Source organism: Microbacterium oxydans, from assembly GCF_900095745.1.
Taxonomy (GTDB): Bacteria; Actinomycetota; Actinomycetes; order Actinomycetales; family Microbacteriaceae; genus Microbacterium; species Microbacterium oxydans_B.
The window spans coordinates 1-54,402 of the sequence record NZ_FMIR01000007.1 but is presented as its reverse complement, the minus strand read 5'-3'; the positions used below and the strand labels follow the sequence as shown (position 1 = coordinate 54,402).

Genomic DNA, 54,402 nt, shown 5'->3' with positions numbered 1-54,402 from the left:
GATGGCGGCGTAAGCGAGGGCGCCGACGACCACAGCGGCGACCAGGAGGCCGACCAGCGGACGGCGCAGCACGGTGAGGACGATGAGGACCAGGGCGCCGACGATGACCATCATCGCGAAGGTGTAACCCGCCGCGGCGATCACGCCTCCGGGCATCGTGACGGCGAGGAGCCCCCCGGCCACGAGGCCGACCGTGTGCAGGAGCCACCGCGGCACGGCGCGGTTCGCGAGGTCACGAGTCGCCAGTGCGGACACGGATACGAGGAGCGCAGCGAGCGCCCCCGTGAGGGCGAGCGCGAGTTCGACCCCGTGGCCGAGGTTGCCGATCAGGCTCGAGGGCAGTGCGTCGGTGCCGGGGGTGAGCATCCTCACGAGGCTGGTGACGGTCACGGCCAGGGCGCCGACAGCGGCGGCGAGGAGGACGATGATGCGTGTGGGAATGGACATGCTTCCACGCTAGGAACGCGTTCCGCCGCCGACTTCAACCGCAGGGGTCATCCTCCTCACCCGCAGGAGTGAACCTGCCGGCGCAGAGCGGTCAGCGTCCCGGGCGGAGCAGACCGTTCTCGTACGCCCAGATGACGACGTGCACCCGATCGGGAACGCCGAGCTTCGCGAGCACGGCCTTCACATGCGTCTTCACCGTGTTCGCCGAGAGGAACAGCTTGCGCGCGATGTCGTCGTTCGAGGCGCCGGTGGCGAGAGCGCGGGCGACCTCCTGCTCGCGAGGGCTGAGGGCGGCGAGAGCCGATGCCGGATCCGTTCCGGGGGCGCCGTCACGGACGAAGCCGATCAGTGCTTCGGTGGCGCGCGGCGACATCACCGACTCGCCGGCAGCCACCGCGACCGCGGCATCCGCGAGTTCCGCCGGGCTGGCGTCCTTGGTGAGGAAGCCACTCGCCCCCTCGCGGATCGCGGCATACACGTACTCGTCCAGGTCGAAGGTGGTGAGGATCAGGACCCGGGTGGCGGGCCGGAGCCGCAGCACCTCCCGGGTGGCGGCGATGCCGTCCATCCCCGGCATCCGGATGTCCATCAGGACCACGTCGACGGCATGAGCGCGCACATGCTCGATCGCTGCTTCGCCGGACGAGGCGGTGGCGACGTCCGACAGGCGCGGATCGCGCGAGAGCATCAGCGCGATGGCGGTGCGGAACAACTCCTGGTCATCGACGATGAGTACGCGGAGGGTCATCCGTTGCTCCTCTCGGTCGGAAGATCCACCGTGACGATCCATCCCCGCGAATCCCGTCCGTGCGCGGTGAGCGTGCCGCCGGCGAGCCGCACCCGCTCGGTGATCCCGACCAGGCCCACACCGCTGCCGAGATCGGTCACGACCGGCCCCGACCCGCCGTCATCGCGCACCGTGGCATGCACGGAGTCGGGTCGCCAGTCGAGGCTCACCTCGATCTTCACCGGGGAGGCGTTGTGTCGGACGGAGTTCGTGAGCGCCTCGCGCACCGCATGATGCAGTGCCAGCGCAGCGTCGGCGCGAAGCGGAGCCCTGGTGCCCGACTCGCTCAGCCGCACGTCGGTCGAGGGAGTGCGCACGCCCTCGACGAGCTCCTCCAGGGAGTCGACGGTGGGCAACGGCTGGCGCGGGGCATCGTCGGCGACGACCGAACGCATTCCGCGCAGAGCCTCACGGCCGGTGTCCACGACGATCCCGAGAGCAGCGTCACTCCGGTCGGGGTCCTCGGCGCGCACCGTGCGGGCGACCTCGGCCTGCGCGATCATCACCGTCATCGAGTGCGCGACGATGTCGTGCAGGTCGCGGTTGATCCGTCCGCGCTCATCCGCGATCGCCTGCGAGACGCGCGCCGCCATCCGCTCCTCGGCCTGGTCGCGCCGCACCCGCAGGACCAGCCCCAGCGCCCAGGCCGCCGCGATCGCGCCGCTGAGTCCGAGGAACGCCCCGAGGCGGAGCTCCGGATCGTCGAGTCGAAGCTCGGTGAAGGCGATGAGGCCGGCGCCGAAGATGCCGCCCGCCAGTGCCAGCACTCGCACGGTCGTGCCGGTCTGCGCGGCGACCTGGCCGATGACCAGCAGGTAGGCCGCGGCCGAGGGGAGGAAGGCTCCGGATGCCGCGCGGATGCCCGGGACGAGCACGAGAGCGCACATGACCGCGTTCGCGATCACGAGGGCGACGACCGGATGCCGCACGGCGAGCAGCGTCGTGAGGTGCAGCACCACGTACAGGGCGATCATGAGCGCGAGGACCCAGGGCTCGGGTCGGGTGGCGGGTTCGGTGAGGATCGCGATGCTCGACGGCAGCAGGATCACGAGGGCGATGAGCGCCACGATGACGTCGACACGCAGCCAGGCGTGCCGACGGGGACTCGCGACAGAGGCCTCGGACCGCATCGCCCTCATGCTCTCACGCGGTTTCCCGCGGCCGGATCACCCGTCCGGGTGAGGTGAGAGGGGACTGTTACGAGGATCGGGAGGGCGCTACGATCGGCAACCACCGGCGGAGGGCCGGTCCCGGTTCGGCGCGAGGGGGCCACATGAACCGCATTACTGCTGCACCTCGGCGCGGTCCGCTGCTCGTGGCGGTGGTGCTCGCTGCGGTCCTCGGAGCCGGTGCGATCGCCTCGTCACCGGCCGTGGCGGCACCGAGCATCCGGGGCCCCGTTCCCGCGCTGCTGGCGCCGACCGACCTGGAGACAGGCGACCCGGAGCCGCCGGACGACACTCCGGTTCCGGACGGGCTGGACGAGCCGTCGCCTGTTCCGGATGAGACCGTCGTCGAGTTCCCACCCCCTCCTGCTCCGAATCTGATTCCGAACGCCAACACCGTGCGGATGGCGTGGGTCGGGACGCCCGCCCAGCGACCGGCCGACAGCGCGCTGCTCACACTTCAGGCGGCGATCACCGCGGCACCGGCGGACGGGGTCGTCTCCTTCGTTCCCAGCGACTACGCCTTCACCGGAGCGCTCACAGTCACGCGCGCGGTGACGCTCGACACCAGCGCCGCTTCCACGCTGTACACCCGGTTCACCGTCAGCGCCGGGGGACTGCAACTCGCCGACGATGTCACGGTGGGGGTTGCATCGACAGGGGCCACCATCTCGGTCACGGGCGCCGATGTCGCGATCCGAGAGGTGGCCGTGCGGAATCCGAATGCGGTCGCGAGGCCCACCGGCATCCAGGTGGGGGCGGGGCTGACGGGCATCGTCATCGACGGTTTCACGATGGATGGCGGCGGGGTCGTCTCGTCGTACGGCATCAATCTGACGACGGGATCGGCCACGATCACGGATGCCGAGGTCAGCGGTGTGGCGACCGGCGTCGCGGTGACCGCGGCATCGACCGCCGGCGGGATCGTCGTCACCGGGGGCAGCTTCACCTCCGCGACCGCGGGTATCTCACTGGGGGCTGCGACGGCTCCGCAGGTCTCGGGAGTCGAGGTCACCGGCACCGCCGGCACCGGTACCGGGATCGATCTGGCGAACTCGAACGGAGCACGCGTCGAACTCGTGAGCGTGGACGGCTTCGCCCGCGGCATCGGCACCGCCACGACCAACGCATCGGCCGGTGCGACCATCACCGACGCGACCATCACCGGAGCCAGCCGCGAGGGCATCGCGCTCGGCGCCACGACCGGAGCGAGCATCGTCCGCGCGGACATCACGGGCACGGGTGCCGTCCAGTCGACGGGCATCCTGACCCTCCGCTCGACGAGCGTCAGGATCGACGCACCGACGATCACCGGGATGATGTACGGCATCACGACGCACGTGGACAACGACGGTGAGGGCCCGGAGATCATCGCCCCGCGGATCACCGCGTTCGGCGGGATCACTCTCGGTTCGACGCAGCGGGCCTCGGTCACGGATCCTGTGCTCGACGCCGGAACGTGGGGCGAGAGCGGCACCGGGATCAACCTCGTCAACGCCGGTCGCGTGACGGTGACAGGCGTGCAGGCGACCGGGTTCCTCTACGCGATCGGTTCGCAGTCGTCGTTCACCCCGGAGTCCGATCGCGCGGACATCAGGATCTCCGATGTCCGCGCCGACGGCGCGCCCGATGCCTCGAGCGGCATCTACCTGCTCGGTGTGACGAACGCGACGATCTCGGATGTCGATGCCGAACTGACCGGCGCGGCGCTCGTCATCCACCAGTCCATCGGTGTGCGCGCGCAGGACATCGTCGTCCACGGCCGCTCCGGTCTGACCCCGGTGACCGGTGCGGCGATCCTCCGGGCATACGGCTCGCAGGATGTCCACGTCGATCGCGCATCCATCGACGCCGGCTCGTACGGGTTCTTCTACTCGGCGACCTCCGGAGCGACGGTGCAGAACGCCACGGTTGCCGGTGTGGTGGAGCGCGCGCTCTACGGTCGCAGCGTTTCGAACCTCGATGTGGGTTCCTCCACCTTCACGGGCAACGCCGCGGTCGGGGCATTCGTGGTGACGACACCCGAGAACGGCATCAGCCACGACATCGTCATCCACGACAACGTCATGACCGACAACGACGGCGGGATCCACGTGCTCCAGGGGACGACGGCCACCCAGGTCGTGCGCAACACGGTGAGCGGCCAGTCCGACGTGGTGACGGCCGGAGGAGCGCACGATCTGCTCGTCGCCGAGAACGACATCGACCACGCGACCGACGGCGTCGGGGTGCGGGTCGCGCCGCTCTGGGAGGACGGCGCGGAGGCGGGGTCGTACTCGTCCTCCGATGTCCGCGTGCGCGACAACGTCTTCACCGGAGTCGGCACATCCGTGGTCGTCGGCACCGCGGATCCGGCCAGTCCCGAAGGGGAGCGGCGGACCCTGCGGGATCCGGTCCTCGTCGTCGGCAACACCTTCGATCCGGACTCCACGGCGGTGCGGACGTTCCCCAATGCCGTCGTCGGTGCGGATGCGGCAGCGGGTGTCGAGCGCTCGCTGCCCGGAGATGGCCCCGTGGCGGTGGATGCCCGCAACCACGACGACCCCAACGACTGGGGCTCCGAGTGCCTGGCGACCGGATACCTGGACGACGCACTGTTCTACGGCGGGGGCGGGGCCGCCGTCTACGAGCTGACGGAGGCGCCGGTCCTCTACCCGATGAACTGCATCGACCTCTCACTCCAGCAGACCCTCGAACTCGACGACGATCAGGTCCTCGCAGCGGGCGACACCCTCACCTGGACTCTCATGCCACAGAACATCGGACCGCGGGCGGCGCCGGCCGGGTGGTCGATCACCCAGCTGCTGCCCGACGGAGTGGAACTCGTGTCGATGTCGGGCGACGGGTACACGGTCGACGGACTCACGGCGACGGCCGCCGAAGAGCTGCCTGCGGGCGCCGACGGGCCGGTGCTGTCGGTCGTCGTCCGGATCGTCTCCGTGCCCGCCGGCACCGAGACGATGCGCAACGTCGCCTACGTCGCACCGGCGGGGATCACCGACCTCGACGGCGATGGGTTCGACGACGTCGTCTTCGAGCAGCTGAACCCGCTCGAGGTGCCGACGATCGACACCGACACCGAGGCATCCGCCACGGACAACGATGCGCAAGGGGTCTGGGCTGTGCGTGCGGGCTCGGATCCGTCGGGAGGTGGAGGCGGCGGTGGTTCCGGTGGCGGAACCGGCGGTGGGCTGGCGTTCACCGGGGCGGATGCGGCACCGGGTCTGGCTGCGGGAGTGCTGCTGCTCCTCGCGGGACTGACGCTGGCGATGCGCCGGAGGCCTCGCGTCTGAGGTCGGGAGCTGTCGGCGCTCGCGTGCCGACTACTCCGCCGACTTCCCCGGGATCTGGAGGGTCTCGGCGACCGTCTCGGCGACGATCCCGCTCGCGCGGACATCGAGGTGGATGCCGTCCGGATGCCGTGTGACGGATCGGCGGGTGACGTCGAACACGTCGATCAGGTCGACCCCCAGCCTGCTCGCGACGGTGCGCACGATCGGGGCCACCTCGTCGGCGATGATCCGCTCGTGGACCCCGCGGCGATTCGGGAACGCGACAGGCGGAGTCAGCAGGAACACGGTCGCTCCGCGCGTGCGGTAGCGCTCCACGAACGCAGCGAGCTGGGTCTCGTAGCGCTCCGCGTTCCAGTTGTCTCCGCGGGCATCGTTCGAGCCGAGCATGACGAGCACGATGTCCGCTCCGGCCTGCAGAGATGCCGCGGCCTGGGGAGTCGCGTCGTACGGCCAGTCGCCTTCCTGTTGCAGCGTGCACCGATTCACGCCGTAGTTGAGCACCTGGTATCCGTCGCCGAGGAGCTGTTCGAGGCGGCCCGGGTAGGACCGGCGACCCCGACCTCGGAACAGCGTCCCTGCACCATAGGTGTTGCTGTCACCGACGGCGGCGATCCGGATCCGGTCTTGCCGGGGGCGGGGCAGCGGCGGGTACATGACGCGTCTGTAGACGACGCCGACGACGGCCGCGAAGGCAGCGACCGACGCCGCGATGGCGGCGAGGGGTTTCCCGGTCATGCGCGCGCCGGTCATCGAGGCGATCTGCCGATCTCGTCACGGATCATCCGTCCATCCTCTCTCAATCGCCGTCTGACGGGGCTGCACGCGGGAGACTATCTCCGACGCCCACACGCACGACAGGAGAACGATGACGACCGTCTTCCCCCGCTCCGTCTCCGTGGTCATCCCGGTGCGGAACGACGCCGTCCTTCTGGAGCACTGCCTCCGCGCTCTTGAGCGGCAGACCCGCCGACCCGACGAGGTCGTGGTCGTCGACAACGGCAGCACGGATGACACGGTGGCCGTCGCCGAGCGGTTCGGTGCACGCGTGGTGACCGAGCCCGTGCAGGGCATTCCTCGGGCCTCGGCGGCGGGCTACGACGCGGCGACCGGCGACATCATCGCGCGATTGGATGCCGATTCGCGCCCGAGGCCCGACTGGATCGAGCGGATCGAGCGGACGTTCCGGAGCCGCGACGGCCTCGACTTCCTCACCGGCGATCCGAGCTTCTACGGCTCCACGCCGCTGGTGCACTGGATGGGGGAGCACCTCTACATCGGCGGCATGTACACGGTGCTCACCCCGCTGCTCGGGCATGCACCGCTGTTCGGCTCGAACATGGCGATGCGCGCCGAGACCTGGCGGATGCTGAGCGGCGAGGTGCACCGCGAGGAGCAGAACATCCACGACGACTTCGACCTGTCGTTCCATGTGCGCCCCGAGATGACCGTGCTGCGGGACCGGAGTCTGGTTGTCGAGGTGTCGGCGCGCCCGTTCCGGGACTGGGCGTCACTCCGGCGTCGGCTGAGCTATGTGCTCCCCACGGTCCGGCTGCATCTGTCGCACGAGCCGCTGCGCGTGCGGCGACGGGCGCGGCGTGAGGCTGATGCGGACGCCCTCCGCGGTTGAGTCAGCCGTCGGCGCGCGCGTAGAGATCGAGCAGATCAGCCGTGAGCTGATGCGGAGTGGTCTCGCTCGGGCTGTGCCCGGTCGCGTAAGCGCGGAAGTCGGCGCCGATGTCGTGGGCGTAGCGTTCATGGGCGGCGAGCGGCCACAGGTCATGCGAGCCGGCGACGACCAGCTTCGGCATGTCCAGTGCCCGCACGCGGCCGCGCACATCGGGTGCGGTCATCATGAGCCCGACGATCTCGTCGACGCTGCGCCTGCTCGTGAGCGCGAACCGGGAGCGGACGAACTCGAGCCTCCGGGGTGGGACGCGGTTCTTGTTCGTCACGATCCCCCAGATCATGAGTCCGGCGCCCCGGCGAGGGCTTGCTATCGGGGCGATCGGGCCCAGCCACTTCATGGTCGCGAAGACGTTGCCGACGCCGGGGGGAGTGGTCAGGAGCGCCAGGGAGAGCACGAGATCGGGGCGACGGACGGCGACCAGCTGCGCGACCGTGCCGGCGAAGGAGTAGCCCAGCAGATGAGCGGGGGTGCCGGCTTCGAGGAAGGCGATGAGGTCGCCGATGAACAGCTCGTATGTGTAGCTCGTGTGCGCCCCGGCGGCATGTGATTCGTACTGTCCGGCGAGGTCGAACGACTGCACGAAGAAGCCCGCCTCCGCCAGGAGCGGCAGCATCAGTGCGAAGTCCTCCTTGGAACCGGTCGCCCCCGGTACCAGGACCACGCGCGGATGCGCGGGATCGCCCAGCGACACCACGGCCAGCTCGCCGCTCGGCGCCGAGAATCGCGAGGCCGTCGACTCGGGCGGCGGCACCGTCCAGTCGACGTCGCCGAGCGCCGCGTCGAGGTCTGCCGGGGCGATGTGCGCCCGTTCACTCCGCGAATCCGTCGACACGCTGAAAAGCTACTCCCCGATGGACCTGCGCAGAAGGATCACGCGCGGGATGAGGCGGATCAGCGGGACGGTGAGAGAAACCCCCGGTCCTGCATCAGCATCGTCCCGGCCAGTGCGCGTGCCGTTTCCCACGGCGTGCCGAACGTCTCCATGCCGACGGTGACGATGGCACCCTCGTAGAGCAGCATCAGGGCCTTCGACATCAGGTCGGGGTCCGCGGCGCCTGCCTCTCGGCACAGCTCGGCGAAGAGGTCGAGCAGCCAGGCCTTCTGACGGGCCACTTCGGGGAAGACCGGGTGGCCGTCGTGGCCGTCGCCGATCTCGGCGCGCGCGTTGATCGCGCTGCACCCCTTGGGGCTGTTCTCGTCTGACCAGGTGATCGCCGCGTCGAACACGGCGAGCACGCGCTCGATGCCGGGCTCGGGCACGCGCGAGAGGTGCTCGGCGACGTGTGTCCGCCATCGTGCATCGCGGTGCTGGAGGTAGGAGACGACCAGCGCCTCCTTGGAGCCGAAGCGGTCGTAGAGGGTCTTCTTGGTGACGCCAGCGGCCTCGGCGATCGTGTCGACGCCCACCGCGTGGATGCCGCGCTCGTAGAAGAGCAGCGACGCCGCGTCGAGCACGCGGGAGGCGCCAGGGGTGAGCGGGGCGAGGTCGGGAACGGGGACGGCCATGACGCCGAGTATACCAACCTGTATAGTCGGAGGAATGGGTATACAGATCGGTATAGTTCGTGTCGGCGTGACGATCGCGGCATCCGTGGCCTTCGTCGTCACCTGGAGCTCCGGATTCCTCGTGCCGGCGATCGCCGCCGTCGAGGTGCCGCCGCTGACGCTGCTCGTCTGGCGCTTCGTTCCCCTCGCTGCGATCCTGCTCGCGATCGTGCTTTTCGCCGGTGCTGCTCGCGGCGTCACGCGGCGCGACCTGGGCCGACAGGCGGTCATCGGACTCTTCGCCCAGTTCGGCTACTGCACGGCGGTGTACATGGCCATCGCCTCGGGCGTCGCCACCGGCACCACGGCGCTGATCGATGCCGTGCAGCCCCTCGTTGTCGCAGCGCTGGTCGGGCCGCTGCTCGGGCTTCGCGTGCGCGCGGCGCAGTGGGCTGGACTCCTGCTCGGGGCCGTGGGGGTCCTGCTGGTCGTGCGCTCGCAGCTCGAGGGTTCCGCGGCGCACCCGATCGCCTACCTGTGGCCGGCCCTCGCGATGGCGTCCCTGATCGTCGCCACGTTCCTCCAGCGCCGCTCCGAACCGCGGACGAGCACCCTGGTGACGCTGACCATCCACGTCACGGTGACCGCTGCCGCCCTCGTGCCGGTCGCCGCAGTCTTCGGTGCGCTCGCGCCGCCGGCATCCGCATCGTTCTGGATCGCCGCCGGATTCGCCGCTGTCTTCCCGACGCTCGCGGCCTACGGGCTCTACTGGTGGTTGCTGCGCCGGGTCGGCATCACCGCTCTGAATGCGCTGCTCTTCCTGATCGCTCCGACGACCGCGCTGGCCGGAGCGCTGCTGCTGGGTGAGCCGCTCACGGTGCTCACCGTCCTCGGCTTCGCCCTCTGCGCCGGCGGTGTGGCCGCGGTGCTCGTGAGCGAGACGCGCGCCGTGCATAACTCCTCAGAATCGTCGGGAGATTCGCGATCCGGGGCTCTGGGGGCGGTTTCGCGCGCGTTCATCGAGGGGTTGTGAACACCCTCCGATAGTTGCGCTTTCGCAACTATCGGAGTATGGTTGACCTCGATCAACTTTCTACGCAGGAGCGTTACCCCCGTGCCAAACACCACATCCTCAGCACCCGAAGCCACCCGCTCGGCCCGCGAGGTCTTCACCGCGATCTCCGGACTCGTCGTCGGCATGTTCGTCGCCGTGCTCTCGGGCACCGTCGTGTCGACCTCGATGCCGGTCATCATCGCCGACCTCGGCGGCACCCAGTCCCAGTACACCTGGGTCATCACCGCGAGCCTTCTGGCCACCGCCGTCTCGACCCCCATCTGGGGCAAGCTCGCCGACCTCGTCGACCGCAAGGTCCTCGTGCAGATCTCGCTCATCCTCTTCACGGTCGGCACCGTGATCGCCGGCTTCTCGACCGACACGAACATGCTCATCGCGGTTCGCGTCATCCAGGGCATCGGCGTCGGCGGCCTGATGTCGCTCGTCATGATCGCCGTGGCCCTCATCATCTCCCCGCGTGAGCGCGGCAAGTACATGGGCGTCGTCGGCGGCATCATGGCCCTCGGCACCATCGGCGGCCCGCTGCTCGGCGGACTCCTCACCGACGTGTGGGGCTGGCGCTCCAACTTCTTCGTCGGCGTGCCGTTCGCGATCCTCGCCCTCGTCCTGCTGCAGTTCACGCTGCACCTGCCCAAGCCGCAGCGCGACAGCAAGGTCTCGATCGACTACTTCGGCATCGTGCTCCTCGCGGTCGGCGTCTCGACCCTGCTCATCTGGGTCTCGATGGGCGGCAGCCAGTTCGACTGGGACTCCTCGACGAGCATCATGCTCGCCGTCATCGCCGGAGTCGCGATCGCCGCCTTCATCACGGTCGAGTTCTTCGTCAAGGAACCGATCGTGCCGATGTCGCTGTTCCGCAACCGCACCTTCACCCTCTCGGTCATCGCCTCGATCGCCATCGGCGTCTCGATGTTCGCGACCTCGGTGTTCCTCGCGCAGTACTTCCAGCTGGCTCGTGGCGCCACGCCCACCGAGTCGGGCCTGATGACCATCCCGATGATCATCGGCCAGATGGGCGCGTCGATCATCATCGGCCAGCTCGTGAGCCGCTTCGGCAAGTGGAAGGGCTGGATGCTGACGGGCTCGGTTCTCGCCACCATCGGCGTCAGTCTGATGGCCACCCTGCGCTACGACACCCCGTTCCCGCTGGTCGCCGTCTATATGTTCATCCTCGGTGCGGGCCTCGGCATGGTCATGCAGAACCTCACGCTCATCGTGCAGAACGACACCGCGCCGCAGCAGCTGGGCGCCGCGTCGTCGAACGTGAACTTCTTCCGCACGATCGCCGGCACCATCGGCGTCACCGTGATGGGCGCGATGCTGTCGACCAGCGTCGCGTCGTACATCACCGACTCGCTCAAGGGCTTCACGCCGACGACGCCCGCCGAGGTCGATGCGCTCAAGCACCTCGCCTCGGGTGACGTGCCGAAGGTCGGACAGCTGCCCGACACGATCCGCACGATCGTCGAGGGCGCCTACGGCCACGGCATCGCCGACTCGTTCATCATCGCCATCCCGCTCGCGGTGATCGCCATCATCGCGATCGCGTTCATCAAGAACAAGCCGCTGTCGACGAAGAACGCCGCCGAGCAGATGCTCGAGCAGGCGGAGGAATCCGTCATCGAGGTCTCCGAGGCCGAGGTCGGCGCGTCGCTCTCCACCGGGGCCATCCGGCTCGGAGGTGCGGAGTCCGCGTCGCCCGCGACCGGTTCGGTGCGCGTCCTCGAACGCGAAGATCGGGACCAGGAGCGCTGAGATGCTCGCCCCCGAAGCGGTCGAGCCGGCAGATGTCGACAGCGCGCTCGGTGACCTCCAGGCGCACCTGAACCTCATCTTCGCGAGGACCAGGTCGCTGTGGAAGGAGTCTGCAGCTCGGGTGCACCCCGAGCTGCAGGTGGCCGGGTACAAGCTGCTGACGTTCATCGCTCGGGCGGGCACCGCGAACGCGCATGAGCTGGCCGAGCGGTTCGAGATGGACAAGTCGGTCATCAGCCGTCAGGTGCGGATGCTGGAGGAGGCAGAGCTTCTCGAGTCCCGGCCGGACGAGCGGGACGGGCGACTGCGGGTGCTGAGCGCGACCCCGTCGGCCTGCGCAGTGCTCGCCGAGGTCCGCCGCGAGTACGGCACCCGCCTGCAGGCCGTCGTCGACGAGCTGACGCCCGCCGAGATCCAGGCCGCGTCCAAGGTGTTCCGACTCCTCGCAGAGGTCTGAGTGAAGCCCCGCTGTCGCGTTCGACAGTGGGGCTTCGCCGTACACTGGCGAGCATGAGCGCCTCGTCCGACGCCCCCGCCGACACCCCCGCATCTCCCTCTGAAGAGGGTCGTCTGAGCGGGGCGGATCTCGACCAGGCCGTCACCAGGGTCGAGCAGGAACTCGGTCGTCTCTTCGCGCGCATCCGCATCAGCTGGCGCGAGGCCGCCGCGACCGTCCACCCCGAACTGCAGCCTCTCGGATACCAGGTGCTCACCTCGATCGCGACCGGCAAGGCGACCTCGGCCGGCGCGATCATCGAGCACCTGCAGACCGACAAGTCAGCGGTGAGCCGTCAGGTGCGCCAGCTCGAGCAGCTCGGACTCGTCGAGAGCGTGCACGACCCGGACGACCGCCGCGCGCGCGTCCTCGTCGCCACCGACCTGGCGCAGGAGCGGATCGCCGTCGCCCGCTCCCGCTACGAGGGCCGCATCGGCGAGCGGCTGCGCAAGTGGACGGCCGCCGACCTCGACCACTTCGCCGACCTGCTCTCCGCCCTCGGCGGCAACTGAGGGGAATACGAGGCTCGCCCCGAGCCTTACCTCCCACTGTGACTCTCTTCGATCCGGCCGTCTTCGGCGCCCTGCAGCTGTCCAATCGCGTCGTCATGGCGCCGCTCACCCGCACCCGCGCGGATGACGACGGCGTGCCCACCGAGGTGATGGCGGAGTACTACCGGCAGCGCGCGGGTCAGGGCCTCATCATCTCCGAGGGCACCTGGCCGGCTGCCGAAGGCAAGTCCTATGCGGGCCAACCGGGCATCGTCACGCCCGCCCAGATCGAGGGGTGGCGGCCCGTCACCGCAGCGGTCCACGAGGCGGGCGGCACGATCGTCATGCAGCTGATGCACGGTGGCCGAGTGGGGCACCCGGAGATCTCCGGGCAGCCGCGCGTGGTCGCCCCGAGCGCGCTCGCCGCACCGGGCCAGACGCACACGCCCGTGGGCAAAGCCGACCTTCCCGTCGCCCACGCGCTCACCTTCGATGAGATCCCCGAGGTCGTCGAGCAGTTCGCGCAGGCCGCACGCAACGCGATCGTCGCCGGCTTCGACGGCGTCGAGGTGCACGGTGCGAACGGCTACCTGGTCCACGAGTTCCTGTCGCCCGTGTCGAACATCCGCGACGACAGCCACGGCGGTTCGCCCGAGAACCGCGCCCGCTTCGCGATCGAGGTCACGGCCGCCGTCGCCGCCGCGGTGGGAGCCGACCGCACCGGCATCCGGCTGTCGCCGCAGCACAACATCCAGGGCGTGCTCGAAGAGGATGACGCAGACGTCCACGCGACCTACGCCGCTGTCGCCCAGGGGCTCGCCCCGCTCGGTCTCGCCTTCATCGACGTGCTCAGCGCCACGCCGACGAGCGAGCTCGTGCAGCACATTCGGCGCACGGCAGGCGCTCCGCTGATCGTCAACACCGGCTTCGGCGTCGCCACGACGCGGGAGGATTCCGAGGCCCTGGTCGCTGACGGATGGGCGGATGCCGTCGCCGCGGGACGCCCCGTGATCGCCAACCCCGACCTGGTCGAGCGCTGGCGTGAGGGGGCGGAGCTCAACGATCCGCGCCCGCAGCTGTTCTACGGGCGCACGGCCGAGGGGTACACCGACTACCCGTCGTTGGAGAGCGTGCGCGCCGGGGTCTGAGGGCTCACCGAGACGCGCCCTCCTCGGCGGCTGCCGCCGAGGCGACCCGGAGACTGACGGCCGTCCACGAGACGGGCGGCAGCTCGACGACCGCGACGCCATCGGCGATGACCAGTGTCTCGTTCTGTCGAAGAGTCACGCGCTCCGGATCGTCGAGCGTGTTCACGGCGTACACGTCATCGTCGCTGAGGGTCCGCGCGGACGCTTCCAGTACCGTGCCGAATTCCGCGACGTCGAAGGAGAGGGTCACCGGGTCGGTCTGCGAGCGGTTGACCATGAACAGGCCGACGCTGCCCGTGGGGGAGTCGAACGTCGTCACGGCATCGACGACCGGCACGCTCCCGTAGGTGTCGGTCTCATACCGGTCGCACTCGATATGAGTGGGGATCGACAGCCCGGTCGCGAGTTCGGAGGTGACGGCGAACGGGAAGAAGGTCGTCTGCTTCCAGGCGATCCCGCCCGGCTCCGTCATGATCGGGGCGATGACGTTGACCAGCTGAGCGAGCGAAGCGCTCGTCACCCTGTCTGCCCGGCGCAGCAGCGAGATGAGGAGGCTGCCCACGACCACGGCGTCCGCCACGGAGTAGGCATCTTCGAGGAGTCTCGGCGCCGTGGGCCAGTTCTGCGCACCGGTGATCTTGTCCACGGTCTCGAACCGGGTGTTGTACCAGACGTTCCACTCGTCGAAGGAGAGGTTCACGACATGGTCGCTGCGCTTCGTCGCTTTGACGTGGTCGACGGTCGCGATCACCGACGAGATGAACTCGTCCATGTCGACGGATGAGGCGAGGAAGCTCCCGAGATCGCCGCCCTTCTCCTCGTAGTACGCGTGGCAGGAGATGTAGTCGATGTCGTCGTACGTGTGGGAGAGGACGACGCGCTCCCATTCGCCGAAGGTGGGCATCGAGCGACTGGAGGAGCCGCAGACGACCAGCTCGAGTGAGGGATCGAACATCCGCATCGCGCGAGCGGTCTGCGCGGCGAGCTTGCCGTAGTCGTCCGCCGAGCGGTGCCCGAGCTGCCACGGGCCGTCCATCTCGTTCCCGAGACACCACATCCGCACGTCGAACGGCTCGGTCCGGCCGTTCGCGGCGCGCTCCGCCGCCCGTGCCGAGCCAGATCGCAGGTTCGTGTACTCCAGGAGATCGAGTGCCTCCAGCGTGCCGCGTGTACCCAGGTTCACGGCGAGCATGAGCTCACTGCCGACGGACTCCAGCCACGAAGCGAACTCGTGCAGCCCCACCTCGTTCGATTCCGTCGAATGCCAGGCGAGGTCGAGCCGGGCGGGACGCTGCGAGCGCGGACCCACACTGTCCTCCCAACGGAACCCGGAGACGAAGTTCCCACCGGGGTAACGGATCGCGCTCACCCCGAGCTCGGACACCAGCGCCTTCACGTCGGAGCGAAATCCCTCGGCGTCGGCGCTCGGGTGCCCGGGCTCGTAGATGCCGTCGTAGACGGATCGGCCCAGATGCTCCACGAAGGAGCCGAAGACACGGCGGTTCACAGCCCCGACCGGAAGCTGAGTGTCGAAGGTCAATCGTGCGGCGGTCATTTCTGCCTTTCGGTCAGGTCTTCACGGTGCTCACGAGCGGGTCGCGGCCGACGTGCGGATGGTCGGTCTACTTGAGCCCGGTGCTCGCGACGCTCTCGATGAAGCGTCGTTGGACGAAGAGGAACATGATCGCGAGCGGCACCACGGCGATCAGGGAGCCGGCCATCATGACGCCGTAGGGGATGATCCCGCTGGGCCCCGTGAGCAATGTGAGCCCGGAGGTGATGGTCCCCATCTCCTGCTCCGTCGTGAAGACGAGCGGCCACAGCAGATCGTTCCAGTTGTTGACGAACGTGTAGATGCCCAGTGTGAGAAGGGCGGGGACGGCGTTGGGGAGCACGACGCTGCGGAAGATCCGGAACTCCGAAGCCCCGTCTATGCGGGCGGCGTTGTCGAGATCGCGCGGGAGGGAGAGGAAGAACTGGCGGAGGAAGAAGATCCCGAAGGCGTCTGCCGCGCGGGGGATGATGAGGCCCCAGAACGTGTTCACCCAGCCGAAGTCCGAGACGAGTTGGTAGATCGGGATGAGGGTCGCCTGGAACGGGATCATCAGGCTCGCCACGATCACGACGAGGAGTACGCGACTTCCGCGGAAGTCGATGCGGGCGAGCACGTATGCGGCCAGAGAATCGAAGACGAGCGCACAGATCGTGACTCCGCCCGCGAAGACGAAGCTGTTGAATATCAGCCGGGCGAACGGCAGATCCGTGAAGATCCGCTCGAAGTTGTCGAGTGTCCACGTCCCCGGAACGAGCGAGGGTGGGAAGGCGTTGACCTCGGACACCGGCTTGAAGGCGGTGAAGACGATGATGAGGATCGGCAGCAGGATCAGGAGTGTGACGAACAGCATCGCCAGGAAGTAGAGTCCGCGACCGACGCGCAGTCGTGTCGGGCGGCGTCGGGAGAGGGCGATGTCGGTCATGCGGCGTCCTTCGCTCGACGGCCCGAGAGGGCGAACTGGACGAGGCTCAGGACGAGCGTCGCGATGAGCAGCACGTACGACACCGCGGAGGCGAAGCCGAGTTCGAGGTCACGGAATCCGGACTGGTAGATCTGCATGACGATCGTCTGCGTGCTGCGATACGGTCCACCGCCGGTGAGCACATAGATCTGGTCGAAGGCCTGGAGCGCGGCGATCGTCGCGATGATGAGCACGAATCCCGTGGTGTTGCCCAGCAGGGGGAGGGTGACGTTGCGGAAGCGGGCTATGGGGCCGGCGCCGTCCATGTTGGCCGCCTCGTACAGGCTCTTCGGTATCTCCTGGAGCCCGGCGAGGAAGACGATCATGTAGAACGCGAAGTTCTTCCACACGGCGACCAGGACAACGGTCGGCATCGCGAGTACCGGATCCTGGAGCACGTTGCCGATGCGGATGCCGAAGGCCTGCAGCCAGTAGTTCAGGAGGCCCACCTGCGGGTCGAGCAGATACTGCCAGGCGAACGCGGCGACGGCGAGGGAGACGATGAACGGCAGGAACAGCCACGTGCGGAACATGCCTCGCAGTGGCAGATTCGGGCTGTTGAGCGCGAGGGCGAGCAGGAGCGCGAGCACCACGGCCACCGGCGTGAAGAGGACGGTGTACAGCACCGTGTTGCTCATCGCCTGGAGCATCTCGGGGTCGGTGAAGACCTCGACGTAGTTCGCGAAGCCCACGTACTCCTCGAGTCCGAAGCCGCTCGCATCGGTGAACGAGAGCCTGAGCGCAGACAGCATCGGCCAGAAGACGAACAGAGCGAGGATCGTCAGAGCCGGCACGAGGAAGGCCAGGATCGTCAGGCGACGCTTCGCCGCGCCTCCGATCGGGCCGCGCCCGCCGAGCTGCGCCGGCGGACGGCGGCGACGGGTGGGTGGGGAAGTCGTGGCAGTCATCGTCACTCTCTCTACAACGTTGTAACCCACACAGTAAGGACCTCGGGGGCGGCTCGTCAACTCGTCGCCCCGGTGTCGGATGATCGCGAGCGGGCGACCATGGGGGCGGTCGACTGAACAGCTTGACTTTTTGCGGGACATCGAGAACCATAACCTCTATAACGTTTACTTACAACGTTGTAAAGCGATGATGAGGACACCCGTCCTCCGCGCCGACAGAGTGGTCGAACAGTGGAGGTTCCCCTGATGAAGAAAGCACTACCCGCAGCGTTCGCGAGCGTCCTTCTGCTCGCCCTGGCCGGCTGCTCGTCGGCCGGCACCCCCTCCGAGGAGGGCGGAGTGATCGAGCTCGACTTCTGGCACGGCTACACGGAAGCGGATGGCGAGGTGCTGAACGACCTCGTCGCCGAGTTCAACAAGTCGCAGGATGAGGTCAAGATCACGCCGTCGGTCAAGCCCTGGGCGACACTCCTGGACTCGGCTCTGCCGGCGCTGACCGCGAAGAAGGGGCCGCAGCTCATGGCGATCCCTCCCGAGAACATCCCGGTCTTCGCGTCGAAAGGTGCACTCCAGCCCCTCGACGACTGGTACGAGAGCGACAGTGCCTCGGACGTTCTCAACCCCGGTGCGGTCGATACCGGCATCGTCGACGGCGAGCGCTTCGGGGCTCCGCTGAGCTTCACCCCGCTGACGATGTTCTACAACACCGCGATGTTCGAAGCGGCCGGCGTCTCCGTTCCGACGACGTGGGACGAGTGGGTCGCTGCCGCGACCGCGCTCACCGTCGACGCGAACGGAGACGGTGAGCCCGAGCAGTATGGACTCGCCCTCCAGGACAACGCGACCGTGGGCAACGGCGTCTGGCCGTCTCTGTTCAAGAGCGGCGGTGGCGATGTCGTGACCGCCGACGGCGACGTCGTGGTCGATTCGCCGGAGAACGTCGAGACCCTCACGTATTGGTCCGATGCCGTCGCCGCCGGGAAGTTCTCGCCGACCGGCATCACGGGCGCCGACGCCGATGGACTCTTCAGTGCGGGGAAGGTCGCGATGACCCTCGGGGGTCCGTGGCTCGCCACCGTCTCCGAGGAATCGGGCATCGAGTACGGCATCGCTCCGCTCCCGGCCGGGCCTGATGGGATCGTGGCCTCCGCTCTCGCCGTCGACATGAGCATCACCGCTCAGGCATCGGCGGAGGAGAAGGCGGCGGCCGAGAAGTTCTTCACGTGGTTCTATCAGAAGGAGAACATGGTCACGTGGTCGCTGGCTTCCGGCTGGCCCCCGCTCACGTCGGAGGTTTCGGCTGAGGATGTCGCGGAGAATCCGGTCGTGTCTGCCCTCACCGAGCAGTCCCAGTACGGTGCCGCACTCCTGCCGGGTGTCATCCCGTCCACGGATGTGCTCACCGCGCTCGACACCGCCACGCAGAAAGCGCTCGCCGGCGGCGACCCCGCGGAGTTGCTCCGCACGGCGCAGCAAGAGATGGAGGCGGCCCTGGCGGGCTGACTCCGTTGCACGACCACCCGCACCGACGCTCCCGATCGGTGCGGGTTGCCGTGTGTCGGGCGCCCGACACCCGGCTGAGAGAGCCAAACGGATCCTCGGATCCGAGAAAGAGGACGACGACGTGAACTGGTTCGAGGACGGACGCCTGCGATTCGCGATGGGAGTGGAGGACACCTTCATCCCTCAGACACGGCCGGGTGAGCGTGCGCTGGATGAGTACGAACTCATGCAGCACTACCGCTTCTGGTCGGAGGATCTCGGCTACTGCGCCGAAGTCGGAAGCGAGATGGTGCGGTGGGGGATCCCCTGGTATCGCGTCAACCCGGCGCCGGGAGAGTGGGACTGGGAGTGGCTCGATGGAGTCATCGACCGCTTCGACGAGCTGGGGATCGAGCTCATCGCCGATCTCGTCCACTACGGGACACCGCTCTGGCTCGAGGATCAGTTCGTCAATCCGGAGTACCCGGAGCGCGTCGCCGAATACGCGGCCGCCGTCGCAGAAAGGTATCGAGGTCGGATCCGGCACTACACACCGCTCAACGAGCCGCTTCTGAACATCATGTACTGCGGCGAGTTCGCGCAGTGGCCGCCGTACCGCTCCGGGGATCGCGGCTTCGTCGAGGTTCTTCGGGGGGTCTCACGCGGGATCGTCACAACGCAGCGGGCGATCGCTGCCGTCGATCCGGATGCCGACTTCGTGCACGTCGAGGCCTCCTTCCGGTTCGCGGGCGACACCGCCGCGCACAGCGACACTCATGAGCACCTGCGGCATCGCGCATACATCGTGCAGGACCTCGTGATGGGACGCGTCGGCGGCGATCACCCGCTCGTGCCGTACCTGCGGGAGAACGGGTTCACCGACGAGGACTTCGCCTGGGCCAGCGAGAACACGGCGATCCCCGACGTGGTCGGCGTCAACTACTACCCGCAGCACTCCACGGAGGTCTTCGAAGCAGGGGTGGTGCACACCGGGGGTCCCCGCGACCTCCGGCCGCGCCTCGACGCCGGCACCGAAGGGCTGGCCGACGTCATCGAGTCGTTCGCCGCGCGCTACGAGCGGCCCGTCTTCCTGACCGAGACGAGCTACACCGGCACCGTCGAAGAGCGGATCGCCTGGATGGATGCGTCGATCGCAGCGGTGGAGGATCTTCGTGCGACGGGTGTCGACGTCATCGGATACACATGGTGGTGCATCACGGACATGGTCGAGTGGTCCTATCGCCCGGGAGACGGCAACCCGATGGACTACCGCCTCTCCATGGGACTGTGGGCGCTCGAAGAGGACGGCGATGGTGTGCTCCAGCGGTATCGCACACCTGTCGCGGACGCGTTCCTGCGGCATACCCGGGCCTGATCGTCGCGGCTCTTGACTGATTTACAACGTTGTGCAATTCTCCATTTACAACGATGTAAATCCTGATGGGGATCTCCGCGTCAGGACCCCAACCTCGGAGGACGCAATGAAGCGGTTATCGGAACAGAGATCTCGCGGGAGGCTGGCAGGACTGTCCGCCATCGCCGCGACGCTGGCACTCGTGGCGACGGGATTCGTCGCGACATCGGCTCAGGCGGTGACGACGGGCAACGGATCGCTCGTGTACGCCCCGCCGAACGGTTCGTCGTTCAACGATGAGGGCGGAGACGCGACCGGCACGGCCTACGCCAAGATCATCGCCCTCAAGCACAACGGAACCTCCAATGGGACGCTCCTGAACACGTTCGACGACGGGCGTCTGATCAAGGACGTCAACCCGAGCTCCAACCCCACGACCGACACGCAGGCATGCCTCGCGAACCCCGCCCTGGCATGCCACCAGGAGTGGCCGATCTTCCGCAGCACCAACGACGGCACGAGTTGGCAGAAGATCTCGGCGGTCAACCCGGGGCTGCAGTTCCCCGGGACCGCCGGACAGGAGAGCAAGACGCAGCTCGACCGCCTTGCACAGCCGTTCCTCTTCGAGGTTCCGCAGACGACCGGAAACCTCGCGGCCGGCACGATCCTGCTCACCGGCCAGATCAGACCCGCTGACCGCAACGCCGCGTCGTCGGTGACGAAGCTCGTCGTCTACAAGAGCACCGACCGAGGGGCCTCGTGGAGCTACGTGAGCACGATCGACACGGGTGGGCCGGCGATCTACGACCCCTCCTCGACCTCCACGACCACGACCGTCTGGGAGCCGACGCTGGCGATCGATGGCGGGGGCGGTCTCGTCGCCTACTTCTCGGATGAACGGCAGAAGGCGAACGGCGTTCTCCAGGCCGTCTCCTACCGGCGCTCGCTCGACGGCGGTCAGACATGGGGCGCGCTCTCGAACGTGTCCGCACCGACCGACTCCACGCATCGCCCAGGGATGATCACGGTGGACAAGCTGCCCGACGGCTCCTACATCGCGACCTACGAAGTGGTGAATGCTCAGGGATACGCGTTCTCGAACGCCTCGCCCGTGTTCTTCAAGAAGTCGCCCGATGGCCTCAACTGGGGAACGACGACGAGTCTGGGAACGCCGGTCGAACTCGCCGACGGTCGCGGAATCGGATCGTCCCCGACGGTGAAGTGGGTGCCCACCGGAGGACCGAAGGGAATGATCGTCGTCGCCTCGAAGTGGGGACTCGACGCCGCCGGCAACCTCGACGGGGGCCAGAACTTCTTCGTCAACTACAACCTCGGCGCCGGACCGTGGGAGCGACTGCCCTTCGCCGTGACGTTCAACGGGCCGAGCTCGATCACCGGCTTCGCGCAGGGGATCGACTACAGCCCGGATGGTCGCACGCTGTACCAGGCGGTGAACGTCGACAACTACCGCGCGAATCCGTCGAACCCCAGCCAGACCTACCTCTACAACGACATCCGGGTCGGGACGATCCCGCTCACGGCGACCGCCTACGAGGCGGAGAACGCCGCGCGGACGAACACCACTCTCGTGACGCACGGCGACGCCTCGAACGGGAGCAAGGTCGGCAACATCAACTTCGCGGACAGCACGGTGACCTTCACCGTCGATGCTCCGCAGGCGGGTACATACGACCTCAATGTCCGGTACGCCAACGGGATGGGGTCCACGAGCGGTCATGCGGTGTCGGTGAACGGAGGGACGGCGACGAACATCAGCTATCCCGCCACGGCTGATTGGGGGCGCTACCTCTGGGCGCAGAAGTCCGTCACCCTCAATGCCGGGTCGAACACCGTGCGGTTCGCGTACTCGGGCACCTTCGCTGAACTGGACCAGATTCAGCTCCACAAGAGCGGAACGACCCTGCCGGCGACCTTCCAGGTGCAGAACCGCAACAGCGGCAAGGTGCTCGAGATCCTGTCCGCGCTCACGACCGACGGTGCCCCCGCCGGGCAGTGGGGGCCGACAGCGAACGCCACGCAGATCTGGAAGGTGCAGCCCGCGACGGGGGGAACGTTCGAACTCGTGAACAAGAACAGCCGGAAGCTCCTCGAGATCCCCGGCGCCTCCACCGCTGACGGCACCGACGCGGTCCAGCGGTCGGCGAGCGGCACCGCCACGCAGCGCTGGAACCTGGCGCCCAACAGTGCGGGCTACTGGACCATCGCCAACGCGAACAGTGCGAAGCTCCTCGAGATCGGCTCGTGCTCGACGGCCGACGGGGCGGTCGCGCAGCAGTGGGGTCCGACCGGGGCGGCGTGCCAGGAGTGGCGCCTCATCAAGGAGGGCATCCAGTGATGAAGGCGTGATGCGGGGCGCGGGGCGGTCGGAGACATCGGCCGCTCCGCTCCTGTGTCCCGGCCCGAGTCAGTCCGACGGGACGGCGGACTCGCGGACGACCACCTCGAAGTCGACCAGCACCTCGCGGGGGTCCGACGGCCGACCGCCGCCGTCACGGATGCGGGTGAGGAGCAGCTCCACGGCGAGAGCGGCGATCTGCTCCCGACCGGGGTTGATCGTCGACAGGCTCGGGAGCGTGTACTGGGCCTCGTCGATGTCGTCGAAGCCCACGACCGAGACGTCGTCGGGAATGCGGAGGCCTGCCTCCTGGAGGGCGCGCATCGCGCCGAGCGCGAGCGCGTCGTTGAGCCCGAACACGGCATCGAACTCGACGCCGTCATTCAGAAGGTCGCGGATCGCCTCGGCTCCGTTCGAGCGGTGCCAGAGCGTCGTGTACCGCACGAGCGACTGATCGACCTCGATGCCGGCGGCGGCGAGTGCCTGCTCGTAGCCCTGGGTGCGGAGGGCTGCGGATCCCACATCCTCATCGACGTGTGCGCCGACGAGAGCGATGCGTCGTCGACCGGCCTGAAGGAGCAGTTCCGTCGCCGCCTGCGCAGCTTCGACGTTGCGCATGGTGACGTGATCGACAGGTCCCCCGAAGATGCGCTCGCCGAGCAGCACCACCGGGAAGTCGACCTCGAAGTGCTGAGCATCCGCCTGACCCATGCCGAGGGGGCTGAAGATGAGCCCGTCGGTGAGCTGCATGCGTGGGCTCGTCAGGACGGCGATCTCGCGGTCACGGTCGGCGCCGGTCTTCTCGATGAGCACCACGAGACCGTGTCTCTCCGCCTCGGCGATGACCGCGTCGGCGAGTTCCCCGAAGTAGCTGAGGCTCAACTCGGGAAGCACCAGCCCGATCACGCCGCTCCGTCCGGAGCGGAGAGAGCGTGCCGAAAGGTTCGGCTGGTAATTGAGCTCTTCGATCGCCTGGCGTACGCGGGTCCTCGTCGACTCCTTGACATGCGGGTAGTCGTTGACGACGTTGGAGACGGTCTTGATCGAGACGCCGGCGAGATTCGCCACGTCGTGGAGGGTGGCTGCCATACGACCTCCCAGACGTCATCACCGTCCTTGATGATACAACGTCGTAATCACCTCGCAGCCTCAGGGGTGAGGCTCCTGGGGTGGCGTCGAGAGGCGCGTGAAGGAGAGGTCGACGAGGGGCAGGGCGTCCCGCGGCACCACCGCCGTGCACACCACATGCTCGTCGACGCGGAAGCCGATGCTGTAGACGAACGGGTCGGTGTCGATCTGCAGCCCGGGGCGGTGTTCTCCGTCGACGTCGAGCGAGGTGTCCGATACCGCGGTGATCGTGGCGGTCCACGCATCGTCGTCGTCGCGCGGATCCCGGGACAGGCCGAGCTCCTCGCGGAATCGGTTGCGCAGGATGTGGTTGGTGTGCGCGACGAGCTGATCGGAGAGGGTGCTGCCCTCGCGAGCGCGGGAAGCGCGCCAGGTGGTGCGCACCGCTTCCCACAGCATCGGATACCGGAAAGCCTGTACCTGCTCGATCAGCCAGGCCGGACGCCCCCATGGCGGTTCGTCTTCGAGGGAACGCCTCGTCGCCTCGTCCAGCTCGATCTCATTGCGGGGATCGGTGTGATCGTCGGGGTACCGCCACAACGTGTAGCTGAACTCCGCTGACACCTCGTCGGTGCCCGCCGGGCCGCCGATCTCCGTGAAGCCGGTGATCGACATGCGCGTGAGCGCGGGCTGCGACCGCAGCTCGAAGACGGGGAAGGGAAGACTCCGCAGCCGGGCCTCCGCCTCGATGCTCGGGTCTGGCGCGTCCGTCGGGACCACTCCGCTGAACTCCATCGGTCCAGTGTGCCTCCTCAGCCCGCATCACAACAGGATGTCGTCCGCAGCGCCCAGACTCCGCCACCCCGTCTCGCGGGCTCCGGGCCGCTCCTGCACATCCGCTTCCGGCAGTGGTCCCAGGTCGATGCCGGTCAGGGTGGCGATGTCGGCGACCGGCACCTGGAACGTGCGGAAGGCGCCCAGCGGCGGTACGGCGAGAATGCCCTCGCGGGTGTCGACGAGCTCGGACTGATCGAGAACGAAACCAGCGGCGGCGAGACCGTCCGGCCCCTGCCAGGCGGCGATCTTCCAGAATCGCAGCGGGATCCGGATGCCGCGGTACGGCGGGTCGTCCGCGGCGAGGATCGGCGCGGTGAAGACCGAGACCCGCTGATCCGTGGTCTCGGCATACGCGAGCACGTGGTCTTCGAGGCCGAGCCAGAGCTCCTTCGACTGGTTGAAGCCGGCCGCCTGCGGTGCGGCGTTCGGGTAGAAGAAGGTCGCCTCGGTGGCGGCGCGAGCCGCGTCGACCGACCCCCATCCGGGATCGCGGCGGCGCACGAGGTGCCCGCGGTCGAGGTCATTGCGGGCATACACGTCGGGTCCGGTCTGCTCAGTCGCGGGCGCGCGCTCGTCGAGGCGCCAGTCGCCCGTGCGCGGGAGATCCTGCAGAGACCTGCCGTCGATGTTCACCGCCGTCACCGCCGCGAGCTGCCGCGCAGGATCGAGCAGCACCGTGAAGCGCGGATAGGGGAGCGGGCGAACGGGTTGCGCCGGGCGCGGCAGGGGGAGGGGCACCCCGAGGAAGTCGGGATCGTAGCCGTCGGTCATGTCCCCATCGTGCCCGGTGCCACCGACGCGCGCACGGGTCAGGTCGACTCAGCCCACGATCACATCGAGCGCGACGGTGGGGCAGGCGACCCGCGGCAGGTCGGCGAGACCGCTGCCCCGCACCGAGTCGCCGGTCGCCCATCGCGGGTCGGTCGACACCACCACGCGCCCGACGCCGTTCGTCAGCGTGACCTCGCTGCCCAGCGCGGCGAACCGGTGGGTCAGGTCCCGCTCGACCGCCGACACGAGCAGGTCGAGTCCGGCGACGCCGATCCGCTGTCCGTCCACGTCGGCGGGCACGGCGATCGTGATCGTGTACTCGTCGCTGCAGAGGTAGTCGACGTAAGGGCCGGCCACATGCGGCTCGCCGGTGGTCATCGGCACGCGGTACCACTCGAGCGCGCTGTAGTCGATGTTCTCCTTGTTGAGCGACTGCGAGGCGAGCACGAGCTGCCGCCGGTCGTCGCCCTGCCACCACGCCAGGTGGCTGTGGGCGTCGGCGAGCAGATCGATCGCCGCGATGAACCCGGCGCCGTAGACGGGCACGCCGCGCAGGTCGAGTGTCTTCAGGGCATGCGGGCGCACCAGGGCATCGATCTTCGAGCGGGTGAGCGGTCCGGTGGCCCTGGCCTCGGCGACCTGGGTGGCGAACGGGCCCACCCAGTCGACCAGGGCCCGCACGGGCGCGGAGAAGTAGTCCTCCACGATCGCGGCCGCGGCCTGGGTGGCGGTGTCGGTTGCTGTGTTCATCGCGTCCTCCTGTGCACGTCGATGCGGGTCTTCGGAACTAACCGTTCGCGGCCTGGAGCCGGATCAGCGCGTCGATGGTCTCGGCGGCCATGAGCTCGGTCCTCGCCCCGGCGGCGTCGGGGTCTCCGGCCTCCACGGCGTCGATGACGGCGGCGAGGTGCGCGCCCTGCCGTCGAAGATTCTCGGTCTCGTGCGCGACGAGACGCAGGTACGGCGAGAGTTCCGCCTGGAGCTTCATCTGCTCGCGAGTCAATCGCGCCGACTGGCTGAGCGCGACGATCTCGATCTGCACGTCGTCGAGCAGCCGGCGCTGCGCCTCGGTGTCGAGTTCGTCGATACGGTCCATCCGACGACGGACCCGCTGGGTCTCGCTGGGGTCGGCGCGCCTCGCCGCGAGGCGGACGCAGGCACCGGTGATGGCGGCGTAGTGCGCGCCGAGATCGCGCAGGGCGACGCGCGAGGTGCGACGCACCGCTTCCCGCGCGAACGTCAGGGGATCGGCGTGTGCGGCGACGAAGCTGCCGCCGTTGCGCCCGCGTCGGGTGACGACGAGACCGCGACCGCGCAACGCGAGAAGCGCCTCGCGCACGGTCACCGGAGCGACGCCGAGGCTCTTGCTGAGGTCGGCCTCGGAGGGGAGGCGCTCGCCGGCACGGAGGTGGCCGCGGGTGATCGCGTCGACCAGGCGGCGCTCGACGAGCTCGGCCCTGCCCTCGTCGCCGATGGGCTGGAACAGCGCGCCCTGAAGGCGGTGCGGTTGCTCGTGCTCCGCGTCGGGGGAGGGGTCGGCAGGGGCGTGCGTCGGATGCGTCGTCGAGCTCGATGCCATTCTGCGATTCTCCCTTCCGCGCTCACCATACCCAAGAAACTCGCTGTTGACATATTACCTCTGGGTTTATATGTTTTGGGAATCTTCCGAGTTCGACGATGACCGAGGAGCGCGAGATGATCGCCACGGCACCCGCAGCACCCGCAGCCTCAGAGGCCGCCCGTCCCGACGGGACGGTGACCCTGAGCGGCGTCACGAAGTCGTTCGGCGAGTTCACCGCCGTCCGGGACCTCGACCTCGAGGTCGCCTCGGGGGAGTTCCTCTCGATGCTCGGTCCATCGGGCTCGGGCAAGACGACGGTGCTGCGCATGATCGCCGGCTTCGAAGACACCACCTCCGGCAGCATCCGCCTCTCCGGCGTCGACGTGACCAGGACCCCTCCGCACGCCCGTCCGGTCAACACCGTCTTCCAGGACTACGCGCTGTTCCCGCACCTGACCATCGCCGACAACGTCGGCTACGGATTGCGCGTCCGCGGCGAGGGCAAGAGCGCCAGGGCCACTCGGGTGCAGACCTCGCTGGAGCAGGTGCGGCTCGACCACGTCGCCGACCGTCTGCCGCACCAGCTCTCCGGCGGGCAGAGGCAGCGGATCGCCCTGGCCCGCGCCCTCATCCTGCGCCCCCAGGTGCTGCTGCTCGACGAACCGCTCGGCGCGCTCGACAAGCAGCTCCGCGAGCAGATGCAGATCGAGCTCAAGCAGATCCAGCGCGAGGTCGGCATCACCTTCATCTTCGTCACCCATGACCAGGAGGAGGCCCTCACCCTGAGCGACCGCGTCGCGGTGTTCAACGGCGGCCGGATCGAGCAGGTCGGCACCGCCCGGGATGTGTACGAGCGCCCGGAGACCGAGTTCGTCGCACGCTTCCTCGGGCTCTCGAACCTCATCGGCGGAGAGCTGGCCGAGAGCCTGACCGGCGACCGGCGGACCATGAGCGTGCGTCCGGAGCGGATGCGGCTGACCGGACCGGATGCGGCGCTCGCCGCGGGCGAGGTCTCGCTCACCGGCACCATCAGCGAGGTCGTCTACACAGGCCCCGCCACCCGCTACCTCGTGACGACCGACGCGGGCCTCGACCTCATCGCCGAACGCCCGAACGCGCGCCACTCCGCCGACGACGATCTCGCCCGCGGACACCACGTCCGTGCCGTCTGGTCACCCGACCACGCGGCCCGGCTTCCCTGAAGAACCGCACGTGAAACACCGCAACACCCGAACACCTGAGAACACAGCAGCACCGATCACGAAGGAGCGATCCATGCGTAAGAAGATCCTGGCCACCGCGGCGATGACCGCGGTCGCCGCCCTGGCCCTGTCCGGCTGTTCCACCGGCGGAGAGGAGACGCCGGCCGAGGGTGGCGGCGGGCTCCAGATCGACGTTCCCGACATCGCCATGCAGGAGGAGCTCGGCGACTACGAGGGCGAAGTCAACATCGTCGCCTGGAGTGGATTCGTCGAGCCCGCCTGGAGCGACGCCTTCACCACCGAGACCGGCTGCGTCGTGAACCGCCGCGTCGCCGGCACCAGCGACGAGATGGTCCAGCTCATGCGCACCGGCGACTACGACCTGGTCTCCGCCTCGGGCGACGCGAGCCTGCGCCTGATCGCGGGTGGCGACGTGCAGCCGTTGAACCTCGAGCTCATCCCGAACTTCGGCGACGACATCGTCGAGGGCATGAAGGGCCAGATCTACGACACCATCAACGGCAAGTCCTACGGCATCCCGATCGGCCGCGGCGCGAACATCCTGCAGTACAACAGCGATGTCGTGACCGAGGAGCCCACCAGCTGGGACATCGCGTGGGAGAAGGACAGCCCCTACGCGGGCAAGGTCATCGCCTACGACGCCCCGATCTACATCGCCGACGCCGCGGTGTACCTGATGGCGCACGAGCCCGACCTCGGCATCACGAACCCGTACGCGCTCGACCAGAAGCAGCTGGATGCGGCGATCGACCTGCTCAAGCAGCAGAACGACATCGTCTCCGAGTACTGGTCCGACCCTGCGGCGCAGATCACCTCGTTCGCGGGCGGCACCACGGTGCTCGGCACGTCGTGGGAGGTGCTGCGCAAGCTGACCGAGGATGACAAGTTCAAGAGTGTGCTGCCGGAAGAGGGCTCGACCGGATGGTCGGACGCCTGGATGATGGCGACCGAGTCGAAGAACCCGAACTGCGCCTACGCGTGGATGGACTACTCCTCTTCGCCGGAGGTGAACGGCGCGATCGCGATGAACTTCGGCATGGCTCCCGCGAACGCCGCCTTCTGCGACACCAGCGATGAGGCGAAGGCGCACTGCGACTACTTCAACGCCACCGACGAGGAGTACTTCAAGAACGTCTGGTTCTGGACGACTCCGATCGAGCAGTGCATCGACGGCCGCACCGACGTCACCTGCACCAACTTCCAGCAGTGGACGGACGCCTGGCTCTCGGTCAAGGGCTGAGCCGCATCGAGGGGCGGGTCGTCCGGCCCGCCCCTCACCTCCGCAGATCTTCCGCCACCACGAACGGGATCGACATGAAGCGCCGCCTCCGCATCGCCGGGCTCCTCGCTCTTCCGATGAGCTGGCTCATCGGGATCTACATCTTCTCGCTGGTCATGCTCCTCGTGACCGCCTTCTGGATCACCGACCCCTTCACCTCGAAGGTGAAGCCCGGTTTCACGCTGCGCAACTTCGAGCAGCTCTTCGTCAATCCGGCCTACCTGTCGACCTCGCTGCGCACCCTCGGGATCGCGCTCGCCGTGACGGTGCTCGCCGTGCTCATCTCCGTCCCCCTCGGCATCTTCATGGCGAAGGTCGCCTCGCCCTGGTTGCGGGCACTCCTCGCGGTCTCGATCACCCTGCCGCTCTGGGCCGGCTACCTGGTCAAGGTGCTCGCGATGCGGATCACCTTCACCGAGCAGGGGTTCGCGAACTGGCTGCTCGCACCCCTCGGGCTCTCCGGCCCCGGCTTCAGCATCCTGACCGTCGTGCTCACCCTCACGTACCTGTGGCTGCCGTACATGGCGGTCCCGGTGTACACCGCGATCCGACAACTGCCGCCCAACCTCTTCGACGCCTCCGCCGATCTCGGCGCCGGATCCTGGCGCACGATCGTCTCGGTCGTGCTCCCGCTCATCAAGCCCGCCCTCATCGCGGGTTCGGTGTTCACGTTCTCCCTGAGCCTCGGCGACTACCTCGTCGCCCGGTTCGTCGGCGGCGACACGCAGATGATCGGCAGCGTGATCGCGTCGAACATCAACCTGAACCCGCCGCTGGCGGCCGCGTACTCGCTCGTGCCGATCGCCTTCGTCGTCGTCTACCTGGTGAGCGTGCAGCGCACCGGTGCTCTGGAAAGGATGTGAGTCGCGCATGCTGAGACTGTCCCGCACCTCCAAGGTCGTCCTCGGGGTCATCGTCGCGATCGTGCTCGCGTTCATGTACATCCCGCTCGCGCTCGTCGTGCTCAACTCGTTCAACTCCGCGCGCATCGTGAGCTGGCCGGTCACCGGGTTCTCGCTCGAATGGTGGGGCAAGGCGTTCACCAGCGAGCCGGTGCGCGCGGCTCTGCTGAACTCGGTCCTCGTCGCCTCCGGTGCCACCGTGATCGCCGTGATCCTCGGAACGCTCGTGGCCTTCGCGCTGCAGCGGTACTCGTTCTTCGGTCAGCGCGCCGTGAACCTCCTCGTGGTGCTGCCGATCGCCCTGCCGGGCATCGTCACCGGTGTCGCCCTGAACAACACGTACAACCAGATCCTGGAGCCCATCGGCATCCAGGTCGGGTTCTACGGCATGATCATCGCGCACGGCACCTTCTGCATCGTCATGGTGTTCAACAACGTGCTCGCGCGGCTGCGACGGATGAACCCCGGCATCGAGGAGGCGTCGAAAGACCTCGGGGCGAGCCCGTGGCAGACATTCGTGCTGGTGACGCTGCCGCAGTTCCGCAGCGCGCTCATCGCCGGCGCCATCCTCGCCTTCGCCCTCAGCTTCGACGAGGTGTACGTGACGATCTTCACGGCTCCTCCCGGCGTCGACACCCTGCCGCTGTGGATCATGAACCAGATGGCGCGGCCCAATGAGGCCAACGTCGTCAACGTCGTCGCGACGGTCGTCATCGTCGCGTCCTTCATCCCGGTGTGGATCTCACAGCGGCTCGGGAAGGAGGTCGACGAGCGCGACTGACGCGGACGCGGGCGTCGCCGGATGCGACGCTCACTCAGATCTGGGGGACTGCAGGGGGCTGCAGTCAGGCACACAGCAGTTTTCGGTCTTCCACGATCAGAGGAGTTCGTTGATGGAAAAGCGCATGAGTGACGTCGTCTTCTCGCGGCGTGCAGTGCTGGGCGGGATGCTCGGGGCGGGCGCGATCATGCTCGTCGGGTGCGGGCCGGACGAGGCATCGCCCTCGCCGTCCGCGGGAAGCGGAGGAGGGTCCTACGACGTCATCGTCATCGGGGCGGGCTCCGCCGGCATGGCCGCCGCGCGGGAGCTGATGGATGCCGGCAAGAAGGTGATCGTGCTCGAGGCGCGCGACCGCGTGGGCGGACGCCTGTGGACCGACCGCACCCTGATGAGCATCCCGCACGAGCGCGGTGCATCGCTGTGTCACGGCGGGCCGGACACCGAGACCTGGGCCTGGGCGCAGAAGCTCGGGATCGAGGGGCGGAAGTTCGAGAACAAGTTCTCCCGCTACAGCCCGAGCACGCCGTGGGTCGGCTGGGACACCCCCGACTTCTACGCCTTCCCCGAGGGCACGCCCGCGCTCGCGGTGCCGCTGCCGGAACCGACGGCGAAGGAGTCGGCGCTGCAGTACCTGGAGCGCCTCGGCATCGCGCCGACGAACTACCCGCTCGCGCTGTTGGGAATCCAGGTCGACACCGAGCAGTTCGCCGTCTACCCGGCCTACGGTGTCGTCGACACGCTGACCGCCTGCCTGACGGTGTCGAAGACCGGGGTGATCGAGCCCGACGGGTACGCCGGTGACTACAAGCTGCTCGCGCCGTACGTCGACATCCTGAACGCCGTGGGGGAAGGCGTGGAGGTGCGGTTGGAGACGCCGATCGAGACGATCGACTACTCCGGATCCGGAGTGAGCGTGCAGGCGGGATCCGAGACATTCGAGGCGGATGCCTGCGTCGTCACGGTGCCCATCGGGGTGCTGCAGAAGAAGTCGATCACCTTCTCGCCGCCGCTGGAGGACGACCGGATGGCGGCCATCGACGCGGTGAAGCAGACCGTCGCGTACAAGACCATCCTCGAGTTCGACCACCCGGTGCGCCCGGAGAGCTTCGACATGGTGAACCAGCACGACGAGGGGCCCTGCCAGTTCTGGGACGAGTCCACCGGGATGCCCGGCTACGACGGCCAGCTCATCGTGGCCTGGGACACCGGGGATCGCGCGCGGGAGCTGCTCGCGCTTCCGGAGAAGGAGCGGCTCGACGCGGCGCTCGCCGGAGTGCGCAAGCTCGCCGGCGACCAGGGGCTGAACTACGTGAACGCGTCGAACTACGACTGGCGCGACGACGAGTTCGCCCTCGGGGCGTATGCGACCGGCGAGCGGGATCAGGACACGATCTACCGGCCGGCGAAGGACACGCTGTTCTGGGCCGGGGCGATCAAGAGCTCGGTCGCGAGCGCGCACTCCAGCGGGCTCGAAGCGGCGCAGGCGGTGCTGGTCGCGTCGTAGCGGCGCGGGAGTAGGGGAGGAGCGGGGCCGGTGGAGCAGGTCCCGCTCCTCTGCCGCCTCGGTGCCACTTTGACATAGGTCAAAATCTCGAATAGCGTCGAGCCATGGCTCAGGCACGCGATCGCGACGACGTCTCCGACCGCATCGCGGGCGCCACCGCCGCCGAGATCTCGGAGAGCGTGCGCGATCTCGTCGATCGCGGCGAGCTCGCCCCCGGCGATCACCTCCCCTCGGTCCGGGCCCTCGCCGCCCGCCTCGGCGTCAACCGCAACACGGTGCTCGCGGCCTACCGCTCGCTGGTCACCGCGCGCGTCGCGATCACGGGCGGCCGCACCGGCACGACGGTGCTCGGTCCCGCGCAGAACCCCGACGAGGGTTACACCGCGGGGACGGTGCTGCGCGACATCGGCAGCGGCAACCCCGATGCCGCGCATCTTCCCGACCTCGCCGCCGCCTTCGCCGGTGTCGAGCCCGCCCACGTGCTCTACGGCGAGTCCGTGATCGACCCCGCACTGGCCGAATGGGCCACGGAGCGGATCGCCGCCGACCACCCTCGTCCGTTCCGTCTGTCGATCACCGCCGGGGCCGTGGACGCCGTCGAGCGCCTGCTCGCCCAGAGCCTGGTGCAGGGCGACCGTGTCGGTCTCGAAGACCCGTGCTTCCTCTCCAGCATCCACACCGCACGCCTCGCCGGGTACGCGCCCGTCGCGATCCCCGTCGACCGCGAGGGGATGACCGTCGAGGGCCTGCGCACCGCCCTGGAAAGCGGCGCCCGCGCGATCGTCTGCACGCCGCGCGCGCACAACCCGACCGGGGTCGGCATCACCGCGGCACGGGCGATGGCGCTTCGCGAGGTTCTCGCCGAGCACCCGCACGTGCTGGTCATCGAAGACGACCACTTCTCGTTGCTCTCGACCACGCCGTACTCCAGCATCATCGCGCCCACCCATCAACGATGGGCGCTCGTGCGCTCGGTGTCGAAGTTCCTCGGACCCGACATGCGCCTCGCGGTCACGGCATCCGACTCGGTCACGGCGAACCGGCTCGCCCTGCGGCTCAGCCCCGGCACGATGTGGGTCAGCCACGTGATGCAGCGGCTCGCCGCCGGAATGCTGCGCGATGCCGCCACGCAGAGCCTGATCGCTGACGCCGGCACACACTACGCGGCACGCAACCGCGCGTTCGTCGCGCAGCTGGCCGCACGGGGAGTGCACGCGCAGGGCGACGACGGGCTCAACGTCTGGGTCGACGTCCAGGGCGATACCGCCGAGGTGTCCCGTCGTCTCGCGCAGCGAGGCTGGCTCGCCCGCTCCGGTGCGGAGTTCGCGCTCGACTCTGACGGCTCGTCCGGTGACACGCACCTGCGTCTGACCGTGCACGACCTCGACGAGGCCGACACGCAGCGCCTCGTCGACGACCTCGCCGGTGCCATCGCCGGCACCCGCGGGACGGGAGCGGAGTCATGAGGGCGGGTGGGATGGCCGAAGCCGAGTATCGAATCGGACGCTCCTCCCGGCTGGAGGGTGTGCTGTACGACCTCCGCGGCCCCGTCGCGGCGCGCGCAGCCGAACTCGAGCGCAGCGGCGAGTCCATCCTGCGGCTCGACATCGGCAACCCGGCCCCCTTCGGATTCGAGGCTCCGGCGGCCATCGTCGAGGCACTGCGCTCCGCGCTCCCGCACGCGCACGGGTACTCGGAATCGGCCGGCCTGCCCGAGACCCGCGAGGCGATCGCTGCGCACTACGCCCGCCGCCGCGGTTTCCCCGCTCTCTCGATCGAAGACATCACGGTCGGCAACGGCGTCTCCGAGCTCGTCGGGCTCACGCTGCAGGCGCTGCTGGAACCGGGCGACGAGGTGCTGATCCCGAGCCCGGACTATCCGCTGTGGACCGCATCGACCGTGCTCTCCGGAGGGCAGCCGGTGCACTACCCCTGTGTCGAGTCCGAAGGCTGGATGCCCGACCTCGCGGCGATGGAGTCGCTGATCGGCCCGCACACCGCGGCGATCGTCCTCATCAACCCGAACAACCCGACGGGGGCGGTGTACGGGCGCGAGGTGCTCGAGCAGATCGCCGAGCTCGCGCGACGACACGGGCTGCTGCTGCTCTCCGATGAGATCTACGACCGGGTCGTCTATCCCGGGTTCGAGCACCTCTCCACCGCCCAGATCGCGCCGGATGTCCCCTGCGTCACGTTCGCCGGGCTGTCGAAGACCCACCGCGTCGCGGGCTACCGTGCCGCCTGGATGACGGTCACCGGGTTCCATGCCGATGACCAGTTCCTCTCCGGCGTGCGACTGCTGGCGTCCATGCGGATGTGTGCGTCGGTTCCCGCGCAGCACGCGATCACGGCCGCGCTGACGCAGGATGACTCGCTCGACGCACTGGTCGCATCCGATGGCCGGCTCACGCGGCAACGGGATGCGGCGCTCGACGCGCTCGACGCGATTCCGGGTGTCCGCACCCAGGCCGCGGGTGGGGGGCTGTATCTCTTCCCGCGACTCGATCCGGAGCTGCACCGCATCGACGACGACGAACGGCTGGTCCTCGACCTCCTCGACGCGGAGCGCATCCTCCTCGTGCACGGGAGGGCGTTCCATCTGCGTACCCCCGATCATGTGCGGATCGCCTTCCTCCCCCAGACCGACGTGCTCGCCGACGCGCTCCGACGCTTCGGCTCCTTTCTGAGCGGATACTCTCCGCCAGGGCGCTGAGCGCCTCCGACCCGGTGGAGTGACCGAGTGGCCAGGTCGCGGTCCGCAAGACCGTGCACGCAGGTTCGATTCCTGCCTCCACCTCAGACCGGGCTCACGAGAGCCGACGCCGACGAAGGGCCTTCCGCCATGGACAGCGCATTCATCCCCGCAGCCAAACCGCTCATCGGTGACGAGGAGGTGGCGGCCGTCGAACGCGTGCTGCGCAGCGGGATGCTCGCCCAGGGCCCGGAGGTCGCCGCGTTCGAGGCGGAGTTCGCCGAGCAGTTCCTGCAGGGCCGCACCGCGGTGGCCGTCAACTCCGGCACGAGCGGGCAGCTGCTGGGCCTGATCGCGTCGGGGGTCGGGGCGGGCGACGAGGTGATCGTGCCATCGTTCACGTTCGCTGCGGTGGCGAACTCCGTCGTCCTCGCGGGCGCGACCCCGGTCTTCGTCGATATCGAGCCGGTGCACTTCACCCTCGATCCGGCACGGGTGCGCGCGGCGATCACTCCGCGGACGAAGGGCATCATGCCGGTGCATCTGTATGGGCACCCCTTCCTCGTCGACGAGATAGAAGCGGTGGCGGCCGAGCACGACCTGGCGATCTACGAGGATGCGGCGCAGGCGCACGGGGCTGCCTGGCGCGGTCGTCCGTCCGGCACCATCGGCGCGTTCGGGATGTTCAGCCTGTATCCGACCAAGAACATGACGGCCATCGAAGGCGGCATCGTCGCGTGCGCCGACGAGGACATGGCTCGCACCATGCGGCTGCTGCGAAACCAGGGGATGGAGACGCAGTACGCGAACGAGATCGTCGGGTACAACAACCGCATGAGCGAGGTGCACGCCGCGGTGGGTCGCGTGCAGCTGCGGAAGGTGGGGGAGTGGACTCGGCAGCGTCAGCGGAATGCGGCGCTGTTGGATGAGGCGCTCGCCGGCATCGACGGGCTCACGATTCCGCGGGTCGCCGACGGCGCCGAGCACGTGTATCACCAGTACACGGTGCGCATCGCCGGGGGCGAGCGCGACCGGGTGCGGGATGCCCTGCGCGATGAACACGCTGTCGGAGCGGGCGTCTACTACCCGATCCCCAACCACCGGCTGCCCTCGCTGCAGCGGTACGCCCCCGAGGTCGACCTGCCCGAGACCGAGCGGGCGGCACAGGAGGTGCTCTCGATCCCGGTGCACCCGTCGCTCTCGCGTGAAGACCTCGACCGGGTCATCAACGGTCTCGAGGCCGTGATGTCGGCCGGCGGGTGACCGCCGGGCTCGCGCTGCGTGGTCAGGCGGCCAGGGCGAGCCACACGCGCGGCGAATGGCCGATGCGCTGGGCGAAGACCCGCGAGAACGCCGAGGCGCTGGCGTAGCCGAGCTCCGCGGCGACGGTGCTGACCGACATCCCGGCGCGCAACTGCTCCTGCGCGACGGTGAGACGCCATTCGGTGAGGTGGTCACCGGGCGATCGCCCGAGGACGTCCTTGAACCGTGCGGCGAAGGCGCTCCGCGACATGTTCGACCTGCGCGCCAGCGACTCCAGGTTCCACGGATCGCCCGGCGCCTCGTGCATCGCGACCAGTGCCGGAGCGAGCCGCTCGTCGGCGAGACCGGGAAGCAGGCCCGGGGGGAGGTCGAGCCGACCGCTGTTGTCGAGCATCCATCGCAGCAGCTGGATCAGGACCACTTCGAACATGCGGTCGGCCACGAGCGGGCGTCCGCAGCGGACGTTGTCGACCTCGGAGAACAGCAGGTCGAGGGCCGGGGCGAGGGCGGCGACCTCGTCGAGGGGCAGCACGATCACCGACGGCAGCGTGCGCACGAGCGGATGAGTGGCACCGCCGTCGAAGTCCAGCGTCGCGCACGCGAAGTCCGACTCGTCGGTCGGCGCGTTGAGGAAGGTGTGGTCGAGCGGACGCGGGAAGAACAGCAGGCTCGGCCGCGTGATGACCTCGCGCTCGGTGCTGCCGTCAGGCCGACGGTGGGTCACCTCCATCTCTCCGCGACGCAGCACGTGCAGGTAGCCGTGACCGCTGCTCGCCGGGAAGACCGTCGTGCCGCACAGGGGGCCCGTGTGGAACAGGCGCGTGCGCACGCGGAAGCGCTCGAGCAGCGGAGTGAGGCGGTCGACAGAGGGCATGTCTCCAGTATCTGGACGATTGGTCATGAATGCAAGACGTTCTGGTGCGCATCGTCCGGCGATTCCCGGAAGACTCGAGGATGAGGCCGATCGGCCTCATCCTGCTAGCGAAGGAGCATCACATGCCCAACGTCTCTCTCATCGAACGCGAATCGGCCACCGGACCCGTCAAGGAGCAGCTCGACCAGATCGCCGGCGCCTTCGGAACCGTGCCGGCGATGTTCCGCGCCGTCGCCCACTCTCCGGCTGCCCTGACGAGCATGTGGAGCGCATTCGGCGCGTACGGGGGCGGCACCCTCGGTGCTGCGCTCAGTGAGCAGATCGCCGTGGCGGTCGCCGACCGCAACTCGTGCAACTACTGCCTCGCGGCGCACACCGCACTCGGCAAGAAGGCCGGTCTGACGCGCGAGACGCTCGCCGCAGCACAGGTCGGCGAGTCCGACGATCCGCGCACGGCCGCGTTGCTGGCATTCGCGCTGAAGCTCGTCGACGCCCGCGGACAGGTGTCCTCGGCCGATGTCGACGCGGTCCGCGCGCAGGGGTGGAACGACGAGCAGATCGTCGAGACCATCGGTCAGGTGGCGCTGAACCTGTTCACGAACTACGTGAACATCGCGCTCGATGTGCCGGTGGACTTCCCGAGCGTGGCACTGCGCCGCGCGAGCTGAACCGCCACCGACGAAGGGCCGGGACCATCAGGTCCCGGCCCTTCGTCGTGCCGTCTCAGTTCGCGTCGGCGTGGTGTGCGGGGCTGTCGACCTCGTCCAGCCAGGCGGCGATCGTGGTGCGAGCGGCGGTCTCGAGCCGCGGGCCGTGGATCCTGGCCTGCTCGCGGATCGTTCGCGGGTCGATGCCGTGGTGGTGCAGCTCGTGCGCGTGCCCGATGAGCCAATTGCCGATCGTGCGATGGTCGGCCTCCAGGTGGAACTGCAGCGCGAGCACGGTGTCGGTGGCGAACGCCTGGTTCGGGAAGTCCGGAGTGCGGCCGAGATGGCGGGCGCCCTCAGGGATGGCGAAGGCATCGCCGTGCCAGTGCAGGACGGGCAGCCCGTCGAGGGGGCGCAGGGGAGAGTCGAGCCCCTCGACCGTGAGCTCGAGCGGCGCGTAGCCGATCTCCACGGACCCGGTCGGAGCGACCACTGCTCCCATCTCCTCGGCGATCAGCTGTGCGCCCAGGCAGATGCCCAGCATCGCCCGGCCGTCGCGCAGCCGATGCGCGATCGCCTCCTTCGACGCGTGCAGGAACGGATAGTGCACGGTGTCGTACACCCCGATGGGACCGCCCAGCACGATCAGCAGATCCGCGTCGTCGACCCGCTCGATGTCGATCGCCTGCACACCGAGGTCGACATACTCCACGTGATACCCGCGCTCGATCAGGAGCGGCTCGAGGATTCCCAGATCCTCGAAGTGGACGTGCCGGAATGCGAGGGCGATGCGCGACCGCGAGGAATCGATCGTCATGGTGTCCGTCCTTCTGCGACGTGCGCGACGAGCTCGGTGAGACGGTGCGAGTATCCCCACTCGTCGTCGTACCAGGCCGAGATCTTCACCTGGGAGCCGGTCGCGCGGATCAGCGTGGTGTCCAGTATCGACGAGTGCGGGTCGATGACCGAGTCCGAGACGGCGATCTCATCGTCGGCGCAGCGCAGGATCCCTTTGAGTCTTCCCTCCGAAGCCGTCTGGAAGGCCACCCTCACCTCGTCGGCCGTCACGGTCTGCGTCGCCGTGACGGTGAGATGCGTGATCGACCCCCTGAGGGTGGGAGCCCGCAGCGCCGTGCCCTCGAGTCGGCCGTCGAGGTGCGGGAGGACGCGGGTGACGGCCTCGGCGGCGCCGAGGCTGCTCGCGGTGATCCTCGCGTCTCGGGTTCCCGCGGGCAGCAGGTCGGCGTGCGGGATGTCTTGGAAGCAGTCGTCGACGGAGCCTGCGTGGACCGTCGTCATCAGCGCCGCGTCGATCCCGAACGCGTCGTCGAACGTCTGCAGCACCGGCGCCAGACAGAGCGTGGTGCACGACCCGCTGGAGACGACGTGGTGTCGGTCGGGATCGTACGACCCCTCGTTCACTCCGAGGACCAGAGTCCCGTCATCGCCGGCGGCGGGCGAGGTCATGATCACCTTCTCGGCTCCGGCGGCGAGGTGCTCCCTCGCGGCGTCGGCGCGGATCGCCTGGCCGGTCGACTCGATCACGATGTCGACGCCGAGTTCGTCCCACGGCAGGGATCGGCGGTCGTGTTCGGAGTACACCCGGATCGCGTGACCGTTGACGAAGAGATGCCTGTCGTCATGCCGCGCCCCGCCCGCAGGCCGGCCGCCTGCCCGGTCGTTCTCGAGGAGCTCGGCGACCGCGCGTGCGCCGCGTGGGTCGTTCAGCGCGACCAGCTCCAGGTCGGACCTGCGCGCCATCAGAAGGCGGAGCTGGTTGCGCCCGATGCGCCCGAGTCCGTTGATGGCGATCTTGGCGGGCATGGAGCTCCTTCAGGGGGTGGTGAGGATCCGGAGTGATCTGTGAGGATGTTCGGTCGAACGCAGATCAGGCGAGAGCCGTCAATGCGCGATCGATCACGTCCATCGCGATGTCGAGCTGCTGGTCCGTGGTGGTGAGCGTCGGCAGGAAACGGATCACGTTCGCGTCGCTGCCCGCGGTGAGAAGCAGGATCCCCTCCTGCGCCGCGAAAGCCGCGACGGCCGAGGCCGCGCCGGCCGCCGGACGTGACGTACCGGGTTCCGTCAGCTCGAACGCATACATCGCACCTCGCCCGCGCACATCGCCGATCAGCGGATGCCGCGCGGCGAGGTCGTTCAACTGCTGCTCGAGCCTGTCGCCGATGCGCAACGCCTCGGCGAAGAAGTCTCCGTGCTCGAGCTCATCGAAGACGGCCAGGGCTGCGGCGATGGATACCGGGTTGCCGCCGAACGTGCCGCCGAGAGTGCCGGGGTCGGCGGCATCCATGATCTCGGCACGACCGGTGACCCCGGCGAGCGGGAGACCGGCCGCGATGCCCTTGGCGGTGAGCACGAGATCGGGCACGACGCCGAACTGCTCGCTCGCGAACCAGGTCCCCGTGCGGCCGAGGCCGGTCTGGATCTCGTCTGCGATGAACACGACGCCGTTGCGGGTGCACCACTCCTGCAGTGCGGGCAGGTAACCGTCTGCGGGCACGACGAAGCCGCCCTCGCCCTGGATGGGCTCCGCGATCAGAGCTGCGAGGTCGGTGACGCCGATGCGCTGCTCGAGGTGCGCGATCGTCCGCTGCGCCGCCTGCTCGCCGGTGAGACCGTCCCGGTACGGGTACGAGTTCGGTACGCGGTGGATGTCCGGCGCGAAGGGACCGAAACCAGTGCCGTACGCCGCCTTGTGGTTCATGGCGAGCGTGAGGTTCGTGCGCCCGTGGAAGGCGTGGTCGAGCGCGGCGACCGCGCGGCGGCCAGTGTGTCTGCGGGCGATCTTGACCGCGTTCTCCACGGCCTCCGCCCCGGAGTTGGCGAAGAAGGAGCGCTTCTCGTGGTCGCCGGGAGTCTTCTCGGCGAGGCGCTCCGCGAGGCGCACGTATCCCTCGTAGGGGGTCACGGTGAAGAGGGTGTGCGTGACCTGTTCCATCTGCGCGGCGGCCGCTGCGATGGCGGCGGGGTTCCCGTGGCCGATCGTGGTCACGCCGATGCCGCTCCCCAGGTCGAGGAAGCGGTTGCCGTCGACGTCGGTCACCCACGGGCCGTCGGCGTGGTCGATGTAGATCGGGAGCACGCTGCCGACCCCGCGGGCCACGGATCTCTGACGCCGCTCGTGGATCGCACGGCTCCGCGGCCCCGGCACCTCGGTGCGCAGGGAAGGGGCGGATGAGCGGTCGGGAAGCACGTCGAGCGGGGACATGGTGGCTCCTGTCGGGTGTGGCGCGAGGCGATCCAGCCTCGCATCAGATCGACCTAAGACTATGTTAGCCTTTGACCTATGTCAAAACCAGAGCAGCCGAGCGGGGTCGACGATCGATACCCCACGGCGTTCACCGTCGACGACTTCCACCACAACGTCGCAGCCGTCCGCACACGCATCGACGAGGCGGCCCGTCGCGCCGGACGCCTCCCGGAAGAGGTCACGCTGCTTCCGGTGAGCAAGACCGTCCCCACCGAGCGCGTCAGGGTCGCCATCGAGTCGGGCATGCGGCTGCTCGGAGAGAACAAGGTGCAAGAGGCGGTGCGCAAGCACGGCGAGACGAGCGACCTCGACGTGTCCTGGTCGATCATCGGACATCTGCAGACCAACAAGGCACGGGACGTCGCCACCTTCGCCACGGAATTCCAGGCCCTCGACCGGTTGCGTGTCGCCGAGGCGCTCGATCGGCGCCTGCAGGCGGCAGGACGCAGCCTCGACGTCTTCGTGCAGGTGAACACCTCTGCCGAGGATTCCAAGTTCGGGATGCCGCCGGGGGAACTCCCCGCCTTCCTCGAGGCACTGCCCTCGTATCAGAGCCTTCGCGTGCGCGGACTCATGACGCTCGCCATCCTGACGCCCGACGACCAGCGGGTGCGCGAGTGCTTCTCCCTCCTTCGCACACTGCGAGACCAGGCCAGAGAAGACGCGCCCGACCTCATCGGCTCCGGCGAGCTCTCGATGGGGATGTCGGGGGACTACGAGATCGCGGTCGAGGAGGGGGCGACCTGCGTGCGTGTCGGTCAGGCGATCTTCGGCGCCCGCGCCCTCCCCGACAGCTACTACTGGCCCGAGGCCTGAACCGCGACGACGTCGGCGCGGCGATCAGTCGTCGGTGCGGAAACCCGCCGCCTTGTGGGTGCCGTCGCAGAACGGCTTGAGGGTCGAGAGCCCGCAGCGGCACAGGGCCACGGTGCGACGATGCGGCTCGATCGGCTCACCGTCGGCGGTGCGCAGTTCGACGGCGCCCCGCACGAGCAGCGGTCCGTCGGGATAGGGCGTGATCGACGGCGGCTCGGTCCGGGCATTCATGACGCCACCCGCGGCCGGAGCGACGAGGTGCCCGCCTGCCAGGACTCCAGGATGTGTTCGCCGCCCCAACCGTCCACGGTCAGGCACGCCGCCGCGCCGAACAGGATGTCGGGCAGCAGCTCGGGGTGGTCTTCGGCGAGGCTGCCGGCCAGGTCTCGCGCGGCGATCTGCTCGTGCACCGCATCCGCCTCGACGTGCTCCTCGAAGTAGGCCGCCACATCCGGGTCGAACCCCAGACGATGCAGGCCGTCGGCATACAGGCGGCAGGGGATGGACGAGGTCATCTCGAATGCGGCCAGGTGCCCGACGATCGCGCCGACGAGGCGGCGGTTGAGCCCGAACATCGACATCATGTTGTGCGAGGCGAGAGTGATCGCCGGCACATCGTCGACGTACGCTCCATAGGTGGCATCGAGGCCGGCGGCACGCATCGCGCGGGCGAAGAGCTCGGCATGCACGCGCTGCGGTCGCCCGCCGCCGTACTCGTCCGACTGGATCTCGACGAGGGCGGCCTTGGCGCGTCCTTCCAGGCGCGGGATGGCCCAGGAATGCGGATCCGCCTCGCGCAGCGTGTACACCGAGCGCTGGATGAGGGTCTCCTCCGCCTGCTCCCTGGTGGCCTTCTTCGCGATGTGCCGCGAGAGGCTCGGTCCCGTGTCGGCGGCGGCCAGGGCGAAGAGCGCGCGGCCGACGGCATCCACGGTCGGCTCGGGGGACTCCGGCATCGGCACCCTCGCCCGCAGCGCGCTCTCGAACGCCTCCTCGAGGATCCGGCGTGTGGTGAGAAGGGCGGGGTCCCACTCCAGGTCGGCATCGAGCTGCGGGAGCGATCCGTAGGACGAGGCGTAGAGGACGAAGAGCGCGAGCTGGATGTCGTCGTCGCGCACCACGTCAGCGCTCGCCGCCACGGCAGCGGTCGCGAGGCCCGTGTGGTCGGAGGCAGCGGCGTCGTCGCCCGTCAGGTGCGACATGACGGCGTGACTCAGCGGCCCTCTGTCGGTGAAGGGGAGGGTTGCGGCCGGGGCGGATGCCGGGGCGGATACGGTCATGAACAGGGCTCCCATCGGTGCGATGCTTCGCATCCTGCCGCGTGTGGATCATCCGCTCCAGGGACTTGACGCAGACGGGCGTGCGGGGCATACGCGCCGCGGCGCGGGCGGGGTGTCGACATCCGCTCCGCAGGGGCGGTCAGCGAACCGGTACCGTGGGGGCATGATCCCGGCCGTGCGCACCTTCGGGCGCCTCCTCGCACGGCACGGCCTCGCGCTGGCGGCCTGGTATCTCGCCGGCGAGGCACTTCACGAGATCTTCGTGCAGCTCGCGGGTTTCATAGGCGGACTCACCACGCTCGGCGGGCTCCTGCTCCTGCCGCTCGCCGTGGCCGCGCGCCTGGTGTCGTACGTCGCCATGTACCTCACGGTGCAGCGGTCGCTGCCGCACAGTGCATCCGACCACCGCCCGGGCTACCGGCAGTTCGCGCAGACGACGCTGGTCGCCATCCTGCCGTTCTTCGCGTTCTATGCCGCCTGGGGAATGCTCGACGTCGACATCAAGGCGTTCTTCAACATCGCGAGCGGCATCGCCCTGCGCGACGCCAGCTACGACGCCGCCCAGCTCGGTGACCGCGGCGGCCTCATCGCGGTGGGCGTGCTGCCGGTCGCCGTGCTGGTCATCGCGCTCGTCGTGCGCGTGCTCCTCGCGCGAATCGGCGGGAGACTGCCGACATGGACGCTCGCGCTCGCCGCGTACGCCGAGGTGGTCTGGACCTTCATGCTCTTCACCCTGGTGGGCCAGTGGTGGGCGCAGGCCAAGGAGTGGATCGCCGATCGAGCGGGCGTCGCCTGGTTCGAGGGCATCGGCGACTGGTTCGGGGCCCACGTGCTCCCGGTGGCGGCGCTGTGGGAGACGGTGCTGTGGCTGGTCGGGCTGGTGGTCGCCGCGGTGGTCGTGCCCGCGGCATGGTTGACCGTGGCCGGCGTCATCTACGGCACGACCTTCGACGCGACGCCGGCGGTGCTGGGGCGTATCGAGCAGGCGCCCCCTGGTGCGGTGTCGAACCTCGCGCGAAACCTCGCACTCCGCCTCGAGGGGCTGTGGGCGGCACTGGCCCTGATCTGGCGCGGCGGCCCCGTCGTGTTCGGCTGCACGGCACTGGCGTATGCCGTGTGGTCGTGGGCCGAGCAGGTCGGTTCGCGCGGTCTGCTCCAGCTCGTCGGCGCGCACGACACCGCGTTCTGGTCGGGCTTCTTCCCGCTTCTCCTCGTCGCCGTGGCCGCCGTGGCCGAGCCGCTGCGCGTCGCGATCGTGGCGACCGCCTTCGACACCGTGGTGGGTCGCCCGGAAGCGAGGATGGGCACGCGCGAATCAGGGTTCGATGGGGAAGCGCGCGATCTCGTCGGTGCCGGGGATGTCGAGCGCGAACGGCCCGTCGGCGTCGTCGGGGAGCAGGAACACCGCGAGGATGGCATAGGAGCCTGACTCCTTCTGGCAGCCCGACTCGCCCTCGTCATACGGCACGTCGAGCGCGGACCGGGCGTTGGTCCAGACGCGCGCGCCCTCGGTCTCGGCGAGGGTGAACATCCCGCATCCGGCGGACTCGCCCTCCGCCCTGGCATCGATCCGGATGCTGAGCGTGCGCGATCCCGCCGGTGCCTCGAACTCATCCCAGCGGGCGGAGTCCAGACGGAGTTTCTGCCCGGTGACCTCGGCCCTCCCGTCCTCCGCATCCTGCACCTGCGTACTCTTCGGGGCGGCGGGCAGCACATCGAACCAGACGTGCACGGCGATCGCGGCGGCCGCGGCCACCACGAGCGCCACCAGTGCGAAGCGCTGTGTCCGCCACCAGGTCATGGCGCCCCCAATCGCGGCTCGTCGAGTTCCCTGTCGGTCTCCTGCGGCACCTCATCGAGCGAGAGCGGGAAGGTGATGACGTCGTCGAGACGCGGCGTCGGGTACTCACCGGTGAGTCGCAGCTCTCCGTTCCCGGTCCGTAGGCCCTCCGGAAGCTCGAACGCCAGTGTCCCGACGGTGTCGGTGCCCACTCGCAGCTTGGCCCGGAGCAGCGATGTCGGCGGACGCTCGCTCGCCAGGAAGACCTGCCCGTCGATCACGAGGCTCGCGACGCCGATCACGGCATCCTCCTCGGTCGTCGGTGCGGACGCGGCGAGTTCGATCACGAGCCAGTTCCCCTCGGCCTCCCACTTGTCCGCCACCGTCAGCCGGTCGGCGAACGAGGCCTCCTGCACCGCGGCGATGAGAGTACGGGAAGTGGCCGTGTCGGCGACGGCCGCCCTCGTGAAGAAGGGATCGGTCAGCGCATCCTCGGGCGGTGTGACCGCCGTCACCACGCCGGCCGCGAGGACGAGCGCGATACCCGCGGCCCACGGAATCCATCCGCCGCGCGCGCTCACGGACCGACCTCCACGGGGGTGCGGGCGATCAGGTCGGTCCGTCGCCACGTGATCGCCGACGACGAGAGGATGACCTGGCCGGACTGCTCCCTGGCGTCGTACACATCGAGGTGGGCCTCGTGCTCGTCGAGAGCATCGTCGGCGACGGGGAAGGCGATGCGCACATCGGCGGGGACGCCGGGTTGCAGCACCACCGCGCGCAGCGAACCGTCCGCCCGCCAGGAGCGCGCGGTGTCGGTCACGGCCACGCCCGAGAGTTCGAGAAGCGGTGCGCTCGAGGAGAGCAGCCGTGAGGCGACCTGGTCGGCCGTGCCCTCCACCCCGACCGCGCGGTCGGAGAGGTTCTCCAGTCGCACCGTGACGATGAGCAGGGTCTCACCCGGCTCCGCCTCCAGATACTGCTCCTCGACCTCGTCGGTGACCTCGGCATCCATCACGGTCACGGCGTACAGCGAGGTGCGCGCCTCGCTGCCGGCGGGGACGAGCGACGGCTGCGTCGTCGCCGGGGCGAGGCCGCCGAATGCCACGAACGCTCCCAGCAGGCCGACGATCGCGACCACGGCGGCCCAGAGCGGCACCGCCGCACGGCTGAAGGCACCCGAGGCGGCCTGGCGTACGGAATCGACCACTCCGCCTGTCCTCGTCACGCAGTCAGCCTAGCGACAGGTCTCGAACACGTAGTCGTCGTCGGTCGGGGTGACCAGGTCGCGGTCGCGGAGCACCATCGATGCCGGGGAGTCGTCGTCCGCACACATCTCGGCGAACGGGCGGGGCAGCTCGTCGGCGTATTCGATGTCGATGACGTGATCGCCGTAGACCGCGGTGTAGGCGCCGCACTCGGCGTAGACCGCGCACTCCTCGGTGACCGCGAAGTCGAACCCGGCCTGGTCGTGCAGCACCGCCGCATCCTCGGCAGTGTTCTTCTGCCCGGCCGCGAGGCCGGCCGTATGGGCCGCCCCGACCAAAAGTGTGGCCAGCGCCAGGTTGTCGTCGAAGGAGAGCGCCCCGTCAGACCGGGTGTACGAGTCGAGGTTGTCGAACTCGACGGCGTCGAAGCCGTCATCCCCGCACCCCTCGATCCACGGGATCACCGTGGCGGCGATCCGGTCGCGGCGCTCGGCTGTCGACGTGTCGAGCAGTGCCTCGTCGGGCCAGTCCGGGTCGAAGACCACCTCGCCGTCACTCTGCAGCAGCAGGTCGCGGGGCCAGGAGTCGAGTTCGTCGGGCTGCGTCTGGAATCCGTTGACGTAGCAGATCGAGTACACGCCCTCGGCCGGCTCCGCGCTCCGGTCCCGGCCGACGATCCCGACCTCGGACGCCGGTTCGTACGCACCGCCGAGCTGGTAGTCGGGGGTCGCGCCGGACGGCGGAAGGCTGAACGACGCGGCGGGTGCCGACGATTCGCCGGACGCGGGGGGAGCGGCGGGCGCCGCGCATCCGCCGAGCGCCAGCACCAGCATGGCGGCGGCGAGCGGCGTTCCGCCCCGGCGCGTCCTCGTGGGCATGGTCACTGCGGGGCGCCGGACGCGGCGACGTCGGCCGGTGCCGGTTCGGCCGGGTTGCGGCGGATGCCGATCCACGACACCACGCCGCCCACGACGAGCAACGCCGCCGTGACCCAGGCCGCATTGTGGAACCCGTCGAGGTCGAGCGTGCCGCCGACGATCGTCGAGAGCATCGCGACGACGAGCAGACCGGCGACGCGGGAGATCGCGTTGTTCACCGCCGAGGCGATGCCGGAGTGGTTCTCATCGATCGCCCCGAGGATCGCCGCGGTCAGCGGCGCCACGGTGAGCGAGAGGCCGAGACCCATCACGATCATCGCGGGCAGCACCTGCCACCAGTAGTCGAAGTCGTCTGCGACGAGCAGCAGCATGAGTGCGCCGACCGCCATGATCAGCGGACCGATGGTCATGAAGAACCGTGGCCCCCACCGGCCGGCCCATTGTCCCGCGCGGGAGGAGATCAGGATCATCAGGATCGTCATCGGGAGGCTCGCGAGCCCGGCCGCCGTGGCGCTGAGACCCGCGCCCTGCTGCAGGTAGACGCCGACCACGAAGCCGTTGAGCGACAGCGCCGCGTACACGAAGAGGGTGGCGAGGTTGCCCCAGCCGAAGTCGCGCACCCGGAACAGCCACAGCGGCATGAGCGGCGAGGCCGAGTGCTGCTGACGCCACAGGAACAGGGCGAACAGGGCAGCGCCCACGACGGCGGGGATCCAGATCGCCGGCGACTGCCACCCCATGTTGGGCTGCTCGATCAGGGCGAACACCACGGCGCCGAGGCCGAGCGCGCACAGCGCACCGCTCCACCAGTCGACCTTGATGCCGCGCGGGTGCTCCGGAAGCTTCAGGCGGGCGAGCAGCAGCAGGGTGATGCCGATGGGGATCACATTGATGAGGAAGACGAAGCGCCAGGACAGGTAGTCGACGAACAGGCCGCCGAGCAGCGGGCCGACGAGCTGGGCTCCGGTCGTGAAGGCGGTCCACACACCGATCGCCCGGGACTGCACGTCGGCGCGCATGGTCGCGGTGATGAGCGCGAGCGAGCTCGGCACCAGCAGCGCGCCGGCTGCACCCTGCGCGGCCCGGGCGATGATCAGCATGAGCGGATCGAAGGCCGCGGCCACCGCGATGGAGGCGATTCCGAACGCGATCAGGCCGATGCGCATCACCAGCACGCGGCCGTAGGCGTCGGACACCGATCCGGCGAGCAGGATCAGCGCGCTCAGCGTGATCAGGTACGCGTCGACCACCCACTGCTGAGTGGTGATGCCGCCGCCGAGTTCGCGGCTGATCGCGGGCAGGGCGACGTTCACGACGGTGCCGTCGAGGAACGTCACGAACGAGGCGAGCACGGCGATCGAGATCACGAGCCGCTGGAGAGGGGCGAAGGAGGAGGCCACAGGCCGACATTACTCCCGGCGGCGGACACCCGGGCGGCGGCGGTCAGGCCGCGGGCGCGGGCGCGGGCTCCTGTCGTTCCCCGTGCGGATCGGGCCGAGGCGCAGCTGGTGCCGGGTGAGTTGCCGGCGTTCCGGCGCGGAGGAGTCGCGCGAGCCCGGCCGTCCCGTCCTGCTCGACGCTGCGGCGCTGCCGAGTGGCGCCGGTGCCGTCGGTGCGCAGCCGGGCGAGCCCGTCGTGCACCCACTCCTCGTCACCGAGTTCACGAAGCGCCGGGGCGATAACGGCCTGCATCCGCTCGGCGACGGTCCGCGCGTCGTCGATCTCCCCGGTCGTCGGGTCGATCACGCGCGCGTCCATGCCGCGGCGAGCAGCGGTCCACAGTGACGCGTCGATCACATCCGCGCCGATCGCGGCGGGAGGCTGGTCGTCGGTCAGCACGATCGCGCGGCTGAGCAGCGCGGCGAGCACCGACTCCTCCGGAGTCAGCTGCGCGTCGAAGACCCGCACCTCGACCGTCGGGTAGCGCTCCGAGATGCGCACCGCCCAGGAGAGGGAGGCGGCATCGGCGATGGCCCGCAGATCGATGAGTCGCTGCACCCCCGAGCGGTACTCGGTGAGATCGCGGAAGTGCGGCGGGCTCCACGAACCGGGCAGACGACGGATCAGGATGCTGCGCCAACTGGCGAAGGAGGTGTCGCGGCCCTCCACGAACGGGCTGTTCCCGGTGAGGGCCAGCAGCACCGGCAACCAGCCGCGCACCCGGTCGAGTGCGCGCACCCGCTCTTCGTCGTCGAGCACCTCGACGTGCACGTGCAGGCCGTTGACCTCGTGATCGTGGGTGAGATGGCCGAGCTGCTCGGCCACCACGTCGTAGTGCGGGGACGGGGAGACGGCGGAGGAGCGCGTCGTGGCGAACGGCGTTCCCGACGAGGCCGCGATCGCCTGCTGCTCCTGCGCATGCCAGCCGATCAGCTCGCGCAGGTGTCGCAGCTGTGCCTCGGCATCCGCGCCGGTCGAGACGGGCTCGGTGAGGCACTCGATCTGCGAGGTCAGATACTCCTTCGTGACCTCGCCGCCGGTGCGGAGCCGCGTGATGCGCTCGCGCGTGCCGGAGGCCAGAGCCACGGGCACCAACGAGTGCTCATCGAGGAAGAGGAACTCCTCCTCGATGCCGAAGCGGGTCATCCCCGGCCTCAGTGATTCCTGAGGGCGGAGATCAACTCGGACTTCCGCTTGTGGCTGTAGCCGGTGAGTCCCAGTTCCTTCGCGCGTTTGCGCAGCTCCGGAACGGTCCAGTCGTCGTAGTCGCCGTGTTCTCCGCCACGGCGACCGACGGTGCTGCGGCCTTCCTTCGCGGCCGCGTTCGAGATCCGCGCCGCCTTCTCCTTGGACGCCCCGTCGTCCCTGAGCTCTTCGTACAGCTCGGGGTCCTTGAGCGAATTGTTCCGTCGTCCTGGCATGGGCTCATCCTTTCGCGCACTCGGAGGGTGGAAGTCAACCCCCTCTGGAAGATGGCTCCCGGGAGCTAGCGTGGTGTCACCGCAGTCGGGCGTTCGCGCCCCGAAAGAAGGGAAAGACCGATGAACATCCTCCTGATCATCGTCATCGTCGTCGCAGTGATCCTCGCGATCACCGGAGGACTGGTGCAGTCGCTCCAGTTCCTCCTGTGGGTCGGACTCGTCCTCCTCGCGATCGCTGTGATCGCCTGGTTGATCCGAGCGATCAGCGGCAGCCGCAAGGTCTGACCGAGGTCTGATCCCGAAGAGGTGGGGCCCGCCCGATGGCGGGCCCCACCTCTTTGCCGTTTCCGGGGGACTCTCGTCCTACTTCTTGTCGAACGCGTCGCGCACGCTGTCGCCGGTCTTCTCGGCGGCGTCCTTCACGTTCTGACCGGCCTGCTTGGTCGATGCCTTGACCTGATCTGCCTGGCCCTCGGCCTCGAGACGCTCGTTGTCGGTGAGCTTGCCGACGCCCTCTTTGACCTTTCCTGCGGCCTTCTCGGCGGCGTTCTTGACGTCATCTGCAGCACTCATGTTCTGCTCCTCTCCTAGGGCGGATTCGATTGATCCCGACCTTTCCACGCGGGCGCGGAACGAGCCACGGGATTGACAATCCGGCTCGCTCATGTCAGCGTTCCGCCCCATCGACGCGGGGTCCCCGAGGGACTAGCCTGGCGCCAGGCGGGTGGTCCTGCCCGCGGACCTCGAAGGAAGCGGTGAGCGATGGACTCGATGATGATGGGCGCCATGTCGAAGAACATGGAGTCGATGCCCGACATGGGCATGATGGACATGTCCGTCATGCAGGCGTGCATGGATGCGTGCGCCGCGTGCGAGCAGGCGTGCACGGTGTGCTCGACGCAGATGATGGACTGTTCGCCGGCCTGTATGAACTGCGCCGACATGTGCAACACCATGATGCGCTCGATGATGCGGATGCAGGGCATGACGCCGGCCTCGATGATGGCCATGCTCAACGCGTGCATCGCGATGTGCCAGGTCTGCATGGACGAGTGCATGCGGCATGCCGACGACAGCGACGTGTGCCGCATGTGCGCTCAGGCGTGCCAGGCGTGCATGGATGCCTGCATGGCCATGAAAGACATGATGATGGCGAGCGCCTGACGGGCGATCGCTCCCGACGGCCCGTCGGTGACGGGCCGCGTCAGACGGTGGCGACGTTGAACTGCGTGCGCCCCACGGCGAGCACGCCGTAGCGGGCATGCAGCGCGACCGGTGTGCCCGGGGCTGCTTCGAGCGCCGCGCCGGATCCGTTCCACAGCTCGTGGACCTCGCCGTCGAGCGTGCGCACGACGAGGTCGCCGGCGACGGCATCCGTCGTCACGACCAGCGCGTCGACCCACCCCGCGGGCGTCGCCGAGGCGATGCGCGCCTGGATCAGATGCAGCGCGTGGCCGGGGGCGAACGAAGAGCACCGGTCGCCGTGGCTGCACATGCACGCTGCACGCTCACGCACCGGGAGGGGCGAAAGGCGGTTCAGCGGCGTGGACACGGTGGTCTCCTTCAGGATCGACGTTCCGGAAAGACTAAGTCGGGTTCCGGGTCGGAGCCAGGCGGACCGACACGGAGTGAAACAAACGGGTGTAGTCTCTCGGGGTGCTGTCGTCGATGAGCGCCCCTCGGGCGCAGAGCGGAGCTGCAGGCGCCTTCCGCGCCGCAGGCAGAGGCTGAAGACCGGCCGGAGGCGGAAACCCCGTCCCCGGTGCTGTGTCATACCCCGGCATCCGTCCCGGGCGCCTCATCCGATCGACTCGCCCTCTGCGGCGACCACTCCTGAAAGCACCTTCTCATGCGTCCCATCGACGAGCGCGGCATCCGCGCCTCCTTCCTCAACGCCTCCCGCAAGGAGGTCTCCGACCTGACCCTCCCGCCCGGCTTCGCCGAGATCGACTTCGACCGGCTCGACTTCCTCGGCTGGGTGGATCCGAAGATGCCCCGCCGCGCGTACGTCGTCACGTGGGTCGACGACGCCCCGGTCGGTGTGTTCCTGCAGCGCGCCGAGCAGCGCGTGATCGCCCGGGCGCAGTGCTCCTGGTGCGAAGACGTCACGCTCCGCAACGACGTGCAGCTGTTCGTGGCACGCAAGGCCGGTGCCGCCGGACGCAAGGGCGACTCGGTCGGCGTGCTCACGTGTGCCGAGTTCGGCTGCAACCGCAACGTGCGCATCCTCCCGCCGCTGGCCTACCAGGGCTTCGACCGCGAGTTCGCGCGCGATCTGCGCATCCTGCGTCTGCAGGAGCACGTCGCCGGCTTCCTCGCCGAGGTGGCGGGGCCGACGGCCTAGCCGACGCGTGCGCGTCCGGTCGTCCGGGCGCGCACGTGCTCGCGGGCGGGAGCGGCCAGCTCAACCGAGAGCCGCGCGAACTCCTCGAAGCTGCGTCGTCCGGGCCAGTCGGCCGGCAGCATCGACGGCGGAAGCCCGGGGTCGGTGTAGGGCAGCACCCGCCAGCGGTCGATCAAGTGCACGTACGCGGCGAACGGCTCGGAAGGCAGCGCGGTGAGCTGGTCCTGGAAGTCGAGGTGCTCGGCGCGCAGGGCCGCGAGATCCCACCACTGCGCGGCAGCCTCGACGAGCGTGCCGGCCGGCGCGGGGGCGGATGCCTGGAACAGGGTCGCCCGACTCCGGGCGTCGAGCTCTTCGAGGATCTGCTCCACCTCGTCGTGGAGGTGCCCCGGACAGATCCACAGCGCGGGGGACACGACTCCGGCGCCGATCCACTGCAGGCGGCGGCGCAGCTGGTGCCGGATGCTGCGTGCGCTCTCGGGAATCGAGAACGAGATCAGGCACCAGGAGTCGGCATCCGTCATCTCGCGCATCTCGAAGATGCGGCGGTCACCGCGCTCGAGCATCCCGACGGCGGCCGGGTTGAGGCGGTAGCCGATCCCGGCATCGCGCTCCGCGAGCAGGAGCCCCTTCTGCTTCAGACGTGTGATGCCGGTGCGGGCGGGGCCTGCCTCGATCCCGAGGTCGCCCGCGAGCGCGACGAGGTCGGCCGCCGAGATCCAGCCGCCGAGCGGGCGCAGGAACACCCCGACGAGTGTCCGCAGCAGCGAGGCGGTGCTGCCGGGGCGTGCGTCGATGTCATCGAGCACGGGCGCGGCGGCGGGGTCAGAAGTCACCGGACTCCAGGGCGTCGCGCACGGCCAGGACCCCCGTGATCGTCTCGACGTGCGAGGTGCTCAGTGGGGAGAGCCCGAGGCGGATGCCGTCGGGGAAGCGGAAGTCGGGGATGATGCCGTCGGCCCACAGCCGCCGCGTGACTTCGCGGAAGTCCGGGTGGCCGATCGTCACGTGGCCGCCGCGGAGGTCGGCGTCGCGCGGGCTCAGCAGCCGCACGCCGAGAGGTGCGAGCACCTCGTCGTATGCGCGCACCGCGAGGTCGGTCAGCGACTGCGACTTCGCCCGGACTCCGGCGATCGTGGACTGCTCGATGAGGTCGAGCATCCCCTGCATCGCGAGCATCGACGTCACCGGCGGGGTGCCGCTCAGCAGCTGACGGATGTCGCCCGCCGGCACGTACTCCGGCCCCATCGCGAAGATGTCGGCCGCGCTCCACCAGCCCTGGATCGGCTGACGCAGCACACCCTGGAGTCCGTGACGCAGGTAGGCGAACGCGGGGGAGCCCGGTCCGCCGTTGAGGTACTTGTAGGTGCAGCCGACGGCCAGGTCGACGCCCCACTCGTCGAGCTGCATCGGAATCACGCCGGCCGAGTGGCAGAGGTCCCACATCATGAGCGCGCCCGCGTCGTGCGCTGCGGCGGTGATGCCGGGCATGTCCGCGAGGGCGCCGGAGCGGTAGTCGACGTGGCTCAGCGAGACCAGGGCGGTGCGTTCCGACACGACGGCCTCGACGTCGGCGACGGTCACCCCGTGCACGGGATCGGGTTCGAGCCAGCGCAGGGTCATGCCGGTCTCGGCCGCGACGCCCTCGGCGAGGAACCGATCGGTGGGGAAGTTGCCGGCCTCGATGACGAGCTCGGTGCGGTCCGGGTCGGCTGCTGCGGCGGCGCGCATGAGCTTGTAGATCAGCACGCTCGTCGAGTCGGCCACGACGGTCTGGCCGGCCGCGGCGCCGAGCGCGACCCGGCCGATGCGGTCTCCGAGCTCCATCGGCAGCGCCATCCACTGCTCATCCCAGGAGCGGATGAGCCGCGTGCCCCAGTCTTCCCGCACGAACGCGGCGAGCTTCTCCGGGATGTCGCGCAGCGGGCGGCCGAGCGAGTTGCCGTCGAGGTAGGCCGTGACACCCGGCGCCTCGGCGAACGCGTCGAGGTGGGCACGCAGCGGGTCGGCGGCGTCGAGGGCACGGGCGGCGTCGAGCAGGTCGGTGTCGCGGGGGTCGGTCATGTCACACCTTCAGGTCGGCGGGGGTGAGGGGGTCGCCCGAGTGGAAGGTCACGTC

General features: G+C 69.0%; 55 protein-coding genes and 1 tRNA gene (1 of these 56 only partly in view). 25 read left to right on the top strand and 31 right to left on the bottom strand.

Features of this window, described 5'->3' with window-relative positions:
• The 3 genes from BQ2383_RS02050 to BQ2383_RS02040 all read right to left on the bottom strand — a co-directional run.
• Positions 1 to 447, bottom strand: partial view of a hypothetical protein gene (locus BQ2383_RS02050; RefSeq protein ID WP_091028602.1) — the beginning only. The gene continues 660 nt to the left of window position 1, outside the view; 447 of the gene's 1,107 nt are visible here — the first part of the coding sequence; it begins with the start codon at positions 445 to 447; its stop codon lies off the left edge, out of view.
• A 91-nt stretch (positions 448 to 538) separates the two neighbouring features.
• Complete coding sequence (locus tag BQ2383_RS02045; protein ID WP_091028600.1) at positions 539 to 1,195, bottom strand: response regulator; 657 nt, start codon at positions 1,193 to 1,195, stop codon at positions 539 to 541.
• The gene (locus BQ2383_RS02040) at positions 1,192 to 2,364 is read right to left on the bottom strand and encodes a sensor histidine kinase (RefSeq protein WP_167381517.1); all 1,173 of its coding nucleotides are present in this window, start codon (positions 2,362 to 2,364) and stop codon (positions 1,192 to 1,194) included. Before BQ2383_RS02040 ends, BQ2383_RS02045 begins: the two co-directional genes overlap by 4 nt.
• A 143-nt stretch (positions 2,365 to 2,507) precedes the next feature.
• Here BQ2383_RS02040 and BQ2383_RS02035 point away from each other — a divergent pair, with 143 nt between their 5' ends.
• The gene (locus BQ2383_RS02035; RefSeq protein ID WP_091028593.1) at positions 2,508 to 5,693 is read left to right on the top strand and encodes a right-handed parallel beta-helix repeat-containing protein; all 3,186 of its coding nucleotides are present in this window, start codon (positions 2,508 to 2,510) and stop codon (positions 5,691 to 5,693) included.
• A 30-nt stretch (positions 5,694 to 5,723) separates the two neighbouring features.
• Here the strand turns inward: BQ2383_RS02035 and BQ2383_RS02030 are convergent, their stop codons facing one another.
• Entirely contained in the window at positions 5,724 to 6,428 is a 705-nt protein-coding gene (locus tag BQ2383_RS02030) for a GDSL-type esterase/lipase family protein (RefSeq protein WP_167381516.1), read from the bottom strand.
• A 130-nt stretch (positions 6,429 to 6,558) separates the two neighbouring features.
• Here BQ2383_RS02030 and BQ2383_RS02025 point away from each other — a divergent pair, with 130 nt between their 5' ends.
• Entirely contained in the window at positions 6,559 to 7,320 is a 762-nt protein-coding gene (locus tag BQ2383_RS02025) for a glycosyltransferase family 2 protein (RefSeq protein WP_091028585.1), read from the top strand.
• A 1-nt stretch (position 7,321) separates the two neighbouring features.
• Here the strand turns inward: BQ2383_RS02025 and BQ2383_RS02020 are convergent, their stop codons facing one another.
• Both BQ2383_RS02020 and BQ2383_RS02015 read right to left on the bottom strand, forming a co-directional pair.
• Positions 7,322 to 8,212: an alpha/beta fold hydrolase gene (locus tag BQ2383_RS02020; RefSeq protein ID WP_091028577.1), complete on the bottom strand. Its 891-nt coding sequence runs from the start codon at positions 8,210 to 8,212 to the stop codon at positions 7,322 to 7,324.
• A gap of 59 nt (positions 8,213 to 8,271) precedes the next feature.
• Positions 8,272 to 8,886, bottom strand: coding sequence for a TetR/AcrR family transcriptional regulator (locus BQ2383_RS02015; protein ID WP_091028575.1), 615 nt, complete (start codon positions 8,884 to 8,886; stop codon positions 8,272 to 8,274).
• A 34-nt stretch (positions 8,887 to 8,920) separates the two neighbouring features.
• Between BQ2383_RS02015 and BQ2383_RS02010 the strand changes: the two genes are divergently transcribed.
• From BQ2383_RS02010 to BQ2383_RS01990, 5 genes are read left to right on the top strand one after another with little or no spacing between them, the layout of a single operon-like run.
• Entirely contained in the window at positions 8,921 to 9,898 is a 978-nt protein-coding gene (locus tag BQ2383_RS02010) for a DMT family transporter (RefSeq protein WP_244175861.1), read from the top strand.
• Between the two features lie 30 nt (positions 9,899 to 9,928).
• Entirely contained in the window at positions 9,929 to 11,695 is a 1,767-nt protein-coding gene (locus tag BQ2383_RS02005) for an MDR family MFS transporter (protein ID WP_091028570.1), read from the top strand.
• Between the two features lies 1 nt (position 11,696).
• A complete protein-coding gene (locus tag BQ2383_RS02000; RefSeq protein WP_091028567.1) occupies positions 11,697 to 12,152 on the top strand; it encodes a MarR family winged helix-turn-helix transcriptional regulator in 456 nt (151 codons plus the stop codon).
• A 53-nt stretch (positions 12,153 to 12,205) separates the two neighbouring features.
• Positions 12,206 to 12,703 (top strand): MarR family winged helix-turn-helix transcriptional regulator, encoded by a 498-nt coding sequence (locus tag BQ2383_RS01995; protein ID WP_091028564.1) that lies wholly within the window; start codon positions 12,206 to 12,208, stop codon positions 12,701 to 12,703.
• A 38-nt stretch (positions 12,704 to 12,741) separates the two neighbouring features.
• A complete protein-coding gene (locus BQ2383_RS01990) occupies positions 12,742 to 13,830 on the top strand; it encodes an alkene reductase (RefSeq protein WP_091028561.1) in 1,089 nt (362 codons plus the stop codon).
• A 4-nt stretch (positions 13,831 to 13,834) separates the two neighbouring features.
• Here the strand turns inward: BQ2383_RS01990 and BQ2383_RS01985 are convergent, their stop codons facing one another.
• From BQ2383_RS01985 to BQ2383_RS01975, 3 genes are all read right to left on the bottom strand, one after another.
• Positions 13,835 to 15,385, bottom strand: a complete 1,551-nt coding sequence (locus tag BQ2383_RS01985) for an alpha-N-arabinofuranosidase (protein WP_091028557.1) — start codon at positions 15,383 to 15,385, stop codon at positions 13,835 to 13,837.
• A 67-nt stretch (positions 15,386 to 15,452) separates the two neighbouring features.
• Positions 15,453 to 16,307 (bottom strand): carbohydrate ABC transporter permease, encoded by an 855-nt coding sequence (locus BQ2383_RS01980; RefSeq protein ID WP_091028551.1) that lies wholly within the window; start codon positions 16,305 to 16,307, stop codon positions 15,453 to 15,455.
• Positions 16,304 to 17,254, bottom strand: a complete 951-nt coding sequence (locus BQ2383_RS01975) for a carbohydrate ABC transporter permease (RefSeq protein ID WP_091028547.1) — start codon at positions 17,252 to 17,254, stop codon at positions 16,304 to 16,306. Before BQ2383_RS01975 ends, BQ2383_RS01980 begins: the two co-directional genes overlap by 4 nt.
• Before the next feature lie 246 nt (positions 17,255 to 17,500).
• Here BQ2383_RS01975 and BQ2383_RS01970 point away from each other — a divergent pair, with 246 nt between their 5' ends.
• The 3 genes from BQ2383_RS01970 (at position 17,501) to BQ2383_RS01960 (ending at position 22,446) form a co-directional block, all read left to right on the top strand.
• Positions 17,501 to 18,757: an ABC transporter substrate-binding protein gene (locus tag BQ2383_RS01970; RefSeq protein ID WP_091028543.1), complete on the top strand. Its 1,257-nt coding sequence runs from the start codon at positions 17,501 to 17,503 to the stop codon at positions 18,755 to 18,757.
• A gap of 121 nt (positions 18,758 to 18,878) precedes the next feature.
• Positions 18,879 to 20,111: a family 1 glycosylhydrolase gene (locus BQ2383_RS01965; RefSeq protein WP_244175859.1), complete on the top strand. Its 1,233-nt coding sequence runs from the start codon at positions 18,879 to 18,881 to the stop codon at positions 20,109 to 20,111.
• 106 nt (positions 20,112 to 20,217) lie between these two features.
• A complete protein-coding gene (locus BQ2383_RS01960) occupies positions 20,218 to 22,446 on the top strand; it encodes an RICIN domain-containing protein (RefSeq protein WP_091028541.1) in 2,229 nt (742 codons plus the stop codon).
• Positions 22,447 to 22,515: 69 nt separating this feature from the next.
• On the opposite strand, the gene BQ2383_RS01955 is transcribed toward BQ2383_RS01960, so the two are convergent.
• The 5 genes from BQ2383_RS01955 to BQ2383_RS01935 are packed head-to-tail and all read right to left on the bottom strand — an operon-like array spanning position 22,516 to position 26,701.
• Positions 22,516 to 23,535, bottom strand: coding sequence for a LacI family DNA-binding transcriptional regulator (locus BQ2383_RS01955; protein ID WP_091028537.1), 1,020 nt, complete (start codon positions 23,533 to 23,535; stop codon positions 22,516 to 22,518).
• Positions 23,536 to 23,595: 60 nt separating this feature from the next.
• Positions 23,596 to 24,309, bottom strand: a complete 714-nt coding sequence (locus BQ2383_RS01950; protein WP_091028534.1) for a hypothetical protein — start codon at positions 24,307 to 24,309, stop codon at positions 23,596 to 23,598.
• 27 nt (positions 24,310 to 24,336) lie between these two features.
• Positions 24,337 to 25,122, bottom strand: coding sequence for a DNA/RNA non-specific endonuclease (locus BQ2383_RS01945; RefSeq protein ID WP_091028531.1), 786 nt, complete (start codon positions 25,120 to 25,122; stop codon positions 24,337 to 24,339).
• Positions 25,123 to 25,170: 48 nt separating this feature from the next.
• Positions 25,171 to 25,872 (bottom strand): cache domain-containing protein, encoded by a 702-nt coding sequence (locus BQ2383_RS01940; RefSeq protein WP_091028527.1) that lies wholly within the window; start codon positions 25,870 to 25,872, stop codon positions 25,171 to 25,173.
• A 37-nt stretch (positions 25,873 to 25,909) separates the two neighbouring features.
• A complete protein-coding gene (locus tag BQ2383_RS01935) occupies positions 25,910 to 26,701 on the bottom strand; it encodes a FadR/GntR family transcriptional regulator (protein ID WP_029273944.1) in 792 nt (263 codons plus the stop codon).
• Between the two features lie 116 nt (positions 26,702 to 26,817).
• Here BQ2383_RS01935 and BQ2383_RS01930 point away from each other — a divergent pair, with 116 nt between their 5' ends.
• The 9 genes from BQ2383_RS01930 (at position 26,818) to BQ2383_RS01890 (ending at position 36,327) form a co-directional block, all read left to right on the top strand.
• A complete protein-coding gene (locus tag BQ2383_RS01930) occupies positions 26,818 to 27,885 on the top strand; it encodes an ABC transporter ATP-binding protein (RefSeq protein WP_091028719.1) in 1,068 nt (355 codons plus the stop codon).
• A gap of 73 nt (positions 27,886 to 27,958) precedes the next feature.
• Positions 27,959 to 29,146, top strand: coding sequence for an extracellular solute-binding protein (locus BQ2383_RS01925; RefSeq protein ID WP_091028524.1), 1,188 nt, complete (start codon positions 27,959 to 27,961; stop codon positions 29,144 to 29,146).
• Positions 29,147 to 29,220: 74 nt separating this feature from the next.
• A complete protein-coding gene (locus tag BQ2383_RS01920; protein ID WP_029262205.1) occupies positions 29,221 to 30,048 on the top strand; it encodes an ABC transporter permease in 828 nt (275 codons plus the stop codon).
• Between the two features lie 7 nt (positions 30,049 to 30,055).
• Positions 30,056 to 30,868 carry an ABC transporter permease gene (locus tag BQ2383_RS01915; protein ID WP_091028521.1) on the top strand — a complete coding sequence of 271 codons (813 nt, stop codon included), beginning with the start codon at positions 30,056 to 30,058 and terminating at the stop codon, positions 30,866 to 30,868.
• A gap of 124 nt (positions 30,869 to 30,992) precedes the next feature.
• Entirely contained in the window at positions 30,993 to 32,372 is a 1,380-nt protein-coding gene (locus tag BQ2383_RS01910; protein ID WP_279627344.1) for a flavin monoamine oxidase family protein, read from the top strand.
• A gap of 104 nt (positions 32,373 to 32,476) precedes the next feature.
• Positions 32,477 to 33,838, top strand: coding sequence for an aminotransferase class I/II-fold pyridoxal phosphate-dependent enzyme (locus tag BQ2383_RS01905; RefSeq protein WP_091028514.1), 1,362 nt, complete (start codon positions 32,477 to 32,479; stop codon positions 33,836 to 33,838).
• 11 nt (positions 33,839 to 33,849) lie between these two features.
• Positions 33,850 to 35,085 carry a pyridoxal phosphate-dependent aminotransferase gene (locus tag BQ2383_RS01900; protein ID WP_091028509.1) on the top strand — a complete coding sequence of 412 codons (1,236 nt, stop codon included), beginning with the start codon at positions 33,850 to 33,852 and terminating at the stop codon, positions 35,083 to 35,085.
• A 13-nt stretch (positions 35,086 to 35,098) separates the two neighbouring features.
• Positions 35,099 to 35,169: transfer RNA gene (locus BQ2383_RS01895), tRNA-Cys, on the top strand.
• Positions 35,170 to 35,214: 45 nt separating this feature from the next.
• On the top strand, positions 35,215 to 36,327 hold the full coding sequence (locus BQ2383_RS01890) for a DegT/DnrJ/EryC1/StrS family aminotransferase (protein ID WP_091028456.1): 1,113 nt from the start codon (positions 35,215 to 35,217) through the stop codon (positions 36,325 to 36,327).
• A gap of 22 nt (positions 36,328 to 36,349) precedes the next feature.
• On the opposite strand, the gene BQ2383_RS01885 is transcribed toward BQ2383_RS01890, so the two are convergent.
• Positions 36,350 to 37,201, bottom strand: coding sequence for an AraC family transcriptional regulator (locus BQ2383_RS01885; protein ID WP_091028453.1), 852 nt, complete (start codon positions 37,199 to 37,201; stop codon positions 36,350 to 36,352).
• A 122-nt stretch (positions 37,202 to 37,323) separates the two neighbouring features.
• On the opposite strand from BQ2383_RS01885, the gene BQ2383_RS01880 reads away from it, so the two are divergent.
• Positions 37,324 to 37,869 carry a carboxymuconolactone decarboxylase family protein gene (locus tag BQ2383_RS01880; RefSeq protein ID WP_091028716.1) on the top strand — a complete coding sequence of 182 codons (546 nt, stop codon included), beginning with the start codon at positions 37,324 to 37,326 and terminating at the stop codon, positions 37,867 to 37,869.
• Positions 37,870 to 37,924: 55 nt separating this feature from the next.
• Here the strand turns inward: BQ2383_RS01880 and BQ2383_RS01875 are convergent, their stop codons facing one another.
• The 3 genes from BQ2383_RS01875 to gabT form a co-directional block, all read right to left on the bottom strand.
• Positions 37,925 to 38,665, bottom strand: coding sequence for a glutamine amidotransferase (locus BQ2383_RS01875; RefSeq protein ID WP_091028449.1), 741 nt, complete (start codon positions 38,663 to 38,665; stop codon positions 37,925 to 37,927).
• Positions 38,662 to 39,672, bottom strand: a complete 1,011-nt coding sequence (locus BQ2383_RS01870; RefSeq protein ID WP_091028446.1) for a type I glyceraldehyde-3-phosphate dehydrogenase — start codon at positions 39,670 to 39,672, stop codon at positions 38,662 to 38,664. Before BQ2383_RS01870 ends, BQ2383_RS01875 begins: the two co-directional genes overlap by 4 nt.
• A 64-nt stretch (positions 39,673 to 39,736) precedes the next feature.
• On the bottom strand, positions 39,737 to 41,074 hold the full coding sequence (gene gabT / locus BQ2383_RS01865) for a 4-aminobutyrate--2-oxoglutarate transaminase (RefSeq protein WP_091028443.1): 1,338 nt from the start codon (positions 41,072 to 41,074) through the stop codon (positions 39,737 to 39,739).
• A 78-nt stretch (positions 41,075 to 41,152) separates the two neighbouring features.
• Here gabT and BQ2383_RS01860 point away from each other — a divergent pair, with 78 nt between their 5' ends.
• A complete protein-coding gene (locus BQ2383_RS01860; RefSeq protein WP_091028440.1) occupies positions 41,153 to 41,932 on the top strand; it encodes a YggS family pyridoxal phosphate-dependent enzyme in 780 nt (259 codons plus the stop codon).
• Between the two features lie 24 nt (positions 41,933 to 41,956).
• Here the strand turns inward: BQ2383_RS01860 and BQ2383_RS01855 are convergent, their stop codons facing one another.
• Positions 41,957 to 42,163 (bottom strand): CDGSH iron-sulfur domain-containing protein, encoded by a 207-nt coding sequence (locus tag BQ2383_RS01855; protein WP_091028438.1) that lies wholly within the window; start codon positions 42,161 to 42,163, stop codon positions 41,957 to 41,959.
• Entirely contained in the window at positions 42,160 to 43,212 is a 1,053-nt protein-coding gene (locus tag BQ2383_RS01850; protein ID WP_208617603.1) for an iron-containing redox enzyme family protein, read from the bottom strand. Before BQ2383_RS01850 ends, BQ2383_RS01855 begins: the two co-directional genes overlap by 4 nt.
• A 163-nt stretch (positions 43,213 to 43,375) precedes the next feature.
• Here BQ2383_RS01850 and BQ2383_RS01845 point away from each other — a divergent pair, with 163 nt between their 5' ends.
• Positions 43,376 to 44,641 (top strand): hypothetical protein, encoded by a 1,266-nt coding sequence (locus BQ2383_RS01845; RefSeq protein WP_091028435.1) that lies wholly within the window; start codon positions 43,376 to 43,378, stop codon positions 44,639 to 44,641.
• Here BQ2383_RS01845 and BQ2383_RS19150 read toward each other — a convergent pair.
• The 7 genes from BQ2383_RS19150 to BQ2383_RS01815 are packed head-to-tail and all read right to left on the bottom strand — an operon-like array spanning position 44,528 to position 49,939.
• Entirely contained in the window at positions 44,528 to 45,013 is a 486-nt protein-coding gene (locus BQ2383_RS19150; RefSeq protein WP_140403288.1) for a hypothetical protein, read from the bottom strand. The genes BQ2383_RS01845 and BQ2383_RS19150 overlap by 114 nt on opposite strands.
• Entirely contained in the window at positions 45,010 to 45,573 is a 564-nt protein-coding gene (locus BQ2383_RS01840; RefSeq protein ID WP_091028432.1) for a hypothetical protein, read from the bottom strand. The genes BQ2383_RS19150 and BQ2383_RS01840 overlap by 4 nt, the downstream gene beginning before the upstream one ends.
• Positions 45,570 to 46,220 (bottom strand): DUF4352 domain-containing protein, encoded by a 651-nt coding sequence (locus BQ2383_RS01835; protein ID WP_140403287.1) that lies wholly within the window; start codon positions 46,218 to 46,220, stop codon positions 45,570 to 45,572. Before BQ2383_RS01835 ends, BQ2383_RS01840 begins: the two co-directional genes overlap by 4 nt.
• Before the next feature lie 9 nt (positions 46,221 to 46,229).
• Positions 46,230 to 47,078 carry an endo alpha-1,4 polygalactosaminidase gene (locus tag BQ2383_RS01830; protein ID WP_244175857.1) on the bottom strand — a complete coding sequence of 283 codons (849 nt, stop codon included), beginning with the start codon at positions 47,076 to 47,078 and terminating at the stop codon, positions 46,230 to 46,232.
• A gap of 2 nt (positions 47,079 to 47,080) precedes the next feature.
• Positions 47,081 to 48,478, bottom strand: coding sequence for an MFS transporter (locus BQ2383_RS01825; protein ID WP_091028423.1), 1,398 nt, complete (start codon positions 48,476 to 48,478; stop codon positions 47,081 to 47,083).
• Positions 48,479 to 48,521: 43 nt separating this feature from the next.
• On the bottom strand, positions 48,522 to 49,664 hold the full coding sequence (locus BQ2383_RS01820) for a carboxylate-amine ligase (protein WP_091028418.1): 1,143 nt from the start codon (positions 49,662 to 49,664) through the stop codon (positions 48,522 to 48,524).
• A gap of 8 nt (positions 49,665 to 49,672) precedes the next feature.
• Positions 49,673 to 49,939, bottom strand: a complete 267-nt coding sequence (locus tag BQ2383_RS01815; RefSeq protein WP_091028415.1) for a DUF7218 family protein — start codon at positions 49,937 to 49,939, stop codon at positions 49,673 to 49,675.
• A 120-nt stretch (positions 49,940 to 50,059) separates the two neighbouring features.
• Between BQ2383_RS01815 and BQ2383_RS19275 the strand changes: the two genes are divergently transcribed.
• The gene (locus BQ2383_RS19275) at positions 50,060 to 50,224 is read left to right on the top strand and encodes a hypothetical protein (protein ID WP_017201713.1); all 165 of its coding nucleotides are present in this window, start codon (positions 50,060 to 50,062) and stop codon (positions 50,222 to 50,224) included.
• A gap of 78 nt (positions 50,225 to 50,302) precedes the next feature.
• Here BQ2383_RS19275 and BQ2383_RS01810 read toward each other — a convergent pair whose 3' ends face one another.
• Complete coding sequence (locus BQ2383_RS01810) at positions 50,303 to 50,512, bottom strand: CsbD family protein (RefSeq protein WP_029261061.1); 210 nt, start codon at positions 50,510 to 50,512, stop codon at positions 50,303 to 50,305.
• Between the two features lie 213 nt (positions 50,513 to 50,725).
• Between BQ2383_RS01810 and BQ2383_RS01805 the strand changes: the two genes are divergently transcribed.
• Positions 50,726 to 51,103: a hypothetical protein gene (locus tag BQ2383_RS01805; protein ID WP_244175856.1), complete on the top strand. Its 378-nt coding sequence runs from the start codon at positions 50,726 to 50,728 to the stop codon at positions 51,101 to 51,103.
• 40 nt (positions 51,104 to 51,143) lie between these two features.
• On the opposite strand, the gene BQ2383_RS01800 is transcribed toward BQ2383_RS01805, so the two are convergent.
• Positions 51,144 to 51,491, bottom strand: coding sequence for a hypothetical protein (locus BQ2383_RS01800; protein ID WP_091028407.1), 348 nt, complete (start codon positions 51,489 to 51,491; stop codon positions 51,144 to 51,146).
• Positions 51,492 to 51,788: 297 nt separating this feature from the next.
• Between BQ2383_RS01800 and BQ2383_RS01795 the strand changes: the two genes are divergently transcribed.
• Positions 51,789 to 52,283: an FBP domain-containing protein gene (locus BQ2383_RS01795; protein WP_091028404.1), complete on the top strand. Its 495-nt coding sequence runs from the start codon at positions 51,789 to 51,791 to the stop codon at positions 52,281 to 52,283.
• Here BQ2383_RS01795 and BQ2383_RS01790 read toward each other — a convergent pair.
• On the bottom strand, positions 52,280 to 53,119 hold the full coding sequence (locus tag BQ2383_RS01790; protein WP_091028401.1) for a PaaX family transcriptional regulator: 840 nt from the start codon (positions 53,117 to 53,119) through the stop codon (positions 52,280 to 52,282). The two genes, BQ2383_RS01795 and BQ2383_RS01790, sit on opposite strands and share 4 nt — an antisense overlap.
• The gene (locus tag BQ2383_RS01785; RefSeq protein ID WP_091028398.1) at positions 53,109 to 54,347 is read right to left on the bottom strand and encodes a kynureninase; all 1,239 of its coding nucleotides are present in this window, start codon (positions 54,345 to 54,347) and stop codon (positions 53,109 to 53,111) included. The genes BQ2383_RS01790 and BQ2383_RS01785 overlap by 11 nt, the downstream gene beginning before the upstream one ends.
• Positions 54,348 to 54,402 lie beyond the last annotated feature (55 nt).

Excerpts from the sequence above, each read along its gene's own strand:
- BQ2383_RS02045 (WP_091028600.1), bottom strand. The coding sequence starts at position 1,195 with ATGACCCTCCGCGTACTCATCGTCGATGACCAGGAGTTGTTCCGCACC.
- BQ2383_RS02040 (WP_167381517.1), bottom strand. The coding sequence starts at position 2,364 with ATGCGGTCCGAGGCCTCTGTCGCGAGTCCCCGTCGGCACGCCTGGCTG.
- BQ2383_RS02035 (WP_091028593.1), top strand. The coding sequence starts at position 2,508 with ATGAACCGCATTACTGCTGCACCTCGGCGCGGTCCGCTGCTCGTGGCG.
- BQ2383_RS02030 (WP_167381516.1), bottom strand. The coding sequence starts at position 6,428 with ATGACCGGGAAACCCCTCGCCGCCATCGCGGCGTCGGTCGCTGCCTTC.
- BQ2383_RS02025 (WP_091028585.1), top strand. The coding sequence starts at position 6,559 with ATGACGACCGTCTTCCCCCGCTCCGTCTCCGTGGTCATCCCGGTGCGG.
- BQ2383_RS02015 (WP_091028575.1), bottom strand. The coding sequence starts at position 8,886 with ATGGCCGTCCCCGTTCCCGACCTCGCCCCGCTCACCCCTGGCGCCTCC.
- BQ2383_RS02010 (WP_244175861.1), top strand. The coding sequence starts at position 8,921 with ATGGGTATACAGATCGGTATAGTTCGTGTCGGCGTGACGATCGCGGCA.
- BQ2383_RS02000 (WP_091028567.1), top strand. The coding sequence starts at position 11,697 with ATGCTCGCCCCCGAAGCGGTCGAGCCGGCAGATGTCGACAGCGCGCTC.
- BQ2383_RS01995 (WP_091028564.1), top strand. The coding sequence starts at position 12,206 with ATGAGCGCCTCGTCCGACGCCCCCGCCGACACCCCCGCATCTCCCTCT.
- BQ2383_RS01985 (WP_091028557.1), bottom strand. The coding sequence starts at position 15,385 with ATGACCGCCGCACGATTGACCTTCGACACTCAGCTTCCGGTCGGGGCT.
- BQ2383_RS01980 (WP_091028551.1), bottom strand. The coding sequence starts at position 16,307 with ATGACCGACATCGCCCTCTCCCGACGCCGCCCGACACGACTGCGCGTC.
- BQ2383_RS01975 (WP_091028547.1), bottom strand. The coding sequence starts at position 17,254 with ATGACTGCCACGACTTCCCCACCCACCCGTCGCCGCCGTCCGCCGGCG.
- BQ2383_RS01970 (WP_091028543.1), top strand. The coding sequence starts at position 17,501 with ATGAAGAAAGCACTACCCGCAGCGTTCGCGAGCGTCCTTCTGCTCGCC.
- BQ2383_RS01960 (WP_091028541.1), top strand. The coding sequence starts at position 20,218 with ATGAAGCGGTTATCGGAACAGAGATCTCGCGGGAGGCTGGCAGGACTG.
- BQ2383_RS01955 (WP_091028537.1), bottom strand. The coding sequence starts at position 23,535 with ATGGCAGCCACCCTCCACGACGTGGCGAATCTCGCCGGCGTCTCGATC.
- BQ2383_RS01950 (WP_091028534.1), bottom strand. The coding sequence starts at position 24,309 with ATGGAGTTCAGCGGAGTGGTCCCGACGGACGCGCCAGACCCGAGCATC.
- BQ2383_RS01945 (WP_091028531.1), bottom strand. The coding sequence starts at position 25,122 with ATGACCGACGGCTACGATCCCGACTTCCTCGGGGTGCCCCTCCCCCTG.
- BQ2383_RS01940 (WP_091028527.1), bottom strand. The coding sequence starts at position 25,872 with ATGAACACAGCAACCGACACCGCCACCCAGGCCGCGGCCGCGATCGTG.
- BQ2383_RS01935 (WP_029273944.1), bottom strand. The coding sequence starts at position 26,701 with ATGGCATCGAGCTCGACGACGCATCCGACGCACGCCCCTGCCGACCCC.
- BQ2383_RS01930 (WP_091028719.1), top strand. The coding sequence starts at position 26,818 with ATGATCGCCACGGCACCCGCAGCACCCGCAGCCTCAGAGGCCGCCCGT.
- BQ2383_RS01925 (WP_091028524.1), top strand. The coding sequence starts at position 27,959 with ATGCGTAAGAAGATCCTGGCCACCGCGGCGATGACCGCGGTCGCCGCC.
- BQ2383_RS01920 (WP_029262205.1), top strand. The coding sequence starts at position 29,221 with ATGAAGCGCCGCCTCCGCATCGCCGGGCTCCTCGCTCTTCCGATGAGC.
- BQ2383_RS01915 (WP_091028521.1), top strand. The coding sequence starts at position 30,056 with ATGCTGAGACTGTCCCGCACCTCCAAGGTCGTCCTCGGGGTCATCGTC.
- BQ2383_RS01910 (WP_279627344.1), top strand. The coding sequence starts at position 30,993 with ATGAGTGACGTCGTCTTCTCGCGGCGTGCAGTGCTGGGCGGGATGCTC.
- BQ2383_RS01905 (WP_091028514.1), top strand. The coding sequence starts at position 32,477 with ATGGCTCAGGCACGCGATCGCGACGACGTCTCCGACCGCATCGCGGGC.
- BQ2383_RS01900 (WP_091028509.1), top strand. The coding sequence starts at position 33,850 with ATGGCCGAAGCCGAGTATCGAATCGGACGCTCCTCCCGGCTGGAGGGT.
- BQ2383_RS01890 (WP_091028456.1), top strand. The coding sequence starts at position 35,215 with ATGGACAGCGCATTCATCCCCGCAGCCAAACCGCTCATCGGTGACGAG.
- BQ2383_RS01885 (WP_091028453.1), bottom strand. The coding sequence starts at position 37,201 with ATGCCCTCTGTCGACCGCCTCACTCCGCTGCTCGAGCGCTTCCGCGTG.
- BQ2383_RS01880 (WP_091028716.1), top strand. The coding sequence starts at position 37,324 with ATGCCCAACGTCTCTCTCATCGAACGCGAATCGGCCACCGGACCCGTC.
- BQ2383_RS01875 (WP_091028449.1), bottom strand. The coding sequence starts at position 38,665 with ATGACGATCGATTCCTCGCGGTCGCGCATCGCCCTCGCATTCCGGCAC.
- BQ2383_RS01870 (WP_091028446.1), bottom strand. The coding sequence starts at position 39,672 with ATGCCCGCCAAGATCGCCATCAACGGACTCGGGCGCATCGGGCGCAAC.
- gabT (WP_091028443.1), bottom strand. The coding sequence starts at position 41,074 with ATGTCCCCGCTCGACGTGCTTCCCGACCGCTCATCCGCCCCTTCCCTG.
- BQ2383_RS01860 (WP_091028440.1), top strand. The coding sequence starts at position 41,153 with ATGTCAAAACCAGAGCAGCCGAGCGGGGTCGACGATCGATACCCCACG.
- BQ2383_RS01855 (WP_091028438.1), bottom strand. The coding sequence starts at position 42,163 with ATGAATGCCCGGACCGAGCCGCCGTCGATCACGCCCTATCCCGACGGA.
- BQ2383_RS01850 (WP_208617603.1), bottom strand. The coding sequence starts at position 43,212 with ATGACCGTATCCGCCCCGGCATCCGCCCCGGCCGCAACCCTCCCCTTC.
- BQ2383_RS01845 (WP_091028435.1), top strand. The coding sequence starts at position 43,376 with ATGATCCCGGCCGTGCGCACCTTCGGGCGCCTCCTCGCACGGCACGGC.
- BQ2383_RS19150 (WP_140403288.1), bottom strand. The coding sequence starts at position 45,013 with ATGACCTGGTGGCGGACACAGCGCTTCGCACTGGTGGCGCTCGTGGTG.
- BQ2383_RS01830 (WP_244175857.1), bottom strand. The coding sequence starts at position 47,078 with ATGCCCACGAGGACGCGCCGGGGCGGAACGCCGCTCGCCGCCGCCATG.
- BQ2383_RS01820 (WP_091028418.1), bottom strand. The coding sequence starts at position 49,664 with ATGACCCGCTTCGGCATCGAGGAGGAGTTCCTCTTCCTCGATGAGCAC.
- BQ2383_RS01815 (WP_091028415.1), bottom strand. The coding sequence starts at position 49,939 with ATGCCAGGACGACGGAACAATTCGCTCAAGGACCCCGAGCTGTACGAA.
- BQ2383_RS19275 (WP_017201713.1), top strand. The coding sequence starts at position 50,060 with ATGAACATCCTCCTGATCATCGTCATCGTCGTCGCAGTGATCCTCGCG.
- BQ2383_RS01810 (WP_029261061.1), bottom strand. The coding sequence starts at position 50,512 with ATGAGTGCTGCAGATGACGTCAAGAACGCCGCCGAGAAGGCCGCAGGA.
- BQ2383_RS01805 (WP_244175856.1), top strand. The coding sequence starts at position 50,726 with ATGTCGAAGAACATGGAGTCGATGCCCGACATGGGCATGATGGACATG.
- BQ2383_RS01795 (WP_091028404.1), top strand. The coding sequence starts at position 51,789 with ATGCGTCCCATCGACGAGCGCGGCATCCGCGCCTCCTTCCTCAACGCC.
- BQ2383_RS01785 (WP_091028398.1), bottom strand. The coding sequence starts at position 54,347 with ATGACCGACCCCCGCGACACCGACCTGCTCGACGCCGCCCGTGCCCTC.